Raw genomic sequence first — 57,671 nt, 5'->3', positions numbered from 1 at the left:
ATCCGCGCCGCTTCATATAGCGCTGGATTAATGCCTGCAATCGCGGCAAAATAAATGATCGAGTTCCAGCCAATCTCTTTCCAGATATAACTCCAGAACATAATCGGATAAAAATAATGCTTGTCCATCATAAAAAATGTACTGCCATGACCACCCAACGCATGAATCCATTCATTGAGTAAACCAGTTTCAGGCGCGATAATACGTTGTAATATGCCGATCACAACAGCCCATGAAAGAAAATGAGGCAGATACATGACTCCCTGAAACAGGGAGCGCATGCGTGAACTGCGAATTTCATTGATTTGCAAAGCGAACAAAATCGGAAAGGGGAGAGCCAGAAATAGTTTGAAAAAGCTAATGCTAAGCGTATTGCGAATATAATTCATGCTATATGAATCGTGGAAAAAGCGCTCAAAGTATTTCCAGCCTACCCACGGGCCACCGTACAAACCGCCATTAAAACGATATTCTTTGAACGCCAGAATGAGTCCGGTCATCGGAATATAAGAGAATAGGATAAAAAAGACGATCGCTGGCAACAGAAACAAATACATCGCACGATGCAGCCATATTCTTTTTAGCCATATGCTCATGCGCCTTGTTCACCTGCTTTCGTTATGTGATGAGCAAACCAATCCCAACCCGCGCCAACTTCATCAGGATGATGCGCATCTGAGCCATACACAAGCGGAATATGGCGCTGAACACATGCAGCGATAAACCACGGTGGTACATAAGCTTGCTGGCACAGCGGTTTACGCAAACCTGCGGTATTCACATCGACTCCAACGCCGGATCGTTGCAGTAAGGGTAGTAGTTGTTCCAACCGCTTTTGCATAAGGAGCGGATTGAGTTGTGGCATGCGCAGCCGAAACTTTTCAATCAGGTTGATATGCCCGATTCTAGTGCGCAGTGGAAGCGTTCCAGCCCATAGGATCGCCTGCTCCACCTGATCGTAATACGCATGCAGCAATTGATCGAGCGAGCCATAATAAGGAACGAGCCGATCTAACAGCACATCCGCTGTATAATCCACACACTCATTGCCATCCGGACCGGGTAAAAAGTGCACCGACACGACCGCATCTTCCATTTGTCCAGCCCATTGTTCTAGCAATCGATTGGCATGCTCCGGGCGATCTGGCAAATAGTCAAGTTCCAATCCAACCGTAATTTCAATCTGTTCCTCAACATGCTGTTTAAGGCTCTGGGCTTGTGCAAAATAAGTGCCAAGCTCCTGCTCTGGCATCGCCAATGTCCGTTGTAAAGCCTGATCGGCGATATAATGCTGAGGCAGTGGAGGATGCTCCGTCAATGTATAGCGCTGGAACTGGTGCTGAATGGCTCGTTGTACATAATCCATCATCGAAGCCGAACTGCCGTGTTTGCAAAACGATGTATGTGTATGCCCATCCCACTTTAGCATGTGGTTCTAACCCCCTTTGTCATTGGAATACTGTTAAATCTCGTTCAGTATAAATAGTGAATTCGTGTTTGACAATATGACCGATCAAACATTAACTGAAAAATTACAAATTAAATACTCTGCTAATCAATAACGCTTTCAATAAGCTGATTTAGTTAACAAAACTCAAACAAACGGTAAAATAAAGGAAGACGTTCCTATACTGTTTGCGATGTTGATTATATATTTTATGTTTGAATAAATGTTTGATCGGTCAATAAAACAACAAGAAACGATACAGATAACAATCATGTATCGTTTCGGGGTAGTGATCTATTCTAAGTAATCATTTATTCTACAGTCAGCAGATTGGTAGTTATGTCTATATTCAATGCTACATAGGCTCTGAACTGAAGCATGCACACAAACTGTTCTGAACTAAAGCTTGCACAAAAACTTCTGTATGGGTAAGCAGCATGAAATGGAGTTCATCCCCGTATTTCTTCTTTCTTCGCGTCTTCGCGAAGTGGTATATGCGACAACAACAGCTTGCCTACACGTCCTACAGACAGCTATTTATGTCTGTCTGGTGCTCAATCTATAGTTGCTTTCAACCACTGTACATCGGTTTCCTTCAAATGCTCAATCCAGCCCTCCGGTGCGTCCGTATCGCAGACAATCGTATCGACTTCATGAAAATCAAGCATATGCGAAAATGCACGAACGCCGAGCTTGGAATGGTCAGCGATCACAATGACCTGTTCGGCAGACTTGGCAAATGTTTGTGACATGGAAGCTTCATCGGGATCGTATTCACTAATACCGTCCGTTAATGAGATGCCACCTACCGAGATGAATGCTTTATTCACCCGAAAGTTGCGCATCATCCTCTCACACAAAATACCGCTGATAGACTGCTGTTCCGAATTCAGCTCGCCACCTAACACAATCACCTTACCGCTAAAATGCCCATAATTAATTTTCTCCATAAGCGCAAACGCTACCGAAAGGCCATTCGTTAAAATGGTCAGCCGCTTGCGTCCATGAATCGCTTTGACCAGCTCGATCGGTGTAGTGCCCACGTCGATCACAATCGTATCCCCATCTTGAATCAGATCGGCGGCACAGCGACCAATGGCAGACTTTTCACGTTGATGATGCGATTGTCTTTGCACGAAAGGAGCTTCATGATTTTGAAATAATACGGCTGTTGCACCGCCATATACGCGGCGCAGCATGCCGTTGCTTTCCAGCTCCTGCAAATCCCGGCGTATCGTCTCTGGTGCGACTTTAAATTGCTCGGCAAGCGCGATCACTTTCACCTGACCTTTTTGTTTGAGCAACGTTAGGATGGCTTGTTTGCGCTCGGTTGAAACGGTTGACACGGTTGTACACACCTCCGTATAGGTTGCCGATTGTCATGTCGTGTTGTATGAACATATGCCTGAAAATGTTTAATCAAATATGACGTAATGACTGAATTTATCCAGCCTAGTGTAGACGATTCATTTCGCTACCGTCAATTGGGTATATACTGGGTATACTATAATTACGGAAAGCGCTGAGGCAGGAATAGATCACGAATGTATGAGATAGGTTGAAAATGAGTGAAAGAGGGCACTTTACAGTTGGATAAACAGGAAATGCCTCCTGTTCAAACAGACGCTAATCGGTCAAAAAGATACCGCAGCATAGCATTAAAGCTACATTTATGAAGACCTCCAGAAAAAAATGAGTGAAAAAACCGTGATTTAGTTGACACTGGCTCCGGTTTTCACCTATAATGAAAGTTGATAAGCCGTGTTATTTTTCCGGACGGTCTGGTCGGAGGGAGGGAAAACTGGTGTCTGAAACGAAAGTTCGCAAAAACGAAACAATTGATGCAGCACTTCGTCGCTTCAAACGCTCCATCGCTAAAGATGGCGTTCTGGCTGAGGTGAAAAAACGCAAACATTATGAAAAGCCGAGCGTAAAGCGTAAGAAAAAATCCGAGGCTGCGCGCAAGAGAAAGTTTTAGGAGGATTTATCCGTTATGAGTCTTAGCGAACGATTGAACGAGGATATGAAGCAAGCTATGAGGGACAAGGACAAGTTCAAATTGTCTACGATCCGCATGGTACGTTCCACCATTCAAAATCAAGTGATTGATTTGAAGCGTGACCTGAACGATGAAGAAGTGCTTGATATTCTTAGCCGTGAGATCAAACAGCGCAAAGATGCCCTCCAAGAATTTGAAAAAGCAGGTCGTGACGACCTGACAACCAACCTTAGTGCGGAGATTGAGATCATTTCACAGTATCTTCCTGCCCAGCTTTCTGAAGAAGAAATTAAAGTCATTGTACAGCAGACCATCCTGGAGACCGGTGCTTCTTCAAAAGCCGATATGGGAAAAGTAATGAGCGCCTTGATGCCTAAGGTCAAAGGTCGCGCAGACGGAAAAGTTGTGAACCAAGCGGTTCAACAACTTCTGCAATAAACAAATTCAAAAGCTCCTTCTTTACTTTGTAAAGAAGGAGCTTTTTTCTTTCTACTGTAATATTCTTAACTAATCGTATGTGTCACTTTCATTTGTATACGGTGGATCGGTCAGCGCGAACATAAGCAGGCTAGCACAAACAAATATGCAAATGATTACATTTTTGTGAAACGTAAATGGTAGTCAGCACGTATAATAAGTATAAGCAATCCCTGTCTGTGCAATGCCGTTTCGACGGGACGGTCATTTTTTGCGTAGATAACTGGTTCATAGGGTGCATCATTATAGCTGAAAAGAAGGGGGCAAGAACGAATGAATAGAATCATCGACGGCTTAAGACGTCAGTCGTTTGGCGCATCGATACGGTCTATGCTACTCGTCGTTGTTTCGTTTGTACTTTCAGCAGCTCCGGTACATGCGGCAGCTCAGGTTGCAGCGGCACAGCCGGGACTGGCTTCACAAGTCGCTGCTTTTCTGACACATCCGATTGTATCTACCGTGTTACTGTTTATCGGTATAGCTGGGATCGCAATTGAAATTCTCATCCCAGGCGTTATCGCTCCAGGTGCGATTGGTATTGTTGCATTTGGACTGTTTTTCTTTGGTAGCTACATTGCGGGTTATTCCGGTTCAGAGACATGGGTTTTTTTCGCGATTGGTTTGTTGCTGCTTGTATTGGAAGTGTTTATACCGAGCTTTGGCATACTCGGCGTACTCGGTGCCGCAAGTTTGATTGCCGCTGTCATCCGAGCAGCATACGATACGTCCGATGCTATTTTATCACTCGGTATCGCCTTAGTTTCCGCAGTAGTATTTGTTGGCTTTGTCGTCTATGCGCTGCGTAAACGGGGTGTATGGAATCGCTTTATTTTGAACGATCAGCTTACTTCTGACGAAAGCTACATGGAAAATTTACAGCGTGAGCAGCTGCTCGGTCTGGAAGGCAAAAGTTTAACTCCACTTCGTCCATCCGGTACGGTTATTGTAGAAGGTCGGCATATTGATGTGGTCACACAGGGAGGCTACATTGATCGTGATCGTCCGATTCGCATCATCCGTATTGATGGTAGCCGTATTATTGTGGATGAAATGCCCCAACCATTGGAAACTGTACACACCCGTACAACGAAGCCTGTTAGTTAAGCAGTTTATAAACTTGCCTTGTCGGGCAACATAACAGGCTGAATTATCCCGTCGTATGATCCGGCGCATTCTTTTCAGCTAGCTGCTACGTACCGGAGAGAAGCAGATGGAGCAAAGCATACTAACTTTTGCTATCTATCGTCATTCATCTGCTGCTCTTACATAACTACTACGGTCAATGACAGCCCTGAAGCCGGCCGTTTGACCCATTCTACCCAATAGGAGTGTGATTTCTATAATGGTATCACCTATCGTAAGTGTTATCTTTATCGTTGTCGTTGCAATTATCGTTTTAAGTGTATTTTTCAGCTTCTTCCCGTTAGCACTGTGGATTTCAGCAGTCGCTTCCGGTGTCCGAGTCGGTATTATTACGCTGGTTGCGATGCGTCTGCGTCGTGTTACACCGTCCCGGATCGTGAATCCGCAGATCAAGGCGCACAAAGCCGGTCTTGGTTTAAACTTGAATCAGCTGGAAAGTCACTATCTGGCTGGCGGTAATGTAGACCGTGTCGTTAATGCATTGATCGCTGCACAGCGTGCGAATATCCCGCTCGAATTTGAACGTGCAGCTGCAATCGATCTTGCTGGTCGTGACGTATTGCAAGCGGTACAGATGAGCGTTAACCCGAAAGTGATCGAAACGCCTGTCGTTGCTGCGGTAGCGAAAGATGGTATCGAAGTTCGTGTTAAGGCGCGTGTCACCGTGCGTGCTAACATCGACCGACTCGTCGGTGGTGCAGGTGAAGAAACGATTATCGCCCGTGTTGGTGAAGGTATTGTTACAACGGTAGGTTCCAGCGATTCCCACAAACAGGTACTGGAAAATCCAGATCTGATTTCCCGCACGGTCCTGCAAAAAGGTCTCGATTCCGGTACAGCATTTGAAATTCTGTCGATCGATATCGCGGACGTCGATGTAGGTAAAAACATCGGTGCGATGCTGCAAACCGAACAGGCAGAAGCCGACAAACGGATTGCTCAAGCTAAAGCCGAAGAACGTCGTGCGATGGCAGTAGCGCAGGAACAAGAGATGAAAGCGAAAGTCGTTGAAATGAGAGCGCGTGTGGTCGAGTCTGAATCCGATGTGCCGCTGGCGATGGCAGAAGCACTGCGTAATGGACAGATGGGCGTAATGGATTATATGAACTTGAAAAATATTGAAGCCGATACGCAAATGAGAGGCTCGCTTGGCAAAGCTAACGATCCGAATCAGGGTGGTAATGACCAGCAGCCGCTGAAGTAAGGATGTGTTCATATGGTTGACTTGCTATTAAGCAATCTGTACATTATCGTCATTATCGCCTTTGCTATTTTCACAGCGATCAGCAGCCGTTCCGGTAAAAACAAATCGCGTAATACCCGTCCGGGGATGCCGACATTTGGCGGCGGTCCAGATACGCCAGGCAGACGTTTGCCAGGATCTGCACCAACGACACAGGAACGTGAAGAGGACGCACAGCGCCGTTATCATGAAGCGCAGCGCCAGTTTGATCAGGAGCAGATGAATCGAGGTTTAGGAGAAGGAGAGTCACGTCGTATCGATTCTCAAGAAGGCACGTATGGCAGCGAAGGTGCGTCTACCTCTTCGTCTAGCTCAGAAGGATCACGAGCTGAGGGAACGATGGATATTGGAAGAACAGCCGATCAATATCGCAACGAGCTTCAGCAACGTCTTAATCAATTGGGAAACGGTGTGAACGAGCGTTTGGATCGTATGAATCTGGCTTCACAAGAAACGGTATTATCCGATTCATCCCGAGCGTCTTCAACGTCGACTGCATCTGGAGAACTTCGGCTGGATGCTTCACAGGCAGCACAGGGCGTATTATGGGCAGAGATTTTAAGCCCGCCACGCTCTAGGCATGTAGGAAGTTTTGGGCGTAAAGCGAGCCGTGAGCAGCATTCGAACGAAGCGTAAAAATTGTTAAGCAATGTACCTTGAGATGGGTATAACTATAGAGTGGATTTCAAGCCGGTCTTGCAAAGGACCGGTTTGTTTATCTATTTGTCAAAAAATTTTGCATGCGCTTCGATACAATGGTAAAGTTTATGAGAAGGTATGACGACTATTATTCTACAACTGAGGAGATTGAGGCTATTTGTCAGAGCAAACGCAAAGCATCAGAATTCCCTTGCAAAACGTGGAAGAAGGACTGGCCCTGTTCGGTCCTCAGGATCAGTTTCTCAAAATAATTGAACGTGAGACCGAGGCAAAGATCGGTAGTCGTGAAGCCGAAATTGTCATTCAGGGTCCCGCTCCGGTCGTAGACCAGATGCAGCAGTTATTCGAAGTGCTGCTTGAGCTGGTTCGCAAAGGCTATGTCCTGACCGAACGGGATATTTTATATGCGATTGAGCTTGCGAAAGATATGAGAGCCGATCAGCTGCTCGACTTATATAAAGGAGAGATTACCCAGACGTTTCGCGGTAAGCCGATTCGCGTTAAGACGATTGGACAGAAGTATTATGTGTCCACGATTCAGAAGCGCGATATCGTCTTCGGTATTGGCCCTGCGGGTACGGGTAAAACGTATCTGGCCGTTGTGCTCGCTGTAGCAGCACTGAAGGAAGGCAAAGTGAAACGTATTATTTTAACGCGTCCTGCTGTTGAAGCAGGCGAAAGTCTGGGCTTCCTGCCGGGTGACTTGCAGGAAAAAGTAGATCCTTATTTGCGTCCACTTTATGATGCACTGTACGACGTGATGGGGCAGGAGCAGACCGTAAAAGCGTTGGAGCGTGGCTTGATCGAAATTGCGCCGCTGGCGTATATGCGTGGACGTACACTGGATGATTCGTTTATTATTTTGGATGAGGCGCAAAATACAACGCCTGAGCAAATGAAAATGTTTCTGACCCGTCTTGGCTTCGGTTCCAAAATGGTAATCACGGGTGACGTGACCCAGATTGACCTGCCACGCGGCAAAAAGTCCGGATTGGTCGAAGCTAGACTGGTGCTGGATGGTATCGCAGAAATCGGTTTTGTTACTTTTGCCGAGCAGGACGTTGTGCGGCATTCACTGGTACAAAAAATTATCGTTGCTTATGATAAAGCATCGGAGAATCTGGAATAGCAGATGGTCAGTGGAAAGGCAGCAACCGCACATTTTGAATATTCAGAAGTGAGAGGACTGTAAGTATGACATCCAAGGAACCGTCCAAGAGCAATTCATTCTATTCCAGGCTGGCAGGATGGAAAACTGGCCGCGGAACCAAATATATGCTGTTTGCGCTATTGCTGGTCATTTTTTATGCCAGCTTAGCGCCTAATTTGCTGCCGCAACGTTTTGATATTCATGTGGGAGCTGCAACGGACAAAGATATTATTGCGCCGATGCAGCTTCCAAACAACAAAGCGACATTGCAAGCGCAGGAAACCGCAGCAGAGCGTGTGGAAGCGGTATACAAGATCGTCTCCATGCATCGAGATACCGTCATCGCCCAGATGCTGGAGCGGATCGAGTCGCTGAATCAGGATGACCAAATATCGAGCGCGGATAAAGCGCAAATTTACAGTCAGGAGATTCCTGACCGTATTCGCAATTCGGTCGCTAACTTTATTCGTAATCAGCGTGAGAGTGACAATTATTCCGCTCAGCTGCTGGATGAAATGCAGCGGACGATTTCCAATCAGACGTATAGCATACCGGAAGAGACATTTTTAAAAATTCCGCGCCTATCCAATGCAGAGGTGCAACAAATTAGTCAGGTGGCGACATCGATTGTATCACGTCTGATGAGCGATCAAATTACCGATGCGCAATCCGCACGGGCGCGTGTAGCCGAAATGGTGAACACAAGCTCACTGGAGAGCCGTACCGCACGTGAAGTGGCGCAGGAACTCATTCGCGGTGTATTGACGGCCAATAAGTTTTACGATGAAGATGCAACAAAGGCGGCTAAAGTCGAAGCACGTGAAAATACGCCTGTTGTGTACGTACAGCAAGGTGAAGTGATCGTGCCAGCAGGTCAGGTTATCACGCAGGATATGTATACATTGCTGGATGAGAATAACCTGCTCAAAAATGAAGTGAATTACTGGCCACAGCTTGGCTTGCTTCTGTTATCGCTTCTGCTTACACTGGGCGTGTATTTGTTTGTGCGTCAATCGGCTCAGCGCGGCATGCAGTATAACAATGCGCAGCTGTTCATGCTTATTTTGATTTTTGTCATTACGGTGCTGGCCTTTCATCTTGTGCGTATTTTACAAATTGGCAATGCGCCCTATTTTGGCTATCTCGCACCAGCAGCGCTTGGTGCAATGCTGATTACATTGCTGCTGGATATTCATCTGGCATATGTGTGCTCGATCATTTTAAGCGTGCTGGCGAGTGTTATTTTGAATATGCGTCAGGGCGAGATGTTTGACTACCAGTTTGGACTGTTTACGCTTGTCGTATCGTTTGCTGCGATTCATTCGATTCATCGTGCGAGTCAGCGTTCGACCATTTTGAAGGCGGGCATTATGACCTGTCTATTTGGCGCACTCTGTGTGCTGACGCTTGTGTTGTTACATGATAATGAATGGACGCGTATGACTGTGCTGTATACGTTGGGCTTTACGTTTGTCGGTGGCTTGCTAACGACGGTGCTTGTGCTCGGTCTGATGCCATTTTTCGAGACGACGTTTGGCATTTTGTCGGCGCTTAAGCTAATCGAGCTGTCCAATCCGAATCATCCGTTGCTGCGCAAGCTGCTGATCGAAACGCCGGGTACGTATCATCATAGCGTAATGGTTGGTAATTTGTCCGAAGCGGCTGCCGAAGCGATTGGTGCCAATGGATTGCTGTGCCGGGTCGGTTCCTATTATCATGATATCGGGAAGACGAAGCGACCAGGCTATTTTATTGAAAATCAAAACCATATGGAAAATCCACATGACAGCATCGATCCGAAGCTGAGCAAATCGATCATTATTGCGCATGCGCGTGATGGTGTAGAGATGCAAAAGGAATATAAACTGCCGAAGCCAATTCGCGATATTGCGGAACAGCATCATGGCACGACATTCCTGTACTTCTTTTATCAGAAGGCGCTCAAGCAGGCAGAAGAGCAAGGCATCGAGCCGGACTTTACCGAGGAAGATTTCCGTTATGCTGGACCGAAGGCGCAGACGAAGGAAGCTGCGGTTGTCGGTATCGCCGATAGCGTGGAAGCTGCTGTGCGCTCGCTGAAGCAACCGACGGTCGAGCAGGTGGAGACCATGATCGAGAAGATTATTAAAGGTCGTCTGGATGATCATCAGTTCAATGATTGTGATCTGACGATGAAAGAGCTGGATGTGATCGCTCAAACGCTCAAAGAAGCAGTTATGGGGATTTTCCATTCACGTATCGAGTATCCGGAAGATGTGAAAAAACCGGATGTAAAGGAGAACAAGGCATGAGTTTACAGCTCGCATGGGAAAATGAGCAAACTGAATATACAATTACAGATGAGCTGATCGGATTGCTGGAGCAAATTTTGCAGGAAGCCGGCAAACAGGAAGGCGTGACCGAAGGCGAAGTTGCGCTGACGTTTGTAGATGACGAGGCCATCCATGAGCTTAATCTGGAATATCGCAATATCGATCGTCCAACCGATGTACTGTCGTTTGCGATGAATGAATCGCTTGATGATGAGCCGCTGATTCATTATGGCGAAGGCGGGCCGGAGGCAGAAGGTGAACCTGATCCGATGCTAGGTGATATTATCATTTCGATTCCGCGCGCCATCGTTCAGAGTGAAGATTACGGACATTCGGTTGAACGTGAGCTTGGATTCCTATTTGTGCATGGTTTCTTGCATTTGCTCGGCTATGACCATCAGGATGAGGAGAGCGAAGCAGAAATGATGGGCAAGCAGGAGCAAGTATTGCAACAGATCGGATTGACTCGCTAATGAAGAAAAGAACGTGGAGAGACGTATTTTATTCCGCAACTGAAGGTGTAATTGCAACCTTCCGTACCGAGCGCAACTTTCGCGTTCATGTGCTAGCCACATTTTTTATTGTAGCAGCAGCATGGTTTTTCCGTGTGAGCGTGCTGGATTGGATGATGCTGACGTTAGCGATTGGCATGGTACTTGGTGCGGAACTGATGAACACCGCCGTAGAAGCTGCCGTAGATCTGGTTTCTCCCGACTGGCATCCATTTGCCAAAAAAGCAAAAGACGCCGCTGCTGGAGCGGTACTGATCGCCTCCATCACAGCAGCAGCTATCGGACTGATCGTATTCTGGCACCCTGTTTTACACTGGCTAACCACACTGTTCGGTTAGTAATACCAGATTATACCTACCATGCCGTTTGCAATTCATCGGTACAATTCGGATCGATAAGCGAGCGATTCTACGATACACAGTCTGTGAATACATGAAATACGACATCAAAGCGTGCATAGATAAAGCCCCTTGCCCTGTGATAGAAGGCATTCCTACAATGGACATTAGAACCCTTTTCGGTTAAACGAATGGGCATTTGGGAATGTACTTTAAATTCAGGTAAGGGGCTTTTATAAGCTAATATAATGATGTGCTTACGCTAGAACAGAAGTAAAACGGCACTATACCTGCCCTACTCCCAAGCGTTGCTGGATGATGCAAGAAGCACTTCACTGCGGGAAGGAAATACGGGATAAAGGCGACTTATAATGGTAGTGACTTCCTGACACGAGATTTAACGAAGAGTAATTTTTGCCAAGCGAAATATCTTAAGCTTCCGTGTTAGCGGCTTTCTAACACGGAGTGCAATGGAAAGTGATTTTTGCGGAGCAAAATATGTTACAGTTTCAGTGTTCGCGCTTTTCTAACACAGAGTGCAATGAAAAGCGATTTTTGCAGAGTAAAATATGTTACAGCTTCAGTGTTCGCGCATTCCTAATACGAGGTTCAATGAAAATGTGATTTATGCCAAGCAAAATATCTTATGTCTTCCGAGCACGAGAATCTATAACTTAATCCTACTCCGTAGATTGCTGGGCGATACTTGAGCCTGGTCTCTTATTCCTTGCTGGAGTGGTTGTCACTTACAGCAAGCATCTCCCTATCGGATTCAAATATCACACCCTGTCCGAATCTCGTTAAATGATGTAAAATAGAAGTAAACCCTTTTGGCGTCCGATTGATCAAGCGAACGCCTTTATGCATCTATCCGATTGTGTACTGGAGGAACAACATGGAAGCATCGCAATTGCTACAAGAGGCGATTATCGCTCGTGCAAAAGCTTATGTACCTTATTCCCATTTTTCCGTTGGAGCTGCGTTGCTGGATGTGGATGGCAATGTACATCACGGATGTAATATTGAAAATGCAGGCTATTCTCCAAGTAACTGTGCCGAGCGTACAGCATTATTCAGTGCGATCGCACAAGGACATCGCCCTGGTTCGTTCCGCATGCTGGCAGTTGTTGGCGATACCGATGAACCGATTGCGCCATGTGGCGTATGCCGTCAGGTCATGGTCGAACTGTGCAAGCCGGATATGCCGGTGCTGCTCGCCAATATGAAGGGCGATACACGCATGACGACGATTGCAGAACTGTTGCCCCATGCGTTTGGACCGTGGAATCTGAACGAGCCTTCTTGATCGTTTTCGTTGAACGATATACTAATACAGGTATCGCTGGAGAAACAGCAGATACCGATGAACGGAGTGTACTATGTCAAAAAAATCTTTTAAATCCGGTTTTGTCGCGATTGTCGGCCGTCCGAATGTAGGCAAGTCAACGCTAATGAACCAGGTAATCGGACAAAAGATCGCGATCATGTCCGATAAACCGCAAACGACACGCAACAAAATCCATGGTGTCTACACAACAGACGATATGCAAATCGTATTTCTCGATACACCGGGCGTGCACAAGCGTCAATCCAAGCTGGGCGATTACATGAACCAGACGGCACTCAATACGTTGAACGAGGTAGAAGCTGCATTGTTTCTCGTTGATGCAGCCGAAGGTCTGGGCGGTGGTGACCGTTTTATTATTGAACATTTGAAAAAGGTCAAAACGCCGGTATTTCTCGTGCTGAACAAAATCGATCAGGTGAAGCCGGAAGAACTGCTACCGCTGATCGATAAATACCGTTCATTGCACGAATTTGCGGAAATCGTACCGATCTCGGCGAAGCTGGGCAGTAACGTGAACACATTGCTGGAGCAACTGGGCAAATATTTGCCAGCAGGCCCGCAATACTATCCAGACGATCAGGTGACTGACCATCCGGAGCAATTTGTTTGTGCCGAGCTGATTCGTGAGAAAATTTTGCAAATGACACGCGAAGAAATTCCGCATTCGATCGCCGTTACGATTGAAGATATGTATACGCAGGAAAATGGTGTCGTAAACATCTCGGCTGTTATTTTCGTCGAGCGTGATTCCCAGAAGGGGATCATTATCAGTAAACAAGGTGCCCTGCTGAAAGAAGTCGGCAAGCGCGCACGGATGGATATCCAAAATCTGCTCGGTTCCAAAACATTTTTGGAGCTATGGGTGAAAGTGAAAAAAGACTGGCGCAACCAGGATCGCGTCTTGAAAGACCTGGGTTTCCATAAGGATGCATAAGCATACCAATGAATGAAGATAAAAAGATTACGCTGCTAAAGTGATGCGGTGTGATGGGAACAGGGCATTTCGAGCAAATGCCCTGTTTCTTTGGCTTAAAGGCGAGTGGGATGGGAAAAACGATATGGAGCGTATGAAACTGTGTTTTGGTTAGGGCGTTTATCCAGGGCATGTACGCAAACCTGGGGTATCAACCACTCCAGGAAGTAATCAGGGGACGGATTCTGGTCTCGCACAAGAATCTACGAATTAGGAGTGAAATGTAGATTGTCTTGCTCAAAGGCTGTAAGATATTTTGATATGCCAAAATCCTTTTCTCATTGAACTTCGTGTTAGGAGATTGCTAACATTGGAGGTTGTCCGTTCCCCTTAGTTCCTTCCCGCAGTGAAGTGCTACTTACACGTATACGAGTTTGCGTACACTCCCCAGTATGTAATGAGAATTTTTATGGATTTATATAAAAACAAATATGAAGTCACTTTCAAGTTTTAGACGATAGACATCGAAGCGCAGATCATATTTCCCCCATCAACGAAGTTTCAACAGCAACAGAATCGCGTATGTATACTGCAAGTCGCTTATCTTTACACATTATAATATTAACTATGTACCAAAAGATGAGACGAACGAGGGCATTATCGCGATCAACGAGATCGGAGGCTGGCGTGTGTTATACCGGGTGCAAGGAATCGTCATCCGCAGCATGGATTACGGCGAAGGCAACAAAATTATTACGCTATGCACAGAATCGCACGGTAAGATCGCCGTGTTTGTTCGTGGAGCACGAAAGGCCAAAAGCCGGCATGCTGCGCTGGTACAACCTTTTACGTATGGTGAGTTTAATTTTATACGCAGTGGAACAGGCATGGGTACACTCAATCAGGGCGAAGTGATCGAATCGAACCACAAGCTGCGCGAAGATATTACACTGGCTGCTTACGGAGCCTATGGCTGCGAACTGGTCGATAAGGCACTGCTTGATAACGAAACCGGACATTTCTGGTTTGACCAGCTCAAAGCATATTTATCTTTTCTAAGCGAAGGACGCGATCCTGTCATCCTTACTGCCCTATTTGAAATGAAAGTGCTACAAGCCGCAGGCTACGGTCCCCAGGTCGATACATGTATGTTTTCCGATGAAACCGAAGGCGAATTCTGGCTCAGTGTCCGTCTGGGCGGCATCCTATCCAAACGCGAACGCCGGCAGGACCCCGCAGCGATTGCGCTTTCACCAGGCGTGCTGCGATTATTACGCTTATTCGCCAGATTGGACATCCGCCGCTTAGGCAATATCGACGTGCGTGAAGAAACAAGAGCCGAGATCAAGCAGATTATGAGTGCATTTATGGAAGTGCAGCTTGGCTTGAAGCTGAAGTCACGGCGCTTTTTGGAGCAATTGGAGAAGTTTGAGATGTAAAGGTTGAAAGTAGTTGATCGTAGTCATATGACTCATACTGGCAGTAATGAGACAAGTATCGAGACCAGGTTAACTATTAATTTTGGTCATATGCTAGTGTGTCTATTATTCAGTAGTTAAAGCGAATTTAAAGTTGAACGTAGTTTCGATCGAGCTACTAGCATGGTTACAGATTATGTTGCAAATAGATAAGACACATGCGTATTCGTGTATGTCTTTACACTGGTGTATAATGCGATAAAAAAACTTGAAGCTTTTTAATATCAACTCATAATTTGATCGGAAGGTCGGAAGGTCGGAAGGTCGGAAGGTCGGAAGGTCGGAAGGTCGGAAGGTCGGAAGGTCGGAAGGTCGGAAGGTCGGAAGGTCGGAAGGTCGGAAGGTCGGAAGGTCTATGCACAACTTATATGTTGCGAGAAGCAAGGAACGAAGGGAAGGAAATAAGGGGAAAGGGCGACTTTTGAGCACGGGAATCTACAGCCCACTCCTACTCCGTAGATTCCTGTGCGAGACCGGAGTCCGTCCCCTTATTCCTTGCCGGAGTGGAGTATGCGGTATAACACAAGTTTGCACCATAGACAACTTAAGCTTCATCATCCAACTACCATATTGACGAACGATGTCAATTCCGGTATGATCAAATCTATATTGTGGCGCTAATCGTGCCACACATGATGCATTGACCGGAAAAGTAAGCTAACGTTGATCGTCCCAAGCGAATCAGGGATCGTGGGAGCCTGATGACGACCGATAGCCGAATGGCATCCGCGAGCATATGAGCTGAATACGGAAAAGTGGATGACATGCCCAGCATGTCTTCAAGTAGGGTGGAACCGCGGGAAATGAACCTCTCGTCCCTATGTCTGTGACCAGGCGTAGGAACGGGAGTTTTTTGCGTGCGTTGCAGATAAAGATGCCGTTTCAGCGTCGCATTTGTCAATCTGGCACCTATAACGAAGATAATGGAAAAGGAGTAATGTCGATGAATTTCCAGCAAATGATTTTGACGCTGCAAAACTTCTGGGCTGCGCACAACTGTATTATTGTGCAGCCGTATGACACCGAAAAAGGTGCAGGTACGATGAACCCGATGACGTTCCTGCGTTCGATTGGCCCTGAGCCTTGGCGCGTAGCTTATGTGGAGCCTTCCCGCCGTCCATCCGATGGTCGTTATGGCGAGAATCCGAACCGTCTGTACCAGCATCATCAGTTCCAGGTCATTATTAAGCCATCTCCAGACAATATTCAGGAAGTGTATCTGGAAAGTCTACGTGCGCTCGGTATTGAGCCGCTTGATCATGATATTCGTTTTGTTGAAGATAACTGGGAAAACCCGACACTGGGCTGTGCCGGTCTGGGCTGGGAAGTATGGCTGGACGGTATGGAAATTACTCAGTTTACGTATTTCCAACAAGTCGGCGGAATCGAAACAAGTCCGGTATCCGTTGAGATTACCTATGGTATGGAACGTTTAGCTTCTTACATTCAAGAAAAGGAAAATGTATTCGATCTGGAATGGGTAGAGGGCATCGCCTATGGGGATGTATTCCACCAGCCGGAATTTGAACATTCCACATATACGTTTGAAGTATCCGATGTGTCCATGCTGCTAGGTCTGTTCGGCACCTATGAGCAGGAAGCAAAGCGTGCGATGGAATTAAATCTCGTATTCCCAGCATATGACTATGTACTGAAATGCTCGCATACATTCAACCTGCTCGATGCACGCGGCGCGATCAGTGTCACCGAGCGTACTGGCTATATTACGCGCGTTCGTAATCTGGCACGTCAGATTGCCACGACATATCTGGAAAGCCGCGAGAAGCTGGGCTTCCCGATGCTCAAGAAGGGAGAGGTGTAATCATGGCAAAGGATCTGTTGCTTGAAATTGGTCTGGAAGAAGTACCTGCTCGCTTTTTACGCGCGGCGATGAACCAGCTGCTCGATAAAACGGTAAAATGGCTGGATGACTCTCGTCTGGCACATGGTGATGCTAAAGTATTCGCCACCCCACGTCGTCTGGCAGTATGGGTAAAAGATGTAGCAGAGAAGCAAGAGGACATTACCGAAGATGTTAAAGGCCCTTCTCGCAAAATTGCGCAGGACGAAAGCGGCAACTGGAGCAAGGCTGCACTTGGTTTTGCTCGCAGTCAGGGTGTAGATCCGGCTAACTTTACGTTCCGCGAAGTAGGCGGCGTAGAATATATTTATGCACAGAAGAGCAGCATCGGCACAAGTACCGAAAGCATTGTTGCAGATGCGCTGCATCAGATCATTACGTCCATGTCCTTTCCGAAAAATATGCGCTGGGGCGATCATGACTTCCGCTTTGTGCGTCCAATCCGCTGGATGGTCGCGTTATGGGGACACGATGTGATCGACTTCGAAATTACCGGCGTGAAAACAGGACGTACAACGCGCGGACATCGCTTCCTCGGTACGGAAACGGAGATTGCTGAGCCAACGCTTTATATGGAAGCATTGCGTGAGCAGCATGTGATCGCAGATGTGGAAGAACGTCAGGCGATGATCAGCGCGCAAATCGCACATCTGGCAGCCGACAAAAACTGGCATATCGATGTGAAGGAAGATCTGCTGGAAGAAGTATTGTTCCTCGTTGAAACACCGACGGTACTGTATGGTACATTCGATCCAGCCTTCCTGAACATTCCACAGGAAGTATTGATCACATCGATGCGTGAGCATCAACGCTATTTCCCGGTACTGGACAGCGAAGGACAATTGCTGCCATTTTTCGTAACGGTACGTAACGGTAATGATCGCGCCCTGGATGTGATTGCTAAAGGTAATGAAAAAGTGTTACGCGCACGTCTATCGGATGCGAAGTTCTTCTATGAAGAAGATCAGAAGCTGAAAATCGCCGACGCGGTAGCGAAGCTCGACAATATCGTATTCCATGAAGAAATTGGCACGCTGGGCGAAAAAGTTCGCCGTGTGCGTCAAATTGCTGATCAGCTCGGTGCTGCACTGAACGTGTCGCCAGCGCAGGCTACAACGATTAGCCGTACCGCTGAAATTGCTAAGTTTGATCTGGTTACGCAAATGGTATATGAATTCCCTGAGCTGCAAGGCGTTATGGGTGAAGATTATGCACGTAAAGCTGGCGAGAGCGAAGAAGTGGCCCGTGCTATTTTTGAACATTATCAGCCTCGTTTCTCCGGTGACAGTGCGCCTGCATCGCTGACAGGTTCGATCATCAGTATCGCTGAGAAGATCGATACGATTGTGGCGTGTTTCTCCATCGGTATTATTCCGACCGGTTCGCAGGACCCGTATGCATTGCGCCGTCAGGCAGCAGGGATTGTACAAATTTTGCTGGAGCGTGAGCTTCCGCTGACATTGGAACAAATCTTTGACATTACCTTGAATATTCATCAAAATTTAAGGAATATGAAACGTTCTTCCGATATAATACGTATAGATTTAAATGAGTTCTTCGGTCTGCGTGTAAAAAAACTGCTGTCCGAGACACTCCGTTACGACGTTGTCGATGCTGTTCTTTCAGCTGGCTTTAGCCATATCGGTTCTGTCGTAGCGCGCGGTAATGACCTGATGAAAGCTGTCCAAGAAGTTCCTGACTTCAAGCTGACTATTGAGTCATTTGAGCGTGTATCCAATCTAGCGGCGAAGTCCGCAGGACATACCGTAAACGCTGCGCTCTTCAGTGAAGCGGGCGAACGTGATCTGTATGCCGTTTGGGAGTCTGTAACGGGTAATTACAACAGCTTAATGAATCACAATAAGACAGGTGAAGCACTGACATTACTGGCGACACTGCGTCCTGCGATTACAGCATTTTTCGATCATATTATGGTGATGGTCGACGATGAAGCTGTGCGTGAGAACCGTCTTGCTTTGCTCGCGGCTATCGACCGCGATGTGAAGCGGTTTGCAGATTTTTCAAAGCTGGTTAAATAAACAATACAGGAGCCTAAGCACCTGTTGCACCAATTGAATTAGAAGTGCATAGCTGAATAAGACAAGCTGTAATGCTTGCTAATTGGCGAGCTTGACGGTGAGCTTGCTTCTAGCAGCATGCATTTCATACTCACTCATACTTGGATACGGAATGACTGCTTCATAGAGTCGTTCCGTATTTTCCGCTTTTTGAACGAACGTATGCTCCGTCATGGATGGTGTTGGCTCGTTGTTAAGAACTGCATAGATTCGTTATGTAGCATAGAAAGGAGAGGTCATTTGCCATCAGAAATAGAGGGTCGTCCAACGATCGTTGTTGACGGCGATGCCTGTCCCGTCAAAGCGGAAATCGCTGCAACGGCGCGTTCATTCGAGGTGCCTGTACTGATCGTATCTTCGTTTGACCACCGCATTCAGGCGGAAGAAGGTGTGCGTGTCGTACAGGTCGATCGCGGCGACCAGAGCGCTGATTTATATATTGTGAATCATATCCAGCCCGGCGATATTGTGATTACGCAAGATTACGGACTGGCTACGATCGCATTAGCAAGACGATGTTTTGTGCTGTCCTTTCGCGGCATGGAGTTCCATGCGGACAATATCGAATTTTTGCTCGCCCGGCGTCATGCGCAGGCGAAGGCACGTCGTCAGGGGAAATATGGCAAAGGTCCACGCCCGCTCACCTATGAGGATCGAAAAAATTTCCAGACAGAGCTGGCAAAACTTTTGACAAAGTGGCAGGAATTTCGTTCTGACTAGCGAATATTATGTATCGTGCGAAAAGAGATGAAGGTGGTAACGATGAACACCGGACATAGCGGTGGTATTCCTGAGGAAGTCATTGAAGCTGTATTACAGCATAATGACATTGTCGATACGGTAAGCAAGTATGTTCATCTGACCAAACAAGGAAAGTATATGAAGGGCCTCTGTCCGTTTCACTCTGAAAAGACTCCTTCGTTTACAGTAACACCAGAACGCCAGATTTTTTACTGTTACGGATGTGGTGCTGGAGGCAATGCAATCAAATTCCGCATGGAAATTGAAGGTCTGTCCTTTCCAGAAGCGGTCAGATTGATGGCGGAAGAATCGCATGTTCCTTTTCACGATCATAAAGGAACCGCAGTCTCGCCGCAAAATAAGGAGCTGGAGCGTTTGCTCCAGGCGCATGAATGGGCTGCCAAGCTATTCCATTATCTGTTGAAAAATACGGAGCACGGCAAAGCTGCGATGGACTATTTACGCAACCGCGGTTTTGGCGACAAGCTGATTGATCAGTTTCAAATTGGCTATGCACCGGATCGCTGGGATACGTTAGTGCAGTTTTTTGAAAAGCGTTCATTTGATCTGAAGGAAATGGAAAAAGGCGGTTTGCTTTCATCGCGTCAAAATGGCTCAGGTTATGTGGATCGTTTTCGCGGGCGTGTCATGTTTCCGATTATGAATCGCAGTGGCAGAGTGATTGCCTTTGCAGGAAGAATACTTGGAGACGGTCAGCCCAAATATTTGAATTCACCTGAAAGTCGTCTGTTCAACAAAAGCCGTACATTGTACAATTTGAATCTTGCCAAAGGAGCGATCCGTAAGCAAGGACAGGTTGTATTGATGGAAGGCTTTGGTGATGTGATTGCCGCATGGGATGCAGGGGTACAACATACTGTAGCCACGATGGGGACAGCATTAACTGAAAATCATGCTGCACTCATTCGTACACTGACGGATGAAGTGGTCGTTTGTTATGACGGCGATAATGCGGGTCAGGCAGCTGCACTGAAAAGTATCCCAATTCTCGAGGGCGCAGGTCTACATGTGAAGGTGTCGGTGCTTCAAAACGGACTTGATCCGGATGAGTACATCAAAACCTACAGCAAAGAACGTTTTGTAGACCAGATCATTCATGGAGCTGTATCCACTACTAAGTTCAGACTGATCCATGTGAAGAAACACCATAATCTGCTTGAAGAAGATGGGAAGGCTGCCTACGCCCAGGAAGCAATCGGTATTATCGCTCAACTTGGTTCACCGACCGAAAGAGAAGTTTACCTCAAGGAGTTATCCACCGAGGTGGGTGTATCTCTGGAAAGCCTGAAGCAGGACTGTAATCTGGCTCGGCAAACGTATAGTCGTAAGCAAGCACAGAGTCAGAATTCGAACAGTAACCGCAGTAATGGGGCAGATGCGTCAGGCAAGTCTTTCCGAGGCGGCTCGCGCAAACAGGCTGGCGCGCCAGCGTTGTTACCCGCTTATCATGTAGCAGAGCGGCGTTTGCTTTCCATCATGCTTCAAGATGGAGAGGCGGCAACCTATGTGAGCGATCAGCTGGGCGACAGATTCAATATTCCGGAGCATGCGGCGCTGGCAGCGTATATTTATTCCTATTATGCACAGGGCAAGCCGCCGGATATTAGTCGGCTTATCGCCTCGCTTCAAGACGATCGGTTGGAAAAGACGGCAACGTCCATCTCGATGATGGATGAGCCGCTCGATACAAGTCTTCGGGGAATGGATGACTACATTCGTGAAATTAAGAAATTCCCCAAGCAAAAGCAGATCGAGCAAAAAAGAGAAGAAATGCTGCGCGCAGAGAAATCGGGAGATTTTCTGCAAGCTGCTCAAATTGCAAGTGAGATTATCGCCCTGGAACGTGAATAGCCGTTCGGTACGGCTAGTTGCAGGGAGGAGGGAGTCGAAAGATGGCGAACGATCAGCATACTGAATTGGAAACTGAATTAACATTGGAACAGGTTAAGGAGCAGCTCATGGAAGTGGGCAAGAAAAGAGGCTCCTTGAACTACAAAGATATTACGGAGAGACTGGCTGCATTTGACCAGGATGCCGAGCAAATCGATGAGTTTTATGAGCAACTGGGTGATAACGGCGTTGAAGTCATCAATGAAGGGGACGAAGAGGTTCGTCGAGATTCCGACAGCGAGAACGAAAACGGCGATAATGAGTTCAGTTTTGACGATGATCTGGCACTGCCGCCAGGCATCAAAATTAATGATCCGGTACGTATGTACCTGAAAGAAATTGGTCGTGTTCCGCTGCTATCTGCTGACAGCGAAGTTGAGCTGGCGAAACGGATCGAGCAAGGCGACGAGGAAGCAAAACGCCGTCTGGCAGAAGCGAACTTGCGTCTCGTTGTCAGTATCGCGAAGCGTTATGTAGGTCGTGGTATGCTGTTCCTGGATCTGATTCAGGAAGGGAATATGGGTCTGATCAAAGCGGTTGAGAAGTTTGACCATACAAAAGGATACAAGTTCAGTACGTATGCAACATGGTGGATTCGCCAGGCGATCACCCGTGCGATTGCCGACCAGGCAAGAACGATTCGTATTCCGGTGCACATGGTCGAAACGATTAACAAGCTGATCCGCGTATCCCGTCAGCTCCTGCAAGAGCTGGGGCGCGAACCGACACCGGAAGAAATTGCCGCAGAAATGGAATTGAGCGTCGAAAAAGTACGCGAAATTATGAAAATTGCACAGGAACCGGTATCGCTGGAAACACCAATCGGTGAAGAGGACGATTCCCACCTGGGCGACTTCATTGAAGATCAGGACGCACTGGCACCTGCTGATGCAGCAGCCTACGAGCTGCTCAAAGAGCAGTTGGAAGACGTACTGGATACACTGACTGAGCGTGAAGAAAACGTACTGCGTCTGCGCTTTGGCCTGGACGATGGTCGTACACGCACACTCGAAGAAGTGGGCAAAGTATTCGGCGTTACTCGTGAGCGTATTCGTCAGATCGAAGCGAAAGCTCTGCGTAAACTGCGCCACCCAAGCCGTAGCAAACGTCTGAAAGATTTCCTCGAATAGGATTGGATTGCTGCCAGCTCGTTCATAGGAGCTGGATCGTATACCAAATGCCCCCTGTCTACATGGCAGGGGGCATTTTATTATGTATAAAAGCTAAAAGATTAGAAGCTGTGTATGGTCAGGCACGCCATCAATTTATACGAGTGCTTAGCTGCTCTTTATTACTTCATACTGCTAAGCAGCATGTGTTTGAATGTGTAATTCATTACTTGTTTCTCTACTATAGCTGCTATTGTACAGGTGATTTAATAGGATGCAAGACGCTTTACCCTCTACATTTTACTCTGTACGAATGAAAGTGAATCAAGAGTAGCCAGCTTTCCACCGCGAAAACCTTTACTTTTCACATCATTTCAGCGATATATAAAGAGAGAGGTTGTTCGGCGCAAGCAGGGGGAAACGCGCCATACTAACGCGACGCGGAAGTGGGGGACAGGTGTGAATCAGGATCGACGCACTGTAATTTTAGATGAGATTGAATATTGGCGTGAAAATCGGTTGTTACCGGAGCATTACTGTGATTTTTTATCTAATCTATACGATGTAGATCATGAGCATGATCGTGGGGATAAAAAACTATTATCGATGAATTCGCTGAAACAGGGTAATCTTCGCACATGGTTGTTTATTTTTCTGATGCTTTGTTTTATTTGTATGGTGGTGCTGTATTTTTCAACATTCCCGTTTTTAATGCAGCTTATCTCTGTACCGGTTTTTGCAGCTATTTGTTACATTAGTGGCATACGCCAGCAAAAGCGCAATCCGGTCGCTTCATCCGTCCTGTTAGCCATCGGTAGCTTATTGTTGCTTGGGTTGGGCATTATGATCATCCATGAGCATGGACTACAGCCGACATTTTGGATACCTGTACTCGTTATTGGCTGTGCGATCATCTGGTGTATAATGGGATATGTGATATCGAGTCCGATTTTGCTGTATATTGGCTTTGGCGCGCTTGTGCTACTGTATGGTGGTTTCTTTGCACAGGTGAAGCCGGATGCGTCATGGATCATGCTACAGGCATTGTGGTTACCGCTGAGCATGCTGTTTGTATGGTTTAGCTGGCTTGTGCATCATCGGGGACGCAAGCTGGCAGCTGTATATTTTACGAGCGGCGTCGCGATCTGGTTTATGCCAGAAGTGGATGAGACGCTGCTACGCGGACATATGCCGGACATTTTTGCAATACTATGTATTGTGAAAATTGCACTGGCGTGTATATTGCTATTTGTATTACGAAAAAAATGGATAGTGTGGGTGACTGCATGAAATTATCAACAAGATTAACGCAAATTGCGAAGCAAATTCCGGCAGGGAGTCGGTTGGCGGACATCGGTTCCGACCACGGATTACTGCCGGTCTATGCGGTACGGCAAGGTTTAGTAACACAGGCGATTGCCGGAGAAGTGAATAAAGGCCCACTTGACGCGGCTCAGCGTCAGGTGGATGAAGCTGGTCTGGGTCATGTAATCGAGCCGCGACTGGGCAACGGACTGGCTGTATTACAGCCGGGTGAAGTGGATGTGGTAACGATTGCCGGTATGGGCGGCGCGCTGATCGTGACGATTTTGTCCGAGGGCATCGCCAAGCTTGCAGGTGTATCACGTTTGATTTTGCAGCCGAATGTGGGTGAGGAATTTGTGCGCCGCTGGTTGCTAGAGCAAGGCTGGTATTTATCCTCCGAGCAGATTTTGGAGGAGGATGGTCGTACATATGAGATTTTGACGGCCGATCGACGGGAAGATGCCAAGCAGCAAAACCAGCAATTGTATCGTACTCGTGTGCTGGAAGGCGCAGATGAATTAAGCGTGAGCTTGTCTGAGACCGAGCTGGTTCAATTTGGACCGTATTTGCTAGAGGAAGCCAATCCGATATTTTGCGACAAATGGCAGCAGGAAATCGCCAAGCTGGAAAAGGTGAAAGCTTCGGTAGAACGCTCGGATAACGACGAATCCAGACTTAAAGCAGCGGCTTTACAGCAACAGATTAAGCTTGTGAAGGAGGTACTGGCATGCTTGCCAAAGGACAAACCGTAATTCAATACATGGAGCAGTTTGCACCCAAGTCGATTGCGGTGCCAGATGACCGAATCGGCTTACAGCTAGGATCATTGCAAAAGGAAATTACCGGTGTACTCGTAGCTCTCGATGTGACGGATACGGTGGTAGATGAAGCGATCGCGCATGGAGCGAATTTGATCATTGCCCATCATGCGATCATTTTCCGTCCACTTAAAAGTTTGCAAACGAGCACGCCGATGGGCCGACTGTATGAAAAGCTGATCAAGCATGATATTGCGGTCTATATTAGCCATACTAATCTGGATATCGCTGAAGGCGGTGTGAATGATTGGATGGCAGAAGCACTCGGCTTGCGTAACACGGTGCCGATTGAGCAAACGTCTGCGGATGATTATGTGAAGTTGGTCGCTTTTGTACCAGCATCCCATCTGGATGCGGTTCGTTCGGCGGTATGGGCAACAGGTGCCGGACATATTGGTGCGTACAGCCATTGTAGCTTTACGACAGAAGGTACAGGTACTTTTTTGCCGGAAGAGGGTACACAGCCGTATAGCGGTGAACAGGGACGTCTGGAGCATGCTTCCGAGGTGCGCTTTGAGACCATTATTCCATCCAGTTTGAAAAATAAAGCGGTGCAAGCGCTGATCAAATCTCATCCATATGAAGAGGTAGCATATGATCTGTATCCGCTCGCGTTGCCTGGCAAAGCTTATGGACTGGGGCGTGTAGGCAAGCTGGATGAACCGGTAACACTGGCTGCATTTGTGAATACGGTAAAGCAGGGACTCGATGTGGAGACGGTACGTGTAGTCGGCGACCTGAAACGTACCGTAAAAAAAGCAGCTGTACTAGGCGGCTCAGGTAGTCGATACGTGAATGGCGCTCTGTTTAAAGGTGCAGATGTGATCGTGACCGGCGATATTGACTATCATACTGCTCACGATGCGCTTATGGCCGGCATCGCCATTATCGATCCGGGTCACAATACGGAGAAAATCATGAAGCCTGGTGTCGCTGGTGTGTTGCGTGCTCGCCTGGAAGCGGACAAGTATGATACACCGGTCTATGCATCAACGATTGATACAGAAGTGTTTCGTTTCGTATAAGAGGCGTGATCACGATGCAGGGGAGCATTTGATCATACGGATAGGCGAATTATAAAAAATACTTGCCACGCAATCAGAACGATTATATAATATAGAGTGTTGCGTTTGTGGAAAGTTTAACAGACAATCGCCGGTAGCTGAGAGGCTACGGGAGGAAAGTCCGGGCTCCGTAGGGCAGGGTGCTGGATAACATCCAGTCAGTGCGAACTGAAGGATAGTGCCACAGAAATGGACCGCCGATGGACGGAGCAATCCGTCACAGGCAAGGATGGAACCGAGGTGTAAGAGACCCCGAGGAACGCTGGTGACTTCGTTCCTGGTAAACCCCATCTGGAGCAAGACCTAAAGAGATACAGCTTTTCTTCACGGAAAAGCAGCCTTTGCCCGAGGTGTATCGAGGTTGGTCGCTGGAGCCAGTCAGTAATGCCTGGCCTAGATAGATGATTGTCGCCAAAAGTGGGAGGGTAGTTCCCGTCTGAACCACAACTGGCACAGAACCCGGCTTATGAGAAACTTTCCCAACTGACGCCACGTAAGTAGAGAGCATATGGAAGCCATCTTGTTAGCGACATCGTTCGCCTGGCAGACGGTTAGGTTTGGCTGTTAGATCTAAGCTGTAGATCGGCATGCCTACAACGAATAAGTCCAATATCCGCTGAATTAAGGGCGGTGCGTCCTTCCTAATTGAAGAGCGCACCGTCTTTTTGCTGAGTGCATTTCTTTGAGGGTTCGTATTTGACAAAACGAATACAGTAAATTAACTAGGTGATTGGTGATATCGATTTGTTAGCATAAGCAATCGGACTGATTAATCTTTTTAATCAGACCTTCCATACACCTTGATTGTTAAGAGAATTCAAAGTAATCTATATGATATCAAACCATTCATTAGCTGATATATTGATGCAACAGGTTTTCATCATTGTAAACGCTGGTTAAAAATGAATAAGTGGAACAGCCATTACGTGAAATGGTAAAGATGTGGTGGAGTTGTTGCTAGGATAGGGCTGCTTGCTCAAGCAAAGTTACCACTTTGGCTGCATTTATGGTAGGATGAAATGTAAATCAGGGTTACACGTATGACAACATGACCCGGTTTTTAAGGAACCAATTAAGGGGGAGCTACAGATATGTCAGCTGCAAATGTCCACAAATTGAGTGAAAGCACACGGGAAAAGTTGAAACCAGCCATTGAGAAACTGGAGGAGTTTTTGAACGAATACTCCTTAAGCGCTCTGGCATCTGAACAAGGACAGGACACATTGCCTTTTTACAAAGGCTTTTTGGCGGACCTTCGCCATTTGCTCGTATTTTCCGAAGTATCTTATGAGAAGCTTGGAGTCGTATTGCGTCGTGCAAACTTTGACGTCGATTCTGCGGAAAAAGCGCTATACAGTACGTATCATCAATGCGTGAACAGCTTTTTTTATCCCAAAAATGAGTGCTATTCTGAAGATGGACGTTATGCTTATACCGGCCAGGAAGCGATTCGTTTCCGTCAAACACCAGTAAAGCCGGTACGAGACATTATTCTTGAAGTGACCAGAACGTTTGAAGAGCTGCGCGATGATCTGGCTTATTACGAAAGTGATTACCTGACACAGCGCCGCATGAACCAGCGCCACGCCTAAAGCGAACAACTCATCTGGCGATGGATGCTATGAGTAAGCCAACCTGGTAATTGATGATGATAAAGGATGCCTGTATAGTACAGGCATCCTTTTTTTGCAGAACATCTAGGAACATCTTTTATGGAGCATGTATAGTTATAGCATAGGATAAGTGAAAGGGAGGTTATAGCGAGCACGAAGGAAGCTAGAGAATGACCAGCATTGGAAGCGGATTATTATCCTATATATTTGCTCAATTCTAACCAAGTATGTATAGCTTGATGTATGACTTACATTCATTGATATTACATATAGTAGGTATAAAAATTATCATATGAGTAACATTGGAATAGGTGGTTACTGTACATGGATGTGTATTCGAATAGGCATATGTATCTAATAAAATAAGGGGGAAACTGCTTATGTTATATCCATCCTTTTTGTATTCTGTTAGGCATGGCATTATACGCGGTACGATTGATTGTGTGAATCCAAACTATACAAATCGTAATGATGACAATATACATATCACAGACTCCGCAATAGCTGCTAATTGTGAATATAACTGGTTTTACGTTGGAGGGAATCCGGCAGATCGTGCTTTTTTTAAACAGAAGCTGGACACAGGCTGGCTTAAGCAAATGAATGACCAACCAACGGCTGTGATCTTTTCACAAAATGAGCAATGGGACGCTATGATCGAAGCAGAGATGAAAGGCATGTTCCAGCCGATGAAACGATATGCGTTTGTATATGAACAATCTGATGCAGGACAAGCCGCTGAAATGGCACGCCAGGCCGAACAACGATTGCCTGATGGATATAAACTTGCAACAATTACACCATCTGTTATTCAAAAAAGCCGTGGATTTGACGAAAAGTATATTAAGAGGTTCTGGCAGACGATGGATAACTATGTACAGCACGGCTTCGGCTTTTGCATTTTATATGAGGGACAGTCGGTATGTGAGTGCATCACCATCGCTGCCAATCCAGACTGTGCAGAAGTAGATATTCATACGGCTGCTACACATCAACGAAAAGGGTTAGCATTTGTCGTTGCGCAAGCTTTTATAGCCGAGAGTGTACGTAGAGGGATCAGGCCCAGATGGGATTGTAATGCTGCTAACGAAGCATCCGCAGGTTTGGCGCATAAACTAGGGTTTAGGCCGACTTCGACCTATCGCATGTGGATTAAATCGTGATCGGAATGAAATCATAATCTGGATGAAATGATAATCGAGATCAGATCGTATACGCATATTATGTACAACCAAAGTCAAAATAAAGGTGTAGTCATCATAACTTTCGCTTAATATACCGATAAATTAACTATCATCCATTCTAATGTTGATGCGGATTATAGTTCTGCATGATTACATGAAATACCATCACATTATAAAATGAATATATAACGAGGTTAACACATCAGCACGTTGACCTAGATTACTTTGAACGTTAATCTGCTTCAAATATGGAATGATAGACGTGCTCGTACACAATCAACGTTCATATTTCACTTGGTCTGGATACTAGGAATATAGTAGGGAATAGGTTGCTTGATCGGGATATCGCAACAATCACCGAAACTTCCCATAGTCGCAATGGTCACAACATAGTACACTGGAGTCATCGCTATACTATAGATAGTCTGTGGACTTGACGGGTTGATATACATTTATTAATTAAAGACAGGGGATACACACTGTATGCAAATTGATGCCAATACAGCTAAGCAATTGCTTGAGCTTCGTTATTTGAATGCCTCCGGTGGAGGCAGTACCGGTGGGATGGACGTCAATACGAACGATACAGATGAGCTGTTCCAGATGATGCTCGATCAAAATATGGGCACAACGAATGATACAAGTGGCTCCGGTTCGAGTATTACGAAAATGGCGCGCTTGCTGGCGGATGGTACTGCCACATCGGTAACCGGCAATACGTATGGCGGTACAAGCACATTGGATGCAGGCACGCAGAGTACGTCTGTCGGCGATCCGTGGAGCAATTTTGATCAATTGCCAGCCGTGGACCCATCCACTTCGACGACAACGGCTCGTCTGATGATAAACGGTAGCAGTATGCCGGTTAATGCAGGTGGTGGCATCGGTGGCGCAGACAGTACGAGCGGTCTGCCAGGCGCTGACGATCATGGCAGTAAAGCGACGGCATATAACGAGTTTATTAGCACAGCTAGTAGTAAATACGGAATTCCACAATCATTGATCAAGGCGGTGATTGATGTGGAATCTTCCTTTAATCCGAATGCAGGTTCAGGTGCTGGCGCTAAAGGTCTAATGCAGCTGATGGATGGAACAGCCGCGGGTCTTGGTGTGAGCAATTCGTTTGATCCTGCGCAAAATATCGATGGTGGAACGAAATATTTGTCATACCAGCTCAAACGTTACGACAATAATATCAAAACGGCACTTGCTGCCTATAACGCAGGTCCAGGACGCTTGCAACGTCTAGGTATCTCGAACGACCAGGAACTGATGGAGAAGTTCAATCAATTGCCAAAAGAAACACAGCGCTATATCGGCAAAATTGAAGCTGCTCAGCAGAAGTACGCGCTGTAATGAGTTTTCATGTATGAATAACCTTTAGCACTCTATCGATCGCAATACAGCCGGATGCACAGCATTGTGTAATCCGGTTTTTTAAATAAATCGGATGAGAGAGTTTTTCATCCTACCCATACCAATCGTACCCACCCATCTTATCTATGCGTATATTCGTCATCTAATCGTGATCTAACCTCTATTTTTGACAAATAAAGCTTTCCATCAACAACGTCAGGCATGGACGCCGCTGCTCTAAATCTATGTTATAATGGTGAGCAGCATGTTTGATCCTGATCGACATTCGGCTGGTTTGCTCGTTGTAGCGCCAGCTATCTGTTAGATACGAATGAAACCACAACAGAGATCAAAAGGTGAAGCGCAGGCTCATCCCTTTTTGGTCTTTTTGTATGTATACGTGAATCAATACATTGGGAGGAATGTCTGATGAAATATTTTGATTATGCCGCCACGACACCTCCGTATCCTGAGGTTGTGCGTGCGATGGGCGAAATGATGCAGCAGCATTATGGAAATCCATCGTCTCTGCATCGCTACGGTGAAGAAGCGGATCGCTTGCTCCGCCGTGCACGTGAAGTTAGTGCTGCTGTGCTCGGTGTGCATTCCGATGAACTGATCTGGACATCAGGCGCGACAGAGAGCAATAATCTTGCACTTAAAGGTGCTGCGATGCGCCGTGGACGTCTGAAAGGACATATTGTAACGACTGCGATTGAGCATGCTTCTGTATATGAAGCATGCCGTCAGCTGGAGCAGCTTGGTTTTGAAGTGAGTTATATGGATGCAGAGCCGAACGGGATCGTACCACTAGAACAAATTCAGGCAGCCGTGCGCGAAGATACCATTTTATTCAGCATGATGCATGTTAATAATGAAACAGGTGCTGTACAGCCGGTACTGGAAGTAGCACGCTGGATCAAGCGTCATCATCCACGTACGCTTGTGCATGTAGATGGCGTGCAAGGGTTTGGACGTCTTGCCCCTTTGCCACTGGCGGAAGGCAGCATCGATCTGTACAGTTTGTCTGCACATAAGCTGCGCGGACCGCGTGGTGTTGGTTTGTTATATGTAAAGCAAGGGACCGAACTTCTACCATTGCTGGCTGGTGGTGGACAGGAGAGTGGCTACCGATCAGGTACGGAACATGTAGCTGGTATTGCAGGCATGACCAAAGCGCTGCGAATGTCAGCCGAAAAGCAAGTGGCGCAGGAACAGCAGCTGCGACTACTCTCCAACCAGCTTCGTGAGCAGATTCGCACAATTTCCGGTCTGAAACTGACGGAAGTAGGAGAAGCAGCACCACATATCGTGCATTTTACGTATCCAGGGATGAAGGCAGAAGTGGTATTGCATAGTTTGGAGCAACAGGGCATGCTCGTATCGACCCAATCGGCATGTGCATCGAGACGTGCCAAACCAAGCCGTGTGTTACGTTCAATGGGCATGGAGGCAGAAGCGGCAATGAGCGGTATTCGGATCAGTTTAGGCGATGAGCATACAGCTGACGATATTATACAACTGGTCGCTGCTTTGCGACAGACGGTGCAGGCATTGCGACCGTTAGAGAGGAGATCATAATCGATGAACGGAAATATCGATCGCTTAATGCTTCGTCTGGGCGAGATTACACTGAAAGGTAAAAATAGAGGACGATTTGAGAAAACGATCGCTGAGCATGTGCGTGAAGTGCTTCGTCCATATCCACAAGCAAAAGTGCAGCGTGAGTATGGCAGAATGTACGTAGATACGGGTGGCGTTCCAGCCGAGCAATTGATCGAACGTTTGAAAAATATTTTTGGGATTGTGGATATTATCCCTATCAAGCATACCGAGCCAGAGCTGGAAGCGATCATTGCAGCAGCGATCGAACTCATTGGTGAGCATGAGCTACAGCAGGCGACATCGTTTAAAGTGAATGCACGTCGCGTATGGAAAGACTTTCCGCATTCCTCACAGGAGATGAATCATCTGATCAGTTCACCTGTGCTACGTGCTTACCCGCTACTCAAAGTGGATGTGCGTAAGCCGGATATCGAGCTGCGTATCGAAGTGCGTGAAGGAATCGCTTATATTTACAGTGGCATCATTCCTGCTGCCGGTGGCTTCCCACGTGGTAGTAACGGTCGTGCGATGCTGATGCTGTCCGGGGGGATCGATAGCCCGGTAGCTGGCTGGTATGCGATGAAACGTGGGCTGGAAATTGAATGTGTACATTTTCACAGCTATCCGTTCACGAGCGAGCGTGCACGGGAAAAGGTCATCGATCTGGCGAGAGTGCTATCAGGCTATGGTGGCAAAGTTCGTTTGCATGTCGTACCTTTTACCGAAATTCAAACTGCCCTTACGACGGCACGTCAGGATAATCTAATGATCACATTAATGCGCCGTGCGATGCTACGGATTACAACCCGTCTAGCCGAACAGCAAAAAGCGCTTGCGATCGTCACTGGCGAAAGCCTCGGTCAGGTTGCCAGTCAGACGCTGAATAGTATGAATGTGATCGAACGTGCCACCGATTTGCCTGTCCTGCGACCACTGGTCATGCAGGATAAAGATCAGATTATCGAAACTGCACAGCAGATTGGAACGTACGATCTATCCATTTTGCCATATGAAGACTGCTGTACCTTGTTCGTTCCCCGTTCCCCTGCAACGAATCCGAATCGCCGTGTCGTGGAGAAGGTCGAACAAAATCTGCCACTGGAAGAAATGATCGAACGAGCGGTCCAGCAAACCGAATTGCTGGAAATCGTACCAAGCATGCCTTCAGCGCTGTCTACGACAACAACCGAAGCTACAGATGCTGACTGGTTTTAATACGATAAAATGCCCCGATCCGTCATTTATGATGGATCGGGGCATTTTAGTTCATTATCGAATAAGGATAAATGGTTTAAATCTTAACAATATGAAGCTGGATCGACTTCACTTACAGTATGTGCAGAACGAAGGCAAAGCAATCAGAGTGATGTACAACTTCGTTAACTCCTACACTTTGCAGAAAATCGTTTGTTCATTTTGCCAGATAAGCGTTTGCTAAATAAGCATTTGACCGGGCAGAAGCTACAATCAGGAATTACGCCAGCCTACCATTCCATGTCCATTATTTACTCGCTTCACTAACAGTCTGCCGATTTTTTAAATATCCTGCCAGCAACACGCCAATGATAATAAACACAATAAAGATCCACGTCCATAATGGATGAGCGCCAAATACCGATTGCAAGCGACTTTCCTGGGTGATCATATGTGAAGCCGTATAAGCTAGTACCGCGCTACCTACATAAATGATCCACGGAAAGCGATTCGTTAATTTAATAAAAATGGTACTTCCCCATACAACAATCGGTACACTAATACATAAGCCGATAATGACGAGCACGACATGCTGATTCGCTGCACCGGCAACAGCGATCACATTATCAAGTCCCATCGCAGCGTCGGCAATAATGATCGTCCATACTGCACTCCAGAGCGACGTGCCTGCTTTCACTTCTTTATGTTCATCATTGTCCGTCAGCAGCTTATACGCAATCGCGATCAATAGCAGACCACCAACAGCGAGCAACCACGGAATTTGCAGCAGCCAGATCACGGCTACAGTAGCGGCAATACGAATAATTACCGCACCGAGCATCCCGTATAAAATCGCCTTTTTCTGCATTTGCTGAGGCAATTTACGTGCCGCAAGACCGATGACGATCGCATTGTCCCCGGCGAGAATCAGATCGATAAAAATAATATTTACTAGCGATAGCCAGAATGCAGGCTGTGTAACATCCATTACATTCACTCCTTCATCCAATAATGAATCGTGCAAGATTGTCGTTTACAGAGGTAGTGAATGCAATTCTGAAAAGTATCGAGACAAACAGGCATAATAGAATGCTAGTTATATACCGATAATAGAAAGGCAAGCAACTACTAGAAATGGTGCATATAAAGTATGCTACTTAACCGACATAGTGTATGTTAAAGCATACGTATGGACAAGCAGTCAGGTTGCACATATATTGTGAGCAAGGGAATCATTTGTCCTTTACATCGTAGATGATCGAAAGGCGCTTGCTCTGTACATGACGAGCAAGGAAGGCGCTTGCGCTTATATGATGTAATAATAACCCGCTCTTTTATAAAGCTAAACGTAGAAACAACGAATGACCGAGGGAGGCGACATCCTGTGAACAACCGTAATCAAGGCCTTTTGATCGTACTGCTTATCGCCGCAGGTATTATTATTTTGCTAGGTAAGCTGGGCGTGTTCGCATTTTTGGGACGGGCTTTTTGGCCACTATTTATTTTGCTGCCTGGTATTCTATTACAGCTTGCTTATTTTAGTCGCAGTATTTCGTCGTACTGGCTCATACCCGCAGGCATGCTAACCGTATACGGCGTTTTATTTTTCCTATGCAATACGTGGGGTTGGGGCTTGATCGATGTGTTATGGCCGCTCTTTATCGGTGGAGTAGCGCTGGGGTTGTACGAATATTACACAATGTCGCCGATTCGGATGGATCGACGGATTGGATGGGCTTCAATATTGCTTGGAGCGCTGACAATCGTACTGTTACTGGTGAATTTGTTAGGTGCTGCACTGCTTTACGTGATTGCGATTGCGCTAATCGCCACTGCAATCTGGTTATTTTTGGGACAAAATAAGTCCGGTAGAATGCGTAAATAACAGTAATTTTGCTTGATTTATGGGATTTATAACGTATAATGAATAATGAATCAATTTGCGAATGACGGTTTTCAGCAGTTTCATTAAGTTTCATAACAAAATGTAGAGCGTCGGCATCGTTACCGACGCTCCTTTTATGGAGAGGATTTGGAGAATTTTATGCATTTGAGAGAAAATATCCGCAATATCGCCATTATTGCCCACGTTGACCACGGTAAAACAACACTGGTTGACAAGCTTCTTCAGCAGTCCGGCATTTTCCGTGACCACGAAACCCTGCAGGAGCGTGCGATGGATTCCAATGATTTGGAGCGCGAACGCGGTATTACGATTCTGGCTAAAAATACAGCAATTACTTATAAAGAATATCTGATCAACATCGTGGATACTCCGGGACACGCCGACTTTGGTGGCGAAGTAGAACGTATTATGAAAATGGTTGACGGCGTATTGCTCGTTGTTGATGCATACGAAGGTTGCATGCCGCAAACGAAATTCGTTCTGCGTAAAGCACTGGAGCACAATCTGACTCCGATCGTTGTCGTGAACAAAATCGACCGTCCGGCTGCACGTCCAGCTGAAGTTATCGACGAAGTACTGGAACTGTTCATCGAACTGGGCGCGAATGATGATCAACTGGACTTCCCAGTTGTTTATGCTTCCGCACTGAACGGTACATCCAGCATGGAAGATGATCCTGCGAAACAAGATGATAACATGCAGGCGATTTACGATACAGTCGTAAGCAAAATCCCAGCACCAACTGAAGATACAGAGCAACCGTTGCAATTCCTCGTTACATTGATGGATTACAACGAGTATCTTGGACGTATCGCAGTAGGTCGTGTGAACCGTGGTATTATCCGTCAAGGACAATCCGTTACGGTTATTACACGCGAAGGACAGAAGAAGACAGCTCGTATCGAGAAGCTGTTCGGCTTCCAGGGTCTGAAACGCGTTGAGGTTGAACAAGCAGGCGCTGGTGATATCATCGCACTTGCTGGTATTAAAGACATCAACATCGGTGAAACGATTGCTGATCCACAAAACCCAGAAGCTTTGCCGGTTCTGAAAATTGATGAGCCGACACTGCAAATGACATTCCTCGTTAACAACAGTCCATTTGCTGGACGTGAGGGTAAATGGGTAACATCGCGTCGTCTGCGTGATCGCCTGTTCAAAGAGCTGGAAACAGACGTGAGCTTGCGTGTAGACGAAACAGAAAGCCCAGATGCTTATATCGTATCCGGTCGTGGTGAGCTTCACCTGGGTATCCTGATCGAGAACATGCGTCGTGAAGGCTATGAGCTGCAAGTTTCCAAGCCTGAAGTTATCGTTCGCGAAATCGACGGTGTACGCATGGAGCCAATCGAGCGTCTGATGATCGACGTTCCTGAGGAGAGCATGGGTTCCGTTATGGAAAGTCTCGGAACACGTAAAGCTGAGATGGTGAACATGGTAAACAACGGTTCAGGTCAAGTGCGTCTGGAGTTCCTGATTCCAGCTCGTGGTCTGATCGGTTACCGTACCTACTTCCTGACATTGACTCGTGGTTACGGTATTATGAACCACGCATTTGATAGCTATGGTCCACTCGTAGCAGGTCAAGTTGGCGGACGTCACCAGGGTGTACTCGTTTCCAGCGAAAATGGTTCTTCCACATTGTATGGTATCCTGTCTGTTGAGGATCGCGGTACACTGTTCGTTGAGCCAGGCGCTGAAATTTACGAAGGTATGATCGTAGGCGAGCACACACGTGACAACGATATCGTTGTTAACATCTGTAAAGAAAAACAACTCACTAACGTTCGTTCTGCGACAAAAGACGATACGGTTAAAATGAAAACGCCACGTCTGTTCTCGCTGGAGCAAGCTCTGGAATATCTGAACGACGACGAATTTTGTGAAATTACACCAAAAGCGATTCGTCTGCGTAAAAAGATTTTGAATAAGAGTGAGCGCGAACGTGCTGAGAAACACCGCAAAACAGCACAAGCTGGTCAATAAGTTGCAATTGTAACCTGAATTGTTCATTATATTAGGTGGCTGCATCGTAACGCTTTCATAAAAGCGCTGGCGATTCAGTCACCTTCCCTTATCTGGAAGGATAAGACGTTTGCTTCGTGGTTGGTGTCATCGTCAGAGCTGATATACATAGCAAGCTCAGGCAACAATGTGAACCGCGTAGTAAGAGCCAAACGCTAAATACGATGGAACAGGTGTTGAGAGCAATGAGTACGACAACAGGTGGACTTCCGCCACGCGCGGGCAATAAGGCTCAAAAAGTCACAGATCCAAAGTCCAAAAAGAAACAAAAGAAAAAAGCCAGTCCCCTCAAACGCTTTATGCAAATTGTACTGGTAGTACTGTTGCTAAGCGTGGTTGGGGTGATGGCGTATGCTGGATACTTGTACTATCAGGTGGAAAATATGTTCGATGGCAAGGGAGGCGGCACAACGCCAAATTCCGGTATCGTCGATACACGAGTACCGCCAAAGTCTGCCAAAGAAAAGCCGATTACGATGATGCTGCTCGGTACCGATTATCGCAAACAGACCGGTACGCGTCTAACAGACGTCGTGATGGTAGCTACGCTTAATCCGGATACGAAGTCAGCAACGATCGTATCTTTACCACGGGACACGTACTTCCAGCTTGACGGCTACATTCCGAACAAGCTGAACTCTTATTATCCGAAGTTTTATGCACAGGATAAAAAGGATGGTACGAATGAGGCGATGCAGAAAATGCAGACGATGCTCGGCAAGTATCTCGGCGTCGATGTCGATTATACGACCGTCATTAACTTCAAAGGCTTTAGTGATGTCGTCGATTCCGTAGGCGGCGTTGATGTGGATGCAGCGATGAATATGTGTTATATCGATAATGCCGATGGGACGAACATTAATATTAAGGCAGGCCCTCAGCATTTGAATGGGGAAGAAGCACTTGGTTATGTTCGTTATCGTCACTCTGGCAGTGGATGTAGCCCACGTACAAAAGAATCCAGTGACTTTGATCGTAACAAACGTCAAAATGAAGTGCTGAATTCAATTGTGGACAAAATCCAATCTTTCGACGGAATTACCAAGCTTAGCTCGATCATCAAATCGGTAGACGATAATATGGAAACCGATATCGAAGGTAGCCAGTTTACGAACTTGCTCACTACGTACTGGAATATTCCAAAAGCGAATATTAAGTACATGCCGGTTACCGGTGATTGGCGCAGTCCGTACGTGTACATTAACGAAACGGAACTGGCCAATGCGAAGCAAGCGCTACAAGATGAGCTAAATGGCACAGCTACACACACGGATCAGTTTGATGGTTCATCAACAGGTGAGACGAGTAGTGGCCAGACATCCGCACAATAAATAGAAATAATCAGTACGGTTAATCCTGATGGAGGAGTATAAACGAGCCGCGTTGCAGATATGATTCTGCATGCCTGGCGGTCGTTTAGACTCCTCCATTTTGCTCTGCATTCCGAGTGCAATGGTTTCATTTTACATGTGTAGCATTTATGCTATACTATCTGTGCACCTACCTTTTAATGACAGTAAAGCAGTGATTGGGGGCCTGACCATGCCGAATCGAAGCGATAGTTGTACGATGTGTGTACGGGTCATGCTGTGTAAATTAGCATATGATAATACCCTTGATCTGTGTAAAAGCAGTGTGTTTTCGCGGTGGTTATGTGCAATCATTTCTTTCGATAGGAAAAGTCTGACCTGTTCATAGGTCAGGCTTTTTGGCTTTCATCAAGAGGAGGGTGAGGCTTGGCGATTCAGGAAGCGGGAAGCATAAGCTGGAGGCATCAGAGATCACAAACAATTCGTACCCAGGGGGGACTCTCCATGAAAAAGATTTTTGTATTGGATACCAATGTGCTTCTTCACGATCCGAATGCCATTTTCGCTTTTGAGGAAAATGATGTGATTATTCCCGCTGTGGTATTGGAAGAGATTGACTCCAAAAAACGAAACGCTGATGAAATCGGGCGCAATGCTCGTGGCGTATCTCGTTCACTCGATGCGCTGCGGACAATTGGCCATCTGCATGATGGGGTACAACTGGAAAACGGTGGTACACTCCGTGTGGAGCTGAATCATCGTAGCTTTGCCCGTGTTCAAGAAATGTTTGGTGAGATTACGAATGATAACCGTATTCTGGCGGTTGCATTGAATTATAAGTTAGAAGAGGAAGAAAAGCATAGCGAACGAAACGTCATTCTCGTCAGTAAGGACGTACTCGTTCGGGTCAAAGCGGATGTGCTCGGTGTACAAACCGAGGATTATTTATCCGATCGTGCGGCTGAACCAAACGATATGTATAGCGGGTATACGACACTGAAGGTGCACCCGTCCATCATTGATGATTTTTATAATCATCGCTATTTATCTGTACAGTCGTTGCAGCTTCAACAGGGCTTTTCCTTTTATCCGAATGAGTTTGTTATTCTCAAAGATGAGATGGGGAGTGCCAAATCTGCTCTGCTCAAAGTGAATGCAGATGCGAATCGGCTGGAGCCTCTGTTCCTGAGCAATGAACCGGTCTGGGGCATCGCTGCCCGTAATGCACAGCAGCGTATGGCGCTGGAGTTACTGCTCAATGATGATATCCCGCTAGTAACGATTACGGGTAAAGCCGGTACAGGTAAAACATTGCTTGCACTGGCAGCTTCGCTGTCTAAAGTAGAGGACGAACAAAAATATAAAAAGTTGTTGATCGCGCGCCCTGTCGTACCGATGGGCAAAGATATCGGTTATTTACCGGGTGAAAAGGATGAGAAACTTCGTCCGTGGATGCAGCCTATTTACGATAATCTGGAGTATTTGTTTGATACGAAAAAAGCAGGCGATATTGATAAAATTTTGATGGGTATGGGCAGCATTCAGGTTGAAGCGTTGACCTACATTCGTGGCCGCTCGATTCCAGGACAATTTATCATTATTGATGAAGCACAAAATCTGTCCCGTCATGAGGTGAAAACGATCGTCTCTCGTGTTGGCGAAGGCAGTAAAATCGTACTTGTCGGTGACCCGGATCAAATTGATCATCCTTATCTGGATTCAATGAGTAACGGCTTAACCCATGTGGTCGAGCATTTTAAACAAGAGGGCATTAGCGGTCACATCACACTCGAAAAAGGCGAGCGTTCCAAACTGGCTCAACTGGCTGCTGATTTGCTGTAGACTACAAATTGTAGCAAAAATAGTCAAACACGGCTTGCCAATCTAAAAGACTCTACCTAAAAGCCCGCTGTTTCGCTTTATACGAAACAGCGGGCTTTTTCATGTTAGAGCTAGTATGTGAGACATGTACAACAGTGCCAGTATTCATTATGAATATGAAGTTAGTATGTTGCGTATATGGCAACGTTAGAGTTCAACATGTTTAGGGATATAAACACAATGGATATGGATGTGAGCATTCCGCAATCTTTTACTCCTACTCCCAGCACAACAGATTTGCCTAGCTCGGAAACAATAACGATAAAACGAGTTATAACGATAACTCCAATTCAATTTGCATTTGTCCATTCGACATGTGTACACTTTTTGCTTTTAGATACGAAATGATCTGTCCCGGATAAAAGCCAAGATCAAACTGATTTTCGAGTTGTTTTGCAGTCGTATCAGGCAATTGAAGACCGTTAAAAATAAGCTTATCCACTTGAAAGCGAATTGCATTTTGCGGTTGATCTTCTACAATATAGCTTCCGTCGATAACTAGATTCAGGTTACCTTCCTGTCCATTCACAACAATTCCTTGCTCGGTAAAATGAAACTGGAAGCTCTCCGGTAATCCACCTTGTTGATGCAGAAATTGATTGAGTTGCTGCTCGGCAATCGTGATCGTATAACGGCGCCCTCGAATCTGGATCGCATCAGGCTCAGATTTTAGAAAGCTTGGAAACTGGTTCATCGATTGCGCCAGACTGTTAAAATAACCGCGCACTTCGTACAGCCCAATATTTTCCCAGTACGTATTCATCTCTTGCATAAGCTGACGTACAATCGCCGGATTAGAGGATGAGGCTACACCGGAATCAATCTGTTGATGCAGCTGTGCGACCCGTTGCTTTTGTTGTTTGAGATTGGCACCGATCTGCTGAAGCTCGTTCGATGTTCTGTCTAATTGTTGCTGTTTGTTCAGCATTTCATTATATTGTTTCTGATAGCTGGTCATAATATCATGATCGTGATCGATAATCATCTGGTAATATTCATAAAAAGTAATCATACCGGATAGACTGCCGGTGTTTAATAAAGCTAACCACAGTTGATCCCGTTCACCCGTGTAATAAGCAACCAGTACCCGATCGGATTGTGTACGCGCAGCGTCCAATTGTTTTTGCTGGATGATCAGTTCCTGTTGCAGACCATTATATTGCTGGCGTGCGGCTTGTTGTTTGGCTCCGACACGTGCAATTTCGTGATCCAGCTCTTGAGCAGACAAACTATTTTCAAGCAACTGACGTGTCTGCTCATTCAAATTTTCAATGGAAGGTGCCTGTTGTGAAGATGTTGCAGTACGGTTTGTTGCACTCACATGGAGCGGTTGCATCGTTTCAGCAAGTAGCACAATCGCGGTCAGCAGAAGGCAGCCGATGTGTAGTTGTCGTTTAAATAGTTTCATGAATCGCCGCCTCCCTGTATAATAGATGATTAACTGCACTTTTTTGACTGACAGCTTCATGCAACAGCTTATTAAATGAAAACGTGAATCAACATATCCAGCATTCTTATTGTAGCGTAAGAACAGCAGGGAGGAAACAACATGCGAATAGATATTGTAGGTGGAGGCTCACTTGGTCTTCTTTTTTTTAGTAAGCTGGCACTGTCCTGGCATACGGATGATATGGAGCATCAGGGGAATGACCACCAGCCAGATCGTCTACATTTATGGACGAGAACGAAAGCGCAAGCTCAGCATATTTGCCAGGAAGGTATTTTATTTCAAACCGGTCAGGATCAGCCGGTACAGAAGTTGCTACCGACTTCGATTTCAGGTTGTTCAGTCGCAGGCGTAGAGGGAAGTTTTAAGCTAGAACAGGCAGCTCCTTATGAGCACACAACGCCTTATGAACATGCAACAGAAACGATAACTGAAAAAGCCGATCTGATTTTACTGACCGTAAAGCAGCAACATGTCAATCGGGAATTCATCCAATGGTTATCCGAGCGAGTGCATAAACATACTATTATTGTCACGATGCAAAATGGACTGCGAACCGATCGTATTTGGCCCGATGCATGGCAGGTTTATGTTGCTGTTACGACAGAGGGGGCGAAGAAACTCTCACCTGTCTGGGTGGTACATTCCGGGCACGGAGCGACTTCCATAGGTGATGCGGCAGCATTATATGGTACTTCGGCAGCACGCGACATGGCTAAATCGATCCAGCACTATGATGAAGGAACTATTGCTTTTTTATTAAAATCATTAACCAAAGCAGGATTTAATGCTTCATTGTCGAAAGATATAAAGTTAGAAGTATATCGGAAACTGATGATCAATGCGGTCATTAACCCGTTAACTGCGCTATGGCGCATTGCTAATGGAGAACTGCTGGCAAGCAAATCACGTATAATGATTATGCGTCAATTGTTTGACGAGGCGGCAGCAGTGTATGGCAAAAACGATATAGGATGGTCAGAATCATGGTGGAATGATATCTTACAAGTATGCTGTGCCACATCCGCGAACACATCTTCTATGCTGGCAGACGTATTGAATGGACGTCCAACCGAGATCAGCTGGATTAATGGGGCTATTATTGGATTAGCACGGCGTGCGAATATGAAAGCCGATGCGCATGAATGGATGTGCAGGCTAATTGAATCACTGACAACAGAGGAGGCCGACTGAATGGGGGGACTTTTTGGATGGTTACTGAATGGGGCTATATTTTTGAGTCTGGTGCCAATCATCCCGTTTTTAGCCGCATACCTGATCTCCATACTGCGTAACAAAACAAAAAAGCAGGCTGTTGCTATTGCGATGGATGTGACCACGCCATTTTTGTACATTTCGGTAGCTGCGTTATTTAATACGATATTTGATAGCAAGCTCGGATTTTACATCTTTTTGCTTATTTTACTGCTTGCTTTAGGTCTTATGGGCAGTGCACAAAACCGACTCAAAGGAAAAGTTGATTTTCAGCGATTATTTCGAGCTGTTTGGCGATTATCCTTTTTCTTTTTGAGCTTAGGTTACATCGTGCTGCTAATTATCGCAATATTGCAATACATAACACGGTAATCGTGTCGAAAATTGGAATAATTTTGCTACATGTCAGGTATTCGACCGCGGCATGGAGCATAATTTACTGTATAATGTGACAAAAATGTTGAAAAAAACGAAAAAAAACGTTTTTTTTAAGTTTAAGATATAGATTTTTTTGACCACTGGTTGTATAATCTAAAAGCATATACCACATTTTTTAGGGGGAAACTGCTAGATGAAAAAGAAAAGTTGGTTAGTACTTATGGTACTCGTACTGGCTTTCGGATCTTTGCTCGCAGCTTGCGGCAGCTCCGAAAACAGCAGTACAGGTACAAGTGGAGAATCAGGAGAAGGAACGACAGCATCGCAGGATCTGCGCATTAACATGAGTGCTGAACCACCTACTTTTGATCCAGCTCAGGCAAAAGATAGCCAGACAAATACTGCTCTGAAGCTGATGTACGATGGTCTGACACGTATGGGTGCCGATGGCAACCCAAGTCCTGGCGCAGCCGAGAAATGGGATGTTTCCGAAGACGGACTGAAATATACGTTCCATCTTCGTAGCAATGCAACTTGGAGCAATGGCGATCCTGTAACAGCAGAAGACTTTGTCTATGCTTGGGAACGTGTACTGAGCCCTGAAACAACTCCAGCATCTGAATATGCTTACCAGCTTTACTACCTGAAAAATGGCGAAGCGTTCAATACGGGCAAAATCAAAGATTTCTCCCAGGTTGGCGTAAAAGCTGTTGACGACAAAACGTTGGAAGTAACACTGACAGCTCCGACTCCTTACTGGCTCGGTCTGACATCCTTCTACACGTACTATCCTGTAAACAAAAAGAACGTTGAAGCTAACCCACAGTGGGCTGCAAAAGCAGACACAATGGTAACTAACGGACCGTTCACTTTGACTACATGGACAACAGGTCAACAACTCGTTTGGACGAAAAACGATAAGTATTGGGATAAAGATAACATCAAGCTGAACACAATCACATCTTCCCTAGTTAACTCCGGCGCAACTGAGTATGCGAGTTACCAAAGTGGACAGTTGGATTATGCAGGCTCACCAACTGGTGAAATCCCTACCGACCAAATCGCTGCGGCAAAACAGCAATTCCCGGATCAATTCAATGCTAAAGGTATTGCAAGTACGTATTACTATGAATTCAACAACAAAGAAAAACCTTTTGATAACGCAAAAATTCGTAAGGCATTCGCAATGTCGATCGACCGTAAAGCGATCGTTGACAGTGTAACACTGGGTGGTCAATTGCCTGCATATGGCTTCGTACCTCCAGGTATCAAAGGCCAAAACGAAGAATTCCGTACCGAGTTTAAAGATGACTTCTTCAAAGAAGATGTTACACAGGCCAAACAATTGCTGGCAGAAGGTCTGAAAGAAGAAGGCCTGACAGCTTTGCCTGCAATCACACTGATCTACAACTCCAGTGAAGCACATCAAAAAATCGCCCTTGCGATTGCTGATATGTGGAAGAAAAACCTTGGTGTTGATGTGCAAACAGAAAACCAAGAGTGGAGTGTATTCTTGAACAACCGTCAAAGCGGTAACTATCAGATCGCTCGTGCTGGTTGGACAGCCGACTATAACGATCCGATGACGTTTATGGATATGTGGGTAACTAATGGTGGCAACAACGATGCGAAATACAGCAATCCAGCTTATGACAAATTAATTACTGATGCAAAATCGACACAAGATAATGCAAAACGTATGACTGACATGTCTCAAGCAGAGAAAATGCTGATTCAAGACGATATGGCGATCATGCCGATCTACTACTACACTAGCATCTCCCTGGTTAAACCTAACCTTAAAGGAATTGTTGTTGACTTTAGTGGATCCGTTGACTTCTCCAGAGCGTATTTCCAATAATTCAATACAAATTGGCAGTTAGATGATTGCTGCGGGATATATGTGGAGATTCAGAGCCATATATATCCCGCTTTTATGTGTGTTTTGCGGTTTTCCATATATTGCTTTTTCTAACGTTGAATATTGCAAGTGTCGCACTTGTTGCTTTTTATTGATATAAAGAGCAAGCGCTTTTCTTGCTCGCGTAAACCAGAGCGAACCAATCTGGTTTACTAAGTATAAAGAGCAAGCGTTCTTCTTGCTCGCGTAAACCAGAACGAACCAATCTGGTTTACTAGGTATAAAGAGCAAGCGCTCTTCTTGCTCGCGTAAACCAGAGCGAACCAATCTGGTTTACTAAGTATAAAGAGCAAGCGTTCTTCTTGCTCGCGTAAACCAGAACGAACCAATCTGGTTTACTAGGTATAAAGAGCAAGCGCTCTTCTTGCTCGCGTAAACCAGAGCGAACCAATCTGGTTTACTAAGTATAAAGAGCAAGCGTTCTTCTTGCTCGCGTAAACCAGAGCGAATTAATCTGGTTTACTAGGTATAAAGAGCAAGCGTTCTTCTTGCTCGCGTAAACCAGAGCGAATTAATCTGGTTTACCTTTCTTAGAGCAAGCGTTCTTCTTGCTCGCGTAGTATACAAGTAACTATATCTACAAAAGAACTAGTAGATTTGACGTAAAATTTAACGATGAAACAAAGGAGGGCTCCAGAAAAATGGTTAGATATATTGCCGGCAAATTTTTCTTTATGTTGGTATCTTTATTCGTACTGATATCACTGACATTTTTTCTGATGAAAATTATTCCGGGCGATCCGTTTATGTCCGAGAAAGCTGTACAGCCGCAAATTAAAGCTCGCCTGATGGCACAGTATGGATTGGATCAGCCTATTCCTGTACAATATGTTCGTTATCTGGGCAATATTGTTCAAGGTGATCTGGGTATCTCGATGAAATATCAAAATCAGGATGTAAGCGGTCGTATTGCGCAAACATTCAAGCCTTCATTGCAAATTGGTATTTTTGCAATCGTTATTTCGATCGTTGTCGGGATTATACTTGGTATGATTGCGGCATTGTATCATCGTAAATTGATTGACCATATTGCGATGGTACTTGCTATTATAGGGATAGCGGTACCAAGCTTTGTGCTGGCAACGCTCATCCAATATGTATTTGCACTCAAGCTCGGTTGGTTTGACGTTATGGGCTTTAGCAAGCCAAGTGACTTTGTATTGCCTGTCGCTGCACTTGCTGTTCAACCGATTGCATTTATTGCGCGTTTAACTCGCTCCAGCATGCTGGAAGTGCTTAATTCCGAATATATCAAAACAGCCAAAGCAAAAGGTCTGAATGGCTTTACGATCATGACTCGCCACGTACTACGTAATGGCGTATTACCTGTCGTTACGTATGTAGGTCCAATGACCGCAAACGTTATTACAGGTTCCGTCGTTATTGAGCAAATTTTTGGTATTGGTGGTATCGGTAAAGTGTTCGTCGAAAGTATTACGAACCGCGATTACACGATGATCATGGGCGTAACGATTTTTTATGGCGTCATTTTGATGCTGGCTCGTTTTGTAACCGATATTCTATATGTTCTCGTTGATCCACGTATCAAACTCACAGGTAAAAAGGGGGCTTAAACATTGGCAGCGAACGAAAACAAAAATCCAAATCCTACGACTGCTGATGTGACGATAGATCCAACTGCGCAGCAAAAGAGTGTATCACTCTTTCAAGACGCAATGTATCGTCTCGTAAGAAATCCCGTAGCGATGACTAGTCTCGGTATACTGCTCGTTATTATTATTATGGCAATTATCGGACCTCACATGGTTCCGTACAACTATTATAGTAATGATCTGATGAATACGAATAAAGCTCCATCGGGTGAACACTGGTTCGGTACAGATAATCTCGGCCGCGACATGTGGGTTCGTACATGGATGGGTGCTCGTATTTCCCTTATTGTCGGTCTTTCTGCCGCTTTGATTGACCTGTTTGTTGGTGTCATTTATGGTGCGATTATGGGTTATAAAGGCGGTAAAACAGATGAGATCATGAACAAAATTTCCGAAATTTTGTACTCGATTCCTTATCTGCTCGTTGTTATTTTGCTGCTGGTCGTTATGCCTAAAGGGCTTGGAACGATTATTTTTGCACTGGCTGTGACAGGTTGGATTACGATGTCATGGATTGTGCGTGGTGAGATTATTCAGCTTAAAAACCGTGATTTCATCTTGGCAGCACGTTCAATGGGCGCAAGTGGTACACGTCAATTGTTCAAACACTTACTGCCAAATGCACTCGGTCCGATTATCGTTACGGTAACACTGTCCGTTCCGAATGCAATTTTTGCCGAAGCTTTCTTGAGCTTCCTCGGTCTCGGTGTACAAGCACCAATCGCATCGCTCGGTTCGATGATTAATGATGCACTGCAAGGTTGGAATCTGTATCCGTGGCGTATGTGGTACCCTGCTGGTCTGATCTGCTTGACTATGCTGGCATTTAACCTGCTTGGTGATGGCTTGCGTGACGCGCTTGACCCTAAACTGAAAAAATAATATCCATAGGAGGTGGGCTTAGTGGAGAAAATCTTAACAGTAAAAAACTTGAGCGTATCCTTCAATACTCGTGCTGGTGAATTTAAAGCCGTTAAAGATGTGAATTTCGAGATTGGAAAAGGGGAAACGGTCGGTATTGTAGGGGAGTCCGGTAGTGGTAAGAGTGTAACGGCTCAAACGATTATGCGGTTGATTCCTTCTCCGCCTTCTATTATTAAAAGTGGAGAAATTACATTTTTGGGCGAAAGCCTGCTGAGCAAATCCGATAAGCAAATGGAATCGATCCGTGGTAAAGATATCGGTATGATCTTCCAGGATCCGATGACATCGCTTAACCCAACGATTAAAGTGGGTAAGCAAATTACGGAAGTATTGCGTAAGCACCAAAAAATGAATGCGAATGATGCGAAAGCATCAGCGCTCGAAATGCTGAAGCTCGTAGGAATCAAAAATCCTGAAATTCGTTTCAATCATTATCCGCACCAATTTTCCGGTGGTATGCGTCAGCGTGCGATGATCGCAATTGCACTCGCTTGCCGTCCATCGCTGCTAATTGCGGATGAGCCGACTACAGCGCTTGATGTAACGATTCAGGCACAGATCCTCGATCTGATGAAAGATATGCAGCAAAAGCTGGGCACATCGATCATTCTGATTACGCATGACCTCGGCGTTGTTGCTGGTATGTGTGACCGTGTCGTTGTTATGAAAGAAGGGGATGTTGTGGAAACAGGCACAACTTCCGAAATTTTCAAAAACCCTCAGCATTCGTACACGAAGCGCCTGCTGAATGCATTGCCTCGTCTGGATGAGCCGAAAAAGCCAAAACTGGCTTCCGGCATGGCTGGTTTGGACCCAACGCGTCCACTCGTCGAAGTAACCAACCTGCGCCAGCATTTCAATCTGGGCAAAGGCAATATTTTGAAAGCTGTTAATGATATCAGCTTCAAAATTTACGAAGGCGAAACGCTGGGCGTAGTTGGTGAGTCGGGTTGCGGTAAGTCGACAACGGGTCGTACGATGCTGCGTCTGTATGAGCCAACAGGTGGTAGTGTGAAATTTAACGGAACGGATATTTTCAGCCTGTCTCCACGCAAAATGAAAGCGATGCGTAAAGATATGCAGATGATTTTCCAGGATCCGTATGCATCGCTTAACCCGCGCTTTAACGTTATGGATATTATCGGCGAGTCGCTGGATATCCACGGTCTGGCTGGTAGCCGTGCTGAGCGTAAAAAGCGTGTAGAAGAGCTGCTGGATATGGTTGGTTTGAACCCGAGCCATGCACTGCGTTATCCGCATGAATTCTCCGGTGGTCAAAGACAACGTATCGGTATTGCTCGTGCACTTGCAGTTAATCCAAAATTCATCATCTGTGATGAGCCATTGTCGGCACTTGACGTATCGATTCAGGCACAGGTTGTTAAATTGTTGGAAGAGTTGCAACAGCGTTTGGGTCTCACGTATCTATTTATTGCGCATGATCTGTCGATGGTGAAGCATATTAGTGACCGTGTAGCCGTCATGTACATGGGTAAAATTGTGGAGCTGGCGGAAAGTGAAGAGCTGTACGCGAACCCACTGCATCCATATACCAAAACATTGCTGTCTGCGATCCCGATCCCTGATCCGGATGTAGAAGTGAACAAACGCCGTATTTTGCTGCCGGATGAGCAACAAGCACCGGTAGAATCGGCGAATCCAGGCATTCCTAAAGATCCGTTCAACCTCGAAAATTCTGAGCTGATCGAAGTATCGCCAGGACACTGGGTATCTCAGCCTGTTTCTTAATATGAATAATGAGCTACAACCCGTTACTCTGGCTTCTTTCTGATCGCGTTAGTTCAGAAGGAGCCGCAGTGGAGAGGTACAGAAGCTTAATATGCAAAAACCGTCATACGATATGGCGGTTTTTTTGTTTCTTCCAAATTGCAAAAAAGTGGATGTTAGGCTTTGACTAAACGGATATACTTTCGTACAATCAAATAAGGTTTAGAAAGTTACAATAAGTAACAACGATGAGGAGGCCCTTACCCCATGAATGTAGTTCCGGAGAGGCTACCTGCGAATCAACCGCTAGCAGAGCGGTATATGAATGATTTTGCATCGGTAAGCAGCTTGTACAATATGAATGTAACTGATCCGCAGACCTGGATTCAGCGTGCTGCCTGGCTGGATCAGCAAGAGCACTCCCGGATTGAGCGTGGAGCGTTGGTTGACTGCCTGACGCAGTACAACCTTACACATAATGAGCACGAAGCTGTGCAGCAATCGCTGAAGCTGTTGCGCCAGCCAGATACACTGACGATGGTAGGTGGTCAGCAAAGTGGTTTGTTTACCGGACCCCTACTAGTGATTTACAAGGTAGTGACGCTGATTTTGTCTGCGCGTCACGCTTCAGAGCAGCTTGGACGTCCGGTCGTACCGGTGTTCTGGATTGCTGGCGAAGATCATGACTGGGATGAAGTAAACCATACGTATTTGCCGGATGAAGATGGTCAGGCTGTGCGAATTCGGATGGAGCATGAGCGTGGAGGACATTCACCGGTTAGCCGTACAGTCATAACAGAGCAGCATATCGCTCAGGTGTTACGTCAGTTTGAAGGCTTATTGCCGGATACCGAGCACAAAAGCGAATGGATCGCTGAACTGGATCGATGTATGCGGCAGTCCGACAATCTGAGCAGTGCATTCGCACGTCAGCTAGGTCGTCTATTTGGACGCTTCGGACTCGTTCTTCTCGATTCGGATGCGCCTCAGCTGCGTGAACTGGAAAAGCCTGTGTTTCGCCAAATTATTGAGCAAAATGATCGTTTGACAGAAGCTTATCTTGCCGCTTCTCGCGAAGTACGTGATGCTGGTTATGATGAGCAGGCGACTGTAGCAGAAGATGGCGCTAATCTGTTTTATATTCATACCGATGAAGTGTATACGGCAGAACGATTGTTATTGTTTAAACGAGATGGGCATTTTACCGATCGTAAAGGTCTGGTTACGTTTACGAAAGAAGAGTTACTGGAGCTTGTAGAGCAGCATCCAGAGCGCTTTAGTAATAATGTACTGACTCGTCCACTGATGCAGGAATCGCTATTCCCGGTACTCGGTACGATTTTAGGTACTGGTGAGATTGCTTACTGGGCGTTGACCCGTCAGGCATTCCAAACGCTTGGCCTGCAAATGCCACCAATTGTACCGCGCATGTCCTTTACCGTCGTGGAGGATAAAATTCAGCAGCTGTTAATTCGGTTTGAGTTATCTTTTGATGATATACGTGAACGCTTTGCCCATATTCGTCAGGAGTGGCTGGAAGCGCAGGAAGATTATAATCTGGACCAGCGCTTTGCTGAGCTGAAACGTCAATTCGCTGCGCTTTATGCTCCATTTGTAGAGGGACTGGCTGAGGTAGATTCTTCATTGCCGCATATTGCCGATACAAATCAGCATAAAATTGAAGCACAGATTGATTACTTACATCGCAAAAGTCTCCATGCTGTAGAAAAGCAGCATGAAGTGGGCTTACGTCGACTGGATCGCATCGCCTATTCGCTCTATCCATTTGGCAAGCCACAGGAGCGGACGATTAATAGCTACTATTATATTGGTCGTTATGGTGAACGCTGGCTGGATCAGTTGTTATCGCTGGAACCAGACCTGAATGGCGGACATCGACTTCTGTACATGTGATATTTGGATATTCATTAGAAAGTCAGGTATGATAGACCAATCGAGCAACCGATATGAATTATCGGTTGCTTTTCTATGCATTAAACGATTAAATGGAAGTATTGATTAAATAAAAGATGACTGGATCATCTGAATAGTGGAGGAACGAAAAGATGACATTGCCGTCCATTGAAAAAAGTATCGTAGCCGACATGGCGTTGGCTCCGGAAGGACACCGTAAAATTGAGTGGGTATCTGCCCATATGCCTGTACTGAACCGTATTCGTGCGGAATTTGAGCGTGATTTGCCATTTAAAGGGCTGAAAGTTACGATCTGTTTGCATCTGGAAGCGAAAACGGCGTACCTGGCCAAAGTGGTACAGGCGGGTGGTGCGGAAGTGACGATTACCGGTAGTAATCCGCTGTCCACACAGGATGATGTATGTGCTGCACTCGTTGAAGATGGAATTACCGTATTTGCGAAATACAATCCAGAGCCTGCCGAGTACAAATCGCTCGTCTTGCATGCGCTAGAAACGAAGCCAGATCTAATTATCGACGATGGTGGGGATCTGATCACACTGATGCATGGCGAACGTCCAGATTTGCTGGAAACGATTCGCGGTGGAGCGGAAGAGACGACAACCGGCATTATCCGTTTGAAGGCGCTACAGAAGGAAGGTACACTGACATTGCCGATGGTAGCGGTCAACGATGCGTATTGCAAGCATTTGTTTGATAACCGTTACGGTACAGGTCAGTCTGTATTTGATGGTATTATCCGTACGACTAACCTGATGATTGCCGGCGCGACCGTTGTTGTTGTTGGCTACGGCTGGTGTGGTAAAGGGGTAGCGATGCGTGCGAAAGGTCTGGGCGCAAATGTCATCGTCACGGAAGTGGATGCCATCAAAGCGGTAGAAGCTCATATGGACGGCTTCCACGTGATGCCGATGATTGAAGCTGCCAAAAAAGGAAACTTCTTCATTACCGTTACAGGTAATAAAGATGTGATCACAGGCGAACATTATGATGTGATGCAAGATGGCGCCATCGTATGTAATGCCGGCCACTTTGATGTGGAAGCGAACAAACCAGATCTGGCTGCTCGTGCAGTATCGATCCGTACGGCACGCAAAAATATCGAAGAATACAAATTGCAAGACGGACGCCGCATTTATTTGCTGGCAGAAGGACGCCTGGTGAATCTGGGCGCAGCTGACGGTCATCCAGCTGAAATTATGGATATGACCTTTGCGCTGCAAGCGGTAGGTCTACGCTATGTGAATGAAAATTACGAGCAGCTAGGTGCTGGTGTGATCAATGTACCTTACGAACTGGACGAGCAAGTCGCGCGTTATCGTCTAGAAAGTCTCGGTATCGGCATCGATTCGCTGAGTGATGCACAGAAGAAGTATCTGGATAGCTGGTCTTAAGCTTTATATAAGTTATATACCAGGTGAAAGTTATTTTTAGCTTGGCAAGTTCCAGGCAATGCACAATAGCTTATAACTGAAATTAAGTTTAAATCAAAAATGTCTGGTGACGCAGTGAAAGCTATGCGTTACCAGACATTTATTGTATGGGCACTTCGTTTGTTGACTAAAATAAGGAATCTTAAAGTGCATCGTTTATATTCATAAGTATGATGCAGCTTTAGGCTTAAAATCATTCCCACTTGTTGTTCAATGAGTAAATTAAATTAGAAAATGGAGCATACGATGAACACAAAAGAAATTCTTAACAAATTCAAGCAAGATCCTACTGCGATTCCGCATACGAATATTGATGATATGTTAAAATTAATGTTTGCTGAAATAGGTGCAACGGATGCAGAGCTTCGTGATCATATTATATATAGCTTATTTGTAGAACTAGTATTGTATCAGCCATTAACGATCGAACAATTACATTTTGTTAGGCAGACAGCGTTAAGTCATGAAGGTATGTTTTACAAAATAGGTGAAGTTCATACCGATTCTGTATTTACACGCTCATTTTCGATTTTACTTTTACCTTTATTGCTGGATCGTCATGACAAAGCCAATTTTTTAACAGAAAAGCAAATTCAAGCAATGAAAAAGGCTATTTTACGATATTTAAGTGAAGAGAAAGATTGTAGAGGGTATGTTCCTGACAAAGGCTGGGCACATGCTGTAGCACATATTTCCGACGCGATCCAGTCTATTTCAGAGACGAGATGGACAGTAGAAGAAGCATCCACTCTATTGGATTTATTAAAAGATATTATACAGTCTGCTGATCACGTATTAACCAATCAAGAAGAAGAAAGAATAGTCATCGCTATACTGCCAATGATTGTACATAAGTTAATCCATCCAAGTAGATTGGAGCAATGGATTCAAACGTTATCTCATTTCGAGTCTACCGATGACCCTGCCAGAGACTATGTGATTTTGCATAATACTAAACTTCTGTTAAGCGCTTTATATTTTAAAATGAAAAAAGTTCCTGTTTTAGAATCTACAAACGTTGTAATCGAAATAGCAATGGATCGATTACAGCAAAGATTTTTTTGAAAAACATACTGTTATTATCCATTTATTCACTAACGTGTATAAAAGTTTCTTGCTCACTGGTCTTAATACCTATATCATTAATATTCTGTGACTATTGTCGCGAGTCTCTTTACATATGTTAAGTTTAGAGCCGTAAGTAAAAAGTCTGGCTTTGTCAATAGGATAAAGTCAGGCTTTTTACGCGAAAATGTTATAAAACAAGATGCTGAAGAGCGCAAAAGTTAAAAAAGAGTGTTTTTTTTCAAAAAAAATAACAGAATGAGAAGGATTTTGATTTTGTATGAAGAATCTATTATGCTAGATGAGTGGTGAAAAGTGGTGTAAAGTGGGTAACGATAGTTAAGGGAGTGAGTCGCCAATGTTCATGGGTGAATTTCAGCATAACATTGACGACAAAGGACGGCTTATTATTCCAGCCAAATTTCGCGATTCACTCGGTCAATTGTTCGTTATTACACGAGGACTGGACCACTGTCTTTTCGTCTATCCAATGGAGGAGTGGTCTCTATTGGAACAAAAACTCAAATCGCTACCACTGATGAAAGCGGATGCCCGTGCATTTACGCGGTTTTTCTTTTCAGGTGCAACTGAAGGCGAATGGGACAAACAGGGGAGGGTGAATATCCCGCTCCATTTGCGCCAATACGCCAATCTGGAAAAAGAATGTACAGTGATCGGTGTGTCCAACAGGGTAGAAATTTGGAGCCGCTCCGTGTGGGAGCAATATTATAACGAATCAGAGCAATCATTTAACGAAATTGCTGAGAAGCTGGTTGATTTTGATCTTGATCTGTAATCGTCTAGGAGGTTTAACAACTTGTTTCATCACATCACTGTATTAAAAGAAGAAGCGACAAATGCACTGGAAATCAAATCGGATGGCATTTATGTCGACTGCACGCTCGGGGGAGCGGGGCACAGCTCAGTTATTGCGGCTGCCCTAGGGGCAGGTGGCAGACTCATTGCCTTTGATCAGGATGATACGGCTCTGCGTAATGCCGAAACTGTGCTTGCGCCTTATAAAGACCGTGTCACCTTGATTAAAAGCAATTTTCGTCATTTAGAGGAGAAGCTTTTGGAAGCGGGAGTTCCAACGGAAGACGGAGTTCCGCAAGTCGACGGCATCCTGTTTGATCTTGGCGTTTCTTCACCTCAATTTGACGATGCCGAGAGGGGATTCAGTTACAATCACGATGCCAAACTGGATATGCGGATGGATCAATCCATTGAATTGACAGCACGCACGATTGTGAACACCTGGCCCGAAGAGGAAATCGCCCGCATCTTATATCGATATGGGGAAGAAAAATTTTCAAGGCGTATCGCTTCTGTCATTGTCAAACAACGCGCCATTGCACCGATCGAAACGACTGGAGAACTGGCAGAGCTGGTGAAGGAAGGGATTCCGGCAGCCGCTCGTCGAACCGGAGGACATCCAGCCAAACGTAGCTTTCAAGGGTTGCGTATTGCCGTAAATGATGAACTGGGAGCATTTGAAGAGGCGCTGCATCAATCTGTACGTTGTCTTGCACCAGGCGGACGCGTATCGGTCATTACGTTTCACTCCTTAGAAGACCGTTTATGTAAACAAATTTTAGCTGAATATCTTGAAAAGAACGTAGCACCACCCGGATTTCCCGTTTATGTGAGTAATGGTGGCGTGTTGAAGCTTGTCAATCGCAAGCCTTTACTTCCGTCTGATGAAGAGGTTACAACAAACAAGCGCGCAAGATCAGCCAAATTGCGAGTCGCGGAAAAGGTGGACAAAAACCAACAAAATTAATCAATAAGGAGACGGGATTATGGCTTATACGAGAGGGAATCTGGCCGTTCAGGAACAACCGGCTGATAAGGTTGTCCGAAAGTATCGGCAAACGACAAAAGTTGTTGTACGTCGTGCACAGCTTCCTGTGCAAGAAAAAATGTTGTATTTGGGAACGGTGCTGCTTTGCATCGTGATCGCTGGTATCGTGTTGTGGCGCTATGCTTACATCTACGAAGTGAATAAAAATATCCAAAACATGGCAAGTACTACTGCCTCACTACAAAAGCAGATTACGCAAAACGATCTGCGCAAGCATTTGCTTGAAAATGAAGTGGTGGAGCGCGCAACCGCGCTAGGGTACATACAGCCTGTGGATACGGATCCGATTCAGGTATCCCGTGAAAAGGGAACATCAACCTCGTCAACCGGCACTCAGGATAGCAAGTAAAGCGAGGGATCATAGCAGTGACTAAAAGAATAAAACTTCGCACTTTATTCGTAGGAGGGTGCATCGCCTTCTTTTTTGTTGTCCTTGTAATGCGTGTTTTCTGGCTTCAAGTCGTTCAAGGCTCGGAGTGGCATGAGCGTGCAGTGGACAATTGGACAACTGACAATGTGATCAAAGCCAAACGGGGTACGATCACAGACCGTAACGGCAATGAGCTGGCGATTGATGCGCCAGCTTATAATGTCGTGCTTAATCCGAAAGTTATCGCTGAATTGAATGTGAAAGATGATATCGTCAGCGGTCTTCATACGATACTTGGCACCGACGAGAGCGAGCTTGACAAGCAGGCCACCTCCAAAGATGATAAAGGCCAGCTTCGTATCTGGCGTGAACTCAATCAGGGTGGACGTCAAATTCCGCAAAATCAAGCGGACGAAGTGAATGCTTTGATTGCCAAGTTGAAGGAGAAAACAGGGAAACGTTATGAAGTAGGAGTATCGTTAGCGGAAGATTCGAAGCGATATTATCCGAAAAACGAACTTGCTGCTCATGTGCTCGGTTATACCGACAAAGAAGGCAAAGCGGTTGCAGGTATCGAAGCTTACTACGATCAGCAACTTAAAGGGACTGATGGTAAAATTACGTATGAAAAGGATCGTCAGGGCGACAAGTTGCCAAATTCGCAGGATGTGTACACCCCTGTCAAAAACGGTGATAATTTAAAGCTTACGATTGATGAGACGATTCAGTATTATACAGAGCAGGCGATGAAAGAAGCCTATCAACAGCTGCAACCGAAAAGTATTACGATTATTGCGGCTGATCCGAAGACGATGAATATTTTGGCGATGGCCAATATGCCGAACTTCAATCCGAACAAGTATAATGAAGTATCTGTTGATCAATATAATGATTTTACGAATCTGGGCATTAAAGCGATCTATGAGCCGGGTTCGACATTCAAAATTGTGACGTTATCCGGCGCTGTGCAAGAAAATCTGTTTAATCCTGAAGCCACATACCAATCCGGTACGATTCGTGTCGGCAGTACAACACTGCATGATATTAACCGTGTCGGTTGGGGACCGATTACGTATTTGGAAGGCTTAAAGCGTTCTAGTAACGTTGCTTTTGTTAAGTTAGGTTATGAGATGCTGGGAGCTGAACGTCTACGCAAGTATATTGATGCGTTTGGCTTTGGTGTGAAGACCGGTATTGATCTGCCGGGTGAAGTACCCGGTGCGATTACATTCCGTCCGAATATCAAAACGGAGGTCGCAACGGCTGCTTACGGTCACGGTCGGGTACAGGTAACCCCATTGCAGCAACTTGTAGCTGTAGCGGCTGTAGCAAACGGTGGCAAAGTATTGACACCACATGTCGTACAATCGATAACCGATCCGAATACAGGCGTCACAACGGATACACCCGTTCATGAGGTTCGTCAGGCGATCACGCCGGAAGTATCTGCGAAAGTACGCGGTTATCTGGAACAGGTCGTCTCGGATCAACAGATTGGTACCGGTCGTCATGCTTATATCGAAGGCTACCGTGTAGCAGGTAAAACCGGTACAGCTGTTAAAGTTAAAACGGATGGTTCCGGACAATACGACTATACGAAGCAGGTCGTGTCCTTTATCGGTTTTGCGCCAGCTAATGATCCGAAAATTGCAATGATCGTTGTCGTTGACCAACCGTCTAACTCCAAGCTCGGTGGTGGTACGGCAGCAGCGCCAATTTTCAAACAGATCGTTAGTCAGGCATTGCCTTATATGGGGATTCCGAAAACGAGTGAAGGCGATGACAGCAGTAAAGCCA

General features: G+C 45.8%; 48 protein-coding genes and 1 other RNA gene (2 of these 49 cut by a window edge). 43 read left to right on the top strand and 6 right to left on the bottom strand.

The genetic code is table 11. The features are described from left to right. From AAHF22_RS14270 to AAHF22_RS14260, 3 genes are all read right to left on the bottom strand, one after another. Positions 1-596, bottom strand: the 5' portion of a protein-coding gene (locus AAHF22_RS14270) for an ABC transporter permease (protein WP_347325692.1). The gene continues 313 nt to the left of window position 1, outside the view; 596 of the gene's 909 nt are visible here — the first part of the coding sequence; its start codon is at positions 594-596; the stop codon falls past the left edge of the window. Beyond that, the gene (gene hisJ / locus AAHF22_RS14265; protein WP_347325691.1) at positions 593-1,429 is read right to left on the bottom strand and encodes a histidinol-phosphatase HisJ; all 837 of its coding nucleotides are present in this window, start codon (positions 1,427-1,429) and stop codon (positions 593-595) included. Before hisJ ends, AAHF22_RS14270 begins: the two co-directional genes overlap by 4 nt. Positions 1,430-2,001: 572 nt before the next feature. After that, a complete protein-coding gene (locus AAHF22_RS14260; protein WP_347325690.1) occupies positions 2,002-2,793 on the bottom strand; it encodes a DeoR/GlpR family DNA-binding transcription regulator in 792 nt (263 codons plus the stop codon). Positions 2,794-3,251: 458 nt separating this feature from the next. Between AAHF22_RS14260 and rpsU the strand changes: the two genes are divergently transcribed. The 14 genes from rpsU to glyS all read left to right on the top strand — a co-directional run bounded on the left by rpsU (position 3,252) and on the right by glyS (position 18,920). After that, the gene (gene rpsU, locus AAHF22_RS14255) at positions 3,252-3,425 is read left to right on the top strand and encodes a 30S ribosomal protein S21 (RefSeq protein ID WP_005547957.1); all 174 of its coding nucleotides are present in this window, start codon (positions 3,252-3,254) and stop codon (positions 3,423-3,425) included. Between the two features lie 15 nt (positions 3,426-3,440). Next, entirely contained in the window at positions 3,441-3,884 is a 444-nt protein-coding gene (locus tag AAHF22_RS14250) for a GatB/YqeY domain-containing protein (RefSeq protein WP_188776347.1), read from the top strand. A 312-nt stretch (positions 3,885-4,196) separates the two neighbouring features. After that, on the top strand, positions 4,197-5,027 hold the full coding sequence (locus AAHF22_RS14245; protein ID WP_347325689.1) for an NfeD family protein: 831 nt from the start codon (positions 4,197-4,199) through the stop codon (positions 5,025-5,027). Positions 5,028-5,262: 235 nt separating this feature from the next. Then, positions 5,263-6,270, top strand: a complete 1,008-nt coding sequence (gene floA / locus AAHF22_RS14240; protein WP_347325859.1) for a flotillin-like protein FloA — start codon at positions 5,263-5,265, stop codon at positions 6,268-6,270. A 12-nt stretch (positions 6,271-6,282) separates the two neighbouring features. Further along, the gene (locus tag AAHF22_RS14235; RefSeq protein ID WP_347325688.1) at positions 6,283-6,945 is read left to right on the top strand and encodes a hypothetical protein; all 663 of its coding nucleotides are present in this window, start codon (positions 6,283-6,285) and stop codon (positions 6,943-6,945) included. A 181-nt stretch (positions 6,946-7,126) separates the two neighbouring features. Beyond that, positions 7,127-8,098, top strand: coding sequence for a PhoH family protein (locus AAHF22_RS14230; RefSeq protein WP_347325687.1), 972 nt, complete (start codon positions 7,127-7,129; stop codon positions 8,096-8,098). Between the two features lie 65 nt (positions 8,099-8,163). After that, positions 8,164-10,410, top strand: a complete 2,247-nt coding sequence (locus AAHF22_RS14225; RefSeq protein ID WP_347325686.1) for an HD family phosphohydrolase — start codon at positions 8,164-8,166, stop codon at positions 10,408-10,410. Further along, entirely contained in the window at positions 10,407-10,904 is a 498-nt protein-coding gene (gene ybeY / locus AAHF22_RS14220) for an rRNA maturation RNase YbeY (protein WP_347325685.1), read from the top strand. The genes AAHF22_RS14225 and ybeY overlap by 4 nt, the downstream gene beginning before the upstream one ends. Continuing rightward, complete coding sequence (locus AAHF22_RS14215; protein ID WP_347325684.1) at positions 10,904-11,281, top strand: diacylglycerol kinase family protein; 378 nt, start codon at positions 10,904-10,906, stop codon at positions 11,279-11,281. Before ybeY ends, AAHF22_RS14215 begins: the two co-directional genes overlap by 1 nt. An 895-nt stretch (positions 11,282-12,176) precedes the next feature. Next, on the top strand, positions 12,177-12,587 hold the full coding sequence (gene cdd / locus AAHF22_RS14210; protein WP_347325683.1) for a cytidine deaminase: 411 nt from the start codon (positions 12,177-12,179) through the stop codon (positions 12,585-12,587). A 73-nt stretch (positions 12,588-12,660) separates the two neighbouring features. Beyond that, complete coding sequence (gene era / locus AAHF22_RS14205; protein ID WP_347325682.1) at positions 12,661-13,563, top strand: GTPase Era; 903 nt, start codon at positions 12,661-12,663, stop codon at positions 13,561-13,563. Positions 13,564-14,231: 668 nt separating this feature from the next. Then, positions 14,232-14,981 (top strand): DNA repair protein RecO, encoded by a 750-nt coding sequence (gene recO, locus AAHF22_RS14200; RefSeq protein WP_347325681.1) that lies wholly within the window; start codon positions 14,232-14,234, stop codon positions 14,979-14,981. Between the two features lie 982 nt (positions 14,982-15,963). Beyond that, positions 15,964-16,842: a glycine--tRNA ligase subunit alpha gene (gene glyQ / locus AAHF22_RS14195; RefSeq protein ID WP_347325680.1), complete on the top strand. Its 879-nt coding sequence runs from the start codon at positions 15,964-15,966 to the stop codon at positions 16,840-16,842. Between the two features lie 2 nt (positions 16,843-16,844). Further along, the gene (glyS, locus tag AAHF22_RS14190; protein ID WP_347325679.1) at positions 16,845-18,920 is read left to right on the top strand and encodes a glycine--tRNA ligase subunit beta; all 2,076 of its coding nucleotides are present in this window, start codon (positions 16,845-16,847) and stop codon (positions 18,918-18,920) included. A 78-nt stretch (positions 18,921-18,998) separates the two neighbouring features. Here glyS and AAHF22_RS14185 read toward each other — a convergent pair whose 3' ends face one another. Further along, a complete protein-coding gene (locus tag AAHF22_RS14185) occupies positions 18,999-19,133 on the bottom strand; it encodes a hypothetical protein (protein WP_347325678.1) in 135 nt (44 codons plus the stop codon). Positions 19,134-19,199: 66 nt separating this feature from the next. On the opposite strand from AAHF22_RS14185, the gene AAHF22_RS14180 reads away from it, so the two are divergent. The 12 genes from AAHF22_RS14180 (at position 19,200) to thiI (ending at position 32,880) form a co-directional block, all read left to right on the top strand. Beyond that, positions 19,200-19,679 (top strand): YaiI/YqxD family protein, encoded by a 480-nt coding sequence (locus AAHF22_RS14180; protein ID WP_347325677.1) that lies wholly within the window; start codon positions 19,200-19,202, stop codon positions 19,677-19,679. 42 nt (positions 19,680-19,721) lie between these two features. Further along, positions 19,722-21,572, top strand: a complete 1,851-nt coding sequence (dnaG, locus tag AAHF22_RS14175; protein ID WP_347325676.1) for a DNA primase — start codon at positions 19,722-19,724, stop codon at positions 21,570-21,572. A gap of 41 nt (positions 21,573-21,613) precedes the next feature. Further along, positions 21,614-22,741 carry an RNA polymerase sigma factor RpoD gene (gene rpoD / locus AAHF22_RS14170; RefSeq protein WP_347325675.1) on the top strand — a complete coding sequence of 376 codons (1,128 nt, stop codon included), beginning with the start codon at positions 21,614-21,616 and terminating at the stop codon, positions 22,739-22,741. A 438-nt stretch (positions 22,742-23,179) separates the two neighbouring features. Then, positions 23,180-24,010 carry a hypothetical protein gene (locus AAHF22_RS14165; protein WP_347325674.1) on the top strand — a complete coding sequence of 277 codons (831 nt, stop codon included), beginning with the start codon at positions 23,180-23,182 and terminating at the stop codon, positions 24,008-24,010. After that, complete coding sequence (locus AAHF22_RS14160; protein ID WP_347325673.1) at positions 24,007-24,777, top strand: tRNA (adenine(22)-N(1))-methyltransferase; 771 nt, start codon at positions 24,007-24,009, stop codon at positions 24,775-24,777. The genes AAHF22_RS14165 and AAHF22_RS14160 overlap by 4 nt, the downstream gene beginning before the upstream one ends. Next, positions 24,753-25,868: a Nif3-like dinuclear metal center hexameric protein gene (locus AAHF22_RS14155; RefSeq protein WP_347325672.1), complete on the top strand. Its 1,116-nt coding sequence runs from the start codon at positions 24,753-24,755 to the stop codon at positions 25,866-25,868. The genes AAHF22_RS14160 and AAHF22_RS14155 overlap by 25 nt, the downstream gene beginning before the upstream one ends. A 111-nt stretch (positions 25,869-25,979) precedes the next feature. Further along, an RNA gene (rnpB, locus tag AAHF22_RS14150) (RNase P RNA component class A) lies at positions 25,980-26,389 on the top strand. A 609-nt stretch (positions 26,390-26,998) separates the two neighbouring features. After that, on the top strand, positions 26,999-27,499 hold the full coding sequence (locus AAHF22_RS14145; protein WP_322905043.1) for a YpuI family protein: 501 nt from the start codon (positions 26,999-27,001) through the stop codon (positions 27,497-27,499). A 401-nt stretch (positions 27,500-27,900) separates the two neighbouring features. Then, on the top strand, positions 27,901-28,683 hold the full coding sequence (locus tag AAHF22_RS14140; RefSeq protein ID WP_347325671.1) for a GNAT family N-acetyltransferase: 783 nt from the start codon (positions 27,901-27,903) through the stop codon (positions 28,681-28,683). A 504-nt stretch (positions 28,684-29,187) separates the two neighbouring features. Further along, positions 29,188-30,060 carry a lytic transglycosylase domain-containing protein gene (locus tag AAHF22_RS14135; RefSeq protein ID WP_347325670.1) on the top strand — a complete coding sequence of 291 codons (873 nt, stop codon included), beginning with the start codon at positions 29,188-29,190 and terminating at the stop codon, positions 30,058-30,060. Positions 30,061-30,489: 429 nt separating this feature from the next. Next, positions 30,490-31,641 carry a cysteine desulfurase family protein gene (locus AAHF22_RS14130; RefSeq protein WP_347325669.1) on the top strand — a complete coding sequence of 384 codons (1,152 nt, stop codon included), beginning with the start codon at positions 30,490-30,492 and terminating at the stop codon, positions 31,639-31,641. 3 nt (positions 31,642-31,644) lie between these two features. Then, positions 31,645-32,880 carry a tRNA uracil 4-sulfurtransferase ThiI gene (gene thiI, locus AAHF22_RS14125; protein ID WP_347325668.1) on the top strand — a complete coding sequence of 412 codons (1,236 nt, stop codon included), beginning with the start codon at positions 31,645-31,647 and terminating at the stop codon, positions 32,878-32,880. Between the two features lie 286 nt (positions 32,881-33,166). Here thiI and AAHF22_RS14120 read toward each other — a convergent pair whose 3' ends face one another. Next, positions 33,167-33,847, bottom strand: coding sequence for a TerC family protein (locus AAHF22_RS14120; protein ID WP_347325667.1), 681 nt, complete (start codon positions 33,845-33,847; stop codon positions 33,167-33,169). 396 nt (positions 33,848-34,243) lie between these two features. On the opposite strand from AAHF22_RS14120, the gene AAHF22_RS14115 reads away from it, so the two are divergent. The 4 genes from AAHF22_RS14115 to AAHF22_RS14100 all read left to right on the top strand — a co-directional run bounded on the left by AAHF22_RS14115 (position 34,244) and on the right by AAHF22_RS14100 (position 39,942). Further along, on the top strand, positions 34,244-34,744 hold the full coding sequence (locus AAHF22_RS14115) for a hypothetical protein (protein WP_347325666.1): 501 nt from the start codon (positions 34,244-34,246) through the stop codon (positions 34,742-34,744). A 159-nt stretch (positions 34,745-34,903) separates the two neighbouring features. After that, positions 34,904-36,751, top strand: coding sequence for a translational GTPase TypA (gene typA / locus AAHF22_RS14110; RefSeq protein ID WP_347325665.1), 1,848 nt, complete (start codon positions 34,904-34,906; stop codon positions 36,749-36,751). Between the two features lie 224 nt (positions 36,752-36,975). Further along, entirely contained in the window at positions 36,976-38,121 is a 1,146-nt protein-coding gene (locus AAHF22_RS14105; RefSeq protein WP_347325664.1) for an LCP family protein, read from the top strand. Positions 38,122-38,604: 483 nt separating this feature from the next. Continuing rightward, positions 38,605-39,942, top strand: a complete 1,338-nt coding sequence (locus tag AAHF22_RS14100; RefSeq protein WP_347325663.1) for a PhoH family protein — start codon at positions 38,605-38,607, stop codon at positions 39,940-39,942. Between the two features lie 310 nt (positions 39,943-40,252). On the opposite strand, the gene AAHF22_RS14095 is transcribed toward AAHF22_RS14100, so the two are convergent. Continuing rightward, positions 40,253-41,389, bottom strand: coding sequence for a hypothetical protein (locus AAHF22_RS14095; RefSeq protein ID WP_347325662.1), 1,137 nt, complete (start codon positions 41,387-41,389; stop codon positions 40,253-40,255). Positions 41,390-41,530: 141 nt separating this feature from the next. Between AAHF22_RS14095 and AAHF22_RS14090 the strand changes: the two genes are divergently transcribed. From AAHF22_RS14090 to AAHF22_RS14030, 13 genes are all read left to right on the top strand, one after another. Next, complete coding sequence (locus AAHF22_RS14090) at positions 41,531-42,622, top strand: ketopantoate reductase family protein (RefSeq protein ID WP_347325661.1); 1,092 nt, start codon at positions 41,531-41,533, stop codon at positions 42,620-42,622. Next, positions 42,623-43,015, top strand: coding sequence for a DUF3397 domain-containing protein (locus AAHF22_RS14085; protein ID WP_347325660.1), 393 nt, complete (start codon positions 42,623-42,625; stop codon positions 43,013-43,015). Between the two features lie 199 nt (positions 43,016-43,214). After that, positions 43,215-44,882, top strand: coding sequence for a peptide ABC transporter substrate-binding protein (locus tag AAHF22_RS14080; RefSeq protein WP_347325659.1), 1,668 nt, complete (start codon positions 43,215-43,217; stop codon positions 44,880-44,882). A 701-nt stretch (positions 44,883-45,583) separates the two neighbouring features. Then, positions 45,584-46,516, top strand: a complete 933-nt coding sequence (locus tag AAHF22_RS14075) for an ABC transporter permease (protein WP_347325658.1) — start codon at positions 45,584-45,586, stop codon at positions 46,514-46,516. 48 nt (positions 46,517-46,564) lie between these two features. Further along, positions 46,565-47,437, top strand: a complete 873-nt coding sequence (locus AAHF22_RS14070; RefSeq protein WP_347325858.1) for an ABC transporter permease — start codon at positions 46,565-46,567, stop codon at positions 47,435-47,437. Positions 47,438-47,458: 21 nt separating this feature from the next. Next, positions 47,459-49,228: an ABC transporter ATP-binding protein gene (locus AAHF22_RS14065; protein WP_347325657.1), complete on the top strand. Its 1,770-nt coding sequence runs from the start codon at positions 47,459-47,461 to the stop codon at positions 49,226-49,228. Positions 49,229-49,474: 246 nt separating this feature from the next. Continuing rightward, entirely contained in the window at positions 49,475-51,121 is a 1,647-nt protein-coding gene (gene bshC / locus AAHF22_RS14060; RefSeq protein ID WP_347325656.1) for a bacillithiol biosynthesis cysteine-adding enzyme BshC, read from the top strand. 152 nt (positions 51,122-51,273) lie between these two features. Next, on the top strand, positions 51,274-52,536 hold the full coding sequence (locus AAHF22_RS14055; RefSeq protein ID WP_347325655.1) for an adenosylhomocysteinase: 1,263 nt from the start codon (positions 51,274-51,276) through the stop codon (positions 52,534-52,536). A gap of 285 nt (positions 52,537-52,821) precedes the next feature. Beyond that, complete coding sequence (locus AAHF22_RS14050; RefSeq protein WP_347325654.1) at positions 52,822-53,640, top strand: DUF2785 domain-containing protein; 819 nt, start codon at positions 52,822-52,824, stop codon at positions 53,638-53,640. Positions 53,641-53,998: 358 nt separating this feature from the next. Further along, positions 53,999-54,436, top strand: a complete 438-nt coding sequence (mraZ, locus tag AAHF22_RS14045) for a division/cell wall cluster transcriptional repressor MraZ (protein ID WP_347325653.1) — start codon at positions 53,999-54,001, stop codon at positions 54,434-54,436. Positions 54,437-54,457: 21 nt separating this feature from the next. Continuing rightward, entirely contained in the window at positions 54,458-55,423 is a 966-nt protein-coding gene (rsmH, locus tag AAHF22_RS14040; RefSeq protein WP_347325652.1) for a 16S rRNA (cytosine(1402)-N(4))-methyltransferase RsmH, read from the top strand. A 19-nt stretch (positions 55,424-55,442) separates the two neighbouring features. Further along, on the top strand, positions 55,443-55,853 hold the full coding sequence (locus tag AAHF22_RS14035; RefSeq protein WP_347325651.1) for a hypothetical protein: 411 nt from the start codon (positions 55,443-55,445) through the stop codon (positions 55,851-55,853). Positions 55,854-55,870: 17 nt separating this feature from the next. Continuing rightward, a protein-coding gene (locus AAHF22_RS14030; protein ID WP_371834067.1) for a penicillin-binding transpeptidase domain-containing protein crosses the window boundary here: on the top strand, positions 55,871-57,671 show its 5' portion. 647 nt of this gene lie beyond the right edge of the window; 1,801 of the gene's 2,448 nt are visible here — the first part of the coding sequence; its start codon is at positions 55,871-55,873; its stop codon lies off the right edge, out of view.

The sequence above is a fragment of the Paenibacillus wenxiniae genome (assembly GCF_039822605.1).
GTDB classification, from domain to species: Bacteria; Bacillota; Bacilli; order Paenibacillales; family Paenibacillaceae; genus Saccharibacillus; species Saccharibacillus wenxiniae.
Note: the sequence above shows the minus strand (reverse complement) of the source record. Positions and strands in the feature narration are given on the sequence as shown.

Bases quoted from the DNA above. Each gene is read 5' to 3' on its own strand.
- rpoD (WP_347325675.1), top strand. From the start codon at position 21,614: ATGGCGAACGATCAGCATACTGAATTGGAAACTGAATTAACATTGGAA.
- mraZ (WP_347325653.1), top strand. From the start codon at position 53,999: ATGTTCATGGGTGAATTTCAGCATAACATTGACGACAAAGGACGGCTT.
- AAHF22_RS14245 (WP_347325689.1), top strand. From the start codon at position 4,197: ATGAATAGAATCATCGACGGCTTAAGACGTCAGTCGTTTGGCGCATCG.
- AAHF22_RS14140 (WP_347325671.1), top strand. From the start codon at position 27,901: ATGTTATATCCATCCTTTTTGTATTCTGTTAGGCATGGCATTATACGC.
- AAHF22_RS14080 (WP_347325659.1), top strand. From the start codon at position 43,215: ATGAAAAAGAAAAGTTGGTTAGTACTTATGGTACTCGTACTGGCTTTC.
- AAHF22_RS14160 (WP_347325673.1), top strand. From the start codon at position 24,007: ATGAAATTATCAACAAGATTAACGCAAATTGCGAAGCAAATTCCGGCA.
- AAHF22_RS14105 (WP_347325664.1), top strand. From the start codon at position 36,976: ATGAGTACGACAACAGGTGGACTTCCGCCACGCGCGGGCAATAAGGCT.
- bshC (WP_347325656.1), top strand. From the start codon at position 49,475: ATGAATGTAGTTCCGGAGAGGCTACCTGCGAATCAACCGCTAGCAGAG.
- AAHF22_RS14215 (WP_347325684.1), top strand. From the start codon at position 10,904: ATGAAGAAAAGAACGTGGAGAGACGTATTTTATTCCGCAACTGAAGGT.
- AAHF22_RS14225 (WP_347325686.1), top strand. From the start codon at position 8,164: ATGACATCCAAGGAACCGTCCAAGAGCAATTCATTCTATTCCAGGCTG.
- AAHF22_RS14130 (WP_347325669.1), top strand. From the start codon at position 30,490: ATGAAATATTTTGATTATGCCGCCACGACACCTCCGTATCCTGAGGTT.
- ybeY (WP_347325685.1), top strand. From the start codon at position 10,407: ATGAGTTTACAGCTCGCATGGGAAAATGAGCAAACTGAATATACAATT.
- AAHF22_RS14235 (WP_347325688.1), top strand. From the start codon at position 6,283: ATGGTTGACTTGCTATTAAGCAATCTGTACATTATCGTCATTATCGCC.
- typA (WP_347325665.1), top strand. From the start codon at position 34,904: ATGCATTTGAGAGAAAATATCCGCAATATCGCCATTATTGCCCACGTT.
- AAHF22_RS14100 (WP_347325663.1), top strand. From the start codon at position 38,605: ATGAAAAAGATTTTTGTATTGGATACCAATGTGCTTCTTCACGATCCG.
- glyS (WP_347325679.1), top strand. From the start codon at position 16,845: ATGGCAAAGGATCTGTTGCTTGAAATTGGTCTGGAAGAAGTACCTGCT.
- AAHF22_RS14145 (WP_322905043.1), top strand. From the start codon at position 26,999: ATGTCAGCTGCAAATGTCCACAAATTGAGTGAAAGCACACGGGAAAAG.
- AAHF22_RS14120 (WP_347325667.1), bottom strand. From the start codon at position 33,847: ATGGATGTTACACAGCCTGCATTCTGGCTATCGCTAGTAAATATTATT.
- AAHF22_RS14185 (WP_347325678.1), bottom strand. From the start codon at position 19,133: ATGACGGAGCATACGTTCGTTCAAAAAGCGGAAAATACGGAACGACTC.
- AAHF22_RS14155 (WP_347325672.1), top strand. From the start codon at position 24,753: ATGCTTGCCAAAGGACAAACCGTAATTCAATACATGGAGCAGTTTGCA.
- AAHF22_RS14035 (WP_347325651.1), top strand. From the start codon at position 55,443: ATGGCTTATACGAGAGGGAATCTGGCCGTTCAGGAACAACCGGCTGAT.
- AAHF22_RS14135 (WP_347325670.1), top strand. From the start codon at position 29,188: ATGCAAATTGATGCCAATACAGCTAAGCAATTGCTTGAGCTTCGTTAT.
- AAHF22_RS14090 (WP_347325661.1), top strand. From the start codon at position 41,531: ATGCGAATAGATATTGTAGGTGGAGGCTCACTTGGTCTTCTTTTTTTT.
- thiI (WP_347325668.1), top strand. From the start codon at position 31,645: ATGAACGGAAATATCGATCGCTTAATGCTTCGTCTGGGCGAGATTACA.
- AAHF22_RS14050 (WP_347325654.1), top strand. From the start codon at position 52,822: ATGAACACAAAAGAAATTCTTAACAAATTCAAGCAAGATCCTACTGCG.
- hisJ (WP_347325691.1), bottom strand. From the start codon at position 1,429: ATGCTAAAGTGGGATGGGCATACACATACATCGTTTTGCAAACACGGC.
- era (WP_347325682.1), top strand. From the start codon at position 12,661: ATGTCAAAAAAATCTTTTAAATCCGGTTTTGTCGCGATTGTCGGCCGT.
- AAHF22_RS14095 (WP_347325662.1), bottom strand. From the start codon at position 41,389: ATGAAACTATTTAAACGACAACTACACATCGGCTGCCTTCTGCTGACC.
- AAHF22_RS14055 (WP_347325655.1), top strand. From the start codon at position 51,274: ATGACATTGCCGTCCATTGAAAAAAGTATCGTAGCCGACATGGCGTTG.
- cdd (WP_347325683.1), top strand. From the start codon at position 12,177: ATGGAAGCATCGCAATTGCTACAAGAGGCGATTATCGCTCGTGCAAAA.
- AAHF22_RS14250 (WP_188776347.1), top strand. From the start codon at position 3,441: ATGAGTCTTAGCGAACGATTGAACGAGGATATGAAGCAAGCTATGAGG.
- AAHF22_RS14075 (WP_347325658.1), top strand. From the start codon at position 45,584: ATGGTTAGATATATTGCCGGCAAATTTTTCTTTATGTTGGTATCTTTA.
- AAHF22_RS14085 (WP_347325660.1), top strand. From the start codon at position 42,623: ATGGGGGGACTTTTTGGATGGTTACTGAATGGGGCTATATTTTTGAGT.
- glyQ (WP_347325680.1), top strand. From the start codon at position 15,964: ATGAATTTCCAGCAAATGATTTTGACGCTGCAAAACTTCTGGGCTGCG.
- dnaG (WP_347325676.1), top strand. From the start codon at position 19,722: ATGAACACCGGACATAGCGGTGGTATTCCTGAGGAAGTCATTGAAGCT.